Genomic DNA, 57,671 nt, shown 5'->3' with positions numbered 1-57,671 from the left:
TTTGCGCCTTGCCCGACGACGATCTCGATTGCATCGGCGCGGCGCAGATCATCCGGGTTCATGCCATAGCGCGAGGGCAGGTATTGATAGACGAGTTTTTTGGAATGTCCGCGTTCTTCTTGCGTCATGCCGCCGTCGCCGGTGGTTGTGGAGGTGCCTGCGAGCGTGGCGCCGCGCCCCAGTGCTTCCTTGGCGGGGCCGGAGAGCGCGCCGAAGGACATGCCCGCGATGGTCACAGGAATATCCAGCTGGATCGGGTTTTTGGCAAAGCGGGTGCCGAGTGTGACCGAGGTTTCGCATTTCTCGCGGTAGCCTTCGAGCGGATAGCGCGAGATCGAGGCCCCGAGGAACAGCAGGTCGTCGAAATGGGGCACCTTGCGTTTCGCGCCGCCGCCTCGGATGTCATAGATGCCGGTGGCCGCCGCCCGCCGGATTTCGGCGTTGACCGATGGCGTGAAGGTCGCGGATTGGACCGGGACGGTGCGCGGTGCGCCAATTGTGTCGTCTGTCATGGCGCTCTCAATATGCGTTGTCGATGTTGAAGTGATAGAGTTGGCGGGCGGAGCCGTAGCGTTTGAACTCCTCCGGTTTGGCGTCGCAGCCGCCCCGTTCGAGGAGTTCGGTCAGGAGGGTGATATGTTCCGGCCGCATTTCTTTCTCGATGCAATCGGCTCCCAACGATTTGACCGATCCGCGTACGAACAGCCGCGCCTCGTAGAGCGAATCTCCCAGCGCGTCGCCCGCATCGCCGCAGACCACAAGGTTGCCCGATTGCGCCATGAACGCGCTCATGTGCCCGATGTTGCCGTGCACGATGATGTCGATCCCCTTCATCGAGATGCCGCAGCGCGAGGAGGCGTTGCCCTTGATGATCAGCGTTCCGCCATTGCCCGTGGCGCCTGCATATTGCGAGGCGTCGCCTTCGACCACAACTGTCCCGCTCATCATGTTTTCAGCCACACCGGGGCCGGCCGAGCCGTGCACATGCACCGTCGCCTGCTTGTTCATGCCCGCGCAGTAGTAGCCGGTGGAGCCTTTGACGTTGACCTCGATGGGGGCGTCGAGCCCCACGGCAATGGCATGTGCGCCCTTGGGGTTCAGGATATCCCATACGGTCTGGTTTGTGGTGGCGGACTGGGCGTGCAGGGCGCTGTTGAGCGCGCGCAGGCCTTCCGCCTCAAGGTCAAAGCTTTGCATTCAGGCGGCCTTTTTGGTGGTGGGTGCGGCCCCGTGGGACCAGAAATAGACGGTGGCGGGCTCAGGCTCCCATACGCGGGCGTCTTCGATGCCGGGCAGGTTGACCAGCGCGCGGTACTCGGAGCCGAAGGCCACGTATTGATCGGTTTCGGCCATCACGGCGGGCTTGCAGGCGATAGGGTCACGCACGACGCCAAAGCCGTCTTTGGTGCCGACCACAAAGGTAAAGAAGCCATCCAGATCGCGCAGGCTCGATGTCAGCGCCTCGCCCAGTGTCGATCCGGTCTGCATTTTCCACGTGAGGTAGGCGGCCCCGACTTCAGTGTCGTTTTCGGTTTCGATATGCACGCCCAGATGGCGCAGTTTGCGCCGTATCGCGTTGTGGTTCGACAGTGACCCGTTGTGCACAAGGCACTGGTCGGGGCCGGTGTTGAACGGATGCGCGCCCATGGTGGTCACGGCGGATTCGGTGGCCATGCGGGTGTGGCCGATGCCGTGGGTTCCACGCATCCGGCGCAGATCGAAGCGGTCGGCGACCGAGCGGGGCAAGCCGACTTCCTTGTAGATTTCGAGTGTGCTGCCATGGCTCATCACACGGATGTCGGGGGTATGTTCGGCCAGAAAAGCGCGGGCGGCTGTCATCTGGTCGGCGCGAAATTCAAGTACGGCATGGGTGTCCTTGACCGACATTTGCACCTTGCCCTTGATTGCCTTGCGCAACCGCTTGGCGAGTTTGTCAAAGCTGATCTCGGGTGTGTCGGATTGCACGGTCAGCTTCGCCGTGCCTTCATCCGCACCGCCGTATATCGCAATGCCTGCACTGTCCGGTCCGCGATCCGTCATCGTGATCAGCATGTCCGTCAGCATCGTGCCGAAGTCAGGCGCCAGCGTGGCATCCTTGAGAAACAGTCCGACGATTCCGCACATGGCCGATGCCTCTTTGTTAATTGAATGGCGATGTGCACAGCGTAACATCAAAACGTAGCCGTCTCAATGTGTAGGAAACAAATTTTCATTTTAAGAAATTTTTGCGATCAATTTTCGGGCAAGGATGTGGCCCTGTAGACGAGACGGTCAAAATCATAATGTCAAACGGAGGGCTTAGATCGGAAGAGGCACGACCCTGTATCGCCATGATCCCGTTACAGAAGTGCAGGTTGGCAGCTGCACGTACATTCCATGACCGTGAACGCATCTTTGGGTAATGCAATGTGTACGGTCGATGAAAAGGCCCCGGGGGTCCGTCATTGGCCGGAGAGCTGGTACAGGGTCGAAATGCTGCACTGCCTTGTTATCCTGCGGATCCGCGCGTGCAGCCTTGTCTTGAATGAAATCATATTTGGTGCATAATCCCGAAACTGTGCAAAAGTTCAGTTCTTCCAGGAGTGAAGACGGTCATGCCTCAGATTTTACAAATTGCTGCAATTGCCGCAGCCACGCTTGGCACAGGGGCAGCGACGCTGTCGGTGATGAATGAAGATATCCCCGATCTTGCCGTGCCGGAAGGTGATTGGACTGCGACGGGCGCGCTGGACGGGATTGCGTTCCGAATATTTGGTGAGGATCTGTCGAGTGGTGCAAAGCTGGAAGATGAAATTTTTTTCCGGGATGGCACGTTCCAGTCGGTTGATTGCGAAGAATACTGCAACTTCGGTTGGTCGGACTATCAGACCAAGGAAATCGACGGGGTGATTCACTTTACCACCACAACGATCTGCCCCGATGCCCCGCACACCGTTGTCTGGTATGGCACGGTCACAGGTGATGACATTGCAATCGACGTTACCTGGACGACCCGGCGTTGGTACTGGACCAACCAGATCCCGATAAGGGGCGTTGGCACGGCAATTCCGTCAGAAGCGGTATCCGGCTGAGCGACGCGCATGACGTCTGAGGGACTGACGTTGCCCGGGGTGATCGTCAAGATCGGTGTTCTGATTGTGTTTATTGTGCTGGCCACTTGGGGCGCGCATGCGGTTCGCGACGCGCTCGACCTTCAGATCCGGCCCGACAACGAGCAACAGGTCCACAAGGCCATCATGGTCGGTGCAGCGGCTTATATCGTGCTTCTGGCACTTCCATTTGTGCCGGGAGCAGAGATCGGCATTGCGTTACTCGCGGGTTTCGGGGCGGCGATTGCGCCACTGATCTACGTCTGCACGGTTGCCGCCATGATGCTGGCCTTCACGATCGGTCGGTTCCTGCCGATCAGCACGCTGGAGCAGGTCTTGCAGGTCTTGAGGATGCGGCGTGCAGCCGCGTTGGTGGCCCGGGCCGCACCATTGTCGAAAGACGAGCGTGTCGCGATGCTGTTGGAGGGGCAGTCGAAACGTGTTCTTCGCCTTGCTCTGCGCTACCGCTATGTCGCGCTGGCAGTCGCCGTGAACACGCCCGGCAACTCCATCATCGGCGGTGGTGGCGGTATCATGATCGTTGCGGGTCTGAGCGGGATATTCACGCCATTTGCAACCTTTTTGACGGTGGTTCTTGCGGTGTCGCCAGTGCCTTTGGCGGTCATCTTTTTTGGCCTCCAGTTCTGAGGTTTCAACGCTTTGCCTTTTATCCGAGGCGGTATCGCCCGGCTCAAATAAAAGGCAAAGCGTTTTTGTTCTGTGCCGACAAATGTGAGGCCATCCAATGACAAACTTTGGTTGCGTTCAACCAAAACTCGGCACTGCGCGCAGCGCTGTTGTCATTTCGGGTTACGGACTTCGTCATTCATGTGGGGCGGCACAGTGCGGGAGCTACGTCGAAACGGACCGCGCATGAACTGGTATGATCCGACGATTGCGGCATCATACAATAGACTTCAGTGATGCTTCATTTCGTCTGCGGATAGCTGATGATCGACAGGTAGCGGGCGGGCAGGGTGATCAGGTTTTCCGGCCCGTGCGGGGCGTCGGCATCAAAGAACAGCGTGTCGCCGGGCTCCAACCGGAAGGATCTGTCGCCGTACCGGTAATCGACGACCCCTTGCAGCATATAGATCGTCTCGATCCCGCCATGCTGGAAGGTCGGAAAGACGTCAGATTGCGCGGTCAGGGTAATCAGGTATGGCTCTACGATCACGCCGGATGTATTGGCCCCGATATGGCCCAGCAGATTGTATTGGTGGTTGGCGCGGGTGCCTGCGCGTTCGATCTCGACGCCTGCACCGGATTTGGTGTGCACGGCTTCGCGGTTTTCCTCGAAGCGGTGAAAAAAACTGGTGAGCGGCACGGACAGTGCGTTGGCCAGCGTTTGCAAAGTGGTGAGCGAGGGAGAGGTGTTGCCGTTTTCGATCTTTGACAGCATCCCGATGGAAAGCCCGGTGACAGTGGCAAGCTCCGCCACGGTCAGGCCCTGCTGGCGGCGAAACGCGCGGACTTCGCGCCCGATAGCCAGTTCCAGCACTTTCTCGCGCTCGACGTCACCGGGGGCATGTGGGTCTTGGGTAAGTTTGGGGGTCATGATCCGAGGCGATCCCTGTCATTCTGTGAAGGCAACCCGCGCACGGGCCACCCGGTACAGTAGCGCAAAGATTTCCTGATGGTAAACACGGGTCGACCGGGATGAATTTGTGCCTGAGGCGAAATCGCCTGTCGCCCAGTGTCACAGCGCTGAGCGCATCGCGGTTCTTATCGCATGAAACAAGCATTCGGCAGACGACCTTGGCCCGAGGATCCGAAACCCGTTCATCGGTGTGCGTCGAACCACCAGACAGCCGAGGTGATCGATGGTTGTGCGGGTCGCGTCGCCCATTTCCATCATGTGAATATCCAGATTGCACAGCCGCTCCATCACCGCATTGACGCCGGGGCCGATCAGGTCAAGGCACACCCAGGCGTCTGATTGCTCGGTGACCGACGCGCTTGGGCCAAGCCGGGTTTTCACGATATCCGCCAGATCCTCGTGGGTGGCATAAGGTGCGCAGATCATCCACTGGTCGGGGCCGGTCCAGAGGGCATCGAAGCTATCCCCCAAAGCGGCTTTGCCCGGGCCGGGCAGGTCGGTGCCAAGCAGATCTCTCAGCGCCGTGTTGCAGGCGGTTTCCTGTCCAAGTCGCGCGGCAACGGAGGCCAGAGCCACATTCGGCGTCTCGTGCAGGGTGACGGTTCCGATGTCAGCGCGCAGCGGCACACGACCGGCCAGGGCGTTGAAGGGCTGAAGATCATGCACGAAGACGCTCTCCTTCTGGGTCAATGAAATGCGGGGAGGTGATTTCCACCTCGACGCTCAGATCCGTGAGCGGAGAGACAAGCCGCATCTTTTCGCCATGCCGTGTGTTGCCTGCCTTGAGAAAGGCCAGCCCGATCATGGAGCCCAGGGTGGGCGAATGGGCTGCGGACGTGACGTAGCCCTGATCATGGGCCGCATCCACAGGGCCGGTGGCGTTCATCAGGTGGCCGCCCGCAGTGATCTTTTGCGCCGGATCGGTGGGTTTGATCCCCACGGCCCTCAGCCCGTCACTTTCATTCAAGCCGGGGCGTTCCGACAGGGTGCTGCCGATGCTGTCCTTGGCCTTGGAGACCATGCGCTCCATCCCAAGGGTCAGGGCGGTCGTGGTTCCGTTTAACTCGTTACCCGCCGCATGGCCTTTTTCAATACGCATCACGCCCAGGGCTTCGGTGCCGTATGGTGTGACGTCAAATTCCTTGCCGTCGCGCATCAACCGGCGCATCAGTGCGTCGCCATAGCGTGTCGGCACAGCGACCTCGAAGGCCAGTTCGCCCGAGAAGGAAATCCGGAAAAGCCTTGCGCGCAAGCCACCGCAGACCGTGATATTGGCGCAAGCCATAAAGGGAAACGCGTCATTCGAAATGTCGAATTCCGGGTCCACAATTTTTTGCAGCAGCTTGCGGGAGTTCGGCCCTGCGACGGCGTATTGTGCCCAAGCCTCGGTCGTCGAGATCAACTGCACATCCATGTCTGGCACCAGGCATTGGCGCACGAATTCCATATGCTGATAGACCTTTACCGCATTGGCGGTCGTCGTGGTGACCACGAAGTGATCGTCGGCCAACCGGGCGGCGGTGCCGTCATCCATCGCCATCCCGTCTTCGCGCAGCATTAGCCCATAACGGGTCTTGCCCACCGCCAGTTTCGCAAAACCGTTGCAATAGACGAAATTGAGGAAAGTCGCGGCATCGGTGCCCTGTACGTCGATCTTGCCCAAGGTTGTGCAGTCGCACACGCCGACCGACCTGCGGGTGGCCAGGACTTCGCGGTCAACCGATTGGCGCCAGTGGGTTTCGCCCTTGATCGGGAACCATTGGGCGCGCAGCCTGTTGCCGACCTCGACAAAGACCGCGCCGCGTTCCTTGGCCCACTGGTGCGAGGGCGTCAGGCGGGTCGGATGGAACGCCTTGCCGCGCATTCGCCCGGCCAGCACCCCAATCGATGTGGGCGTGTAGGGGGGGCGATACATGGTTGTGCCAACCTCGGGGATCGCCTTGCCCGCCAGTTCGGCCATGATCGCGAGCCCGCCCATGTTCGACGTCTTGCCCTGATCTGTGGCCATGCCGAGGGTGGTGTAGCGCTTGAGGTGTTCGACCGAGCGGAAGCCTTCCTGGTGCGACAGTTTTACGTCCTTGACGGTGACGTCGTTTTGCTGGTCGAGCCACGCTCTGGAACAGCCTTCGACATACCAGAATGGCGTCTGTGTGACGGGCGCGTCTTCGGCCCACGGCAAGGCGGGTTGAGGGTCGGATATTTGCAGCGCGGTTATCGCGGCCTCCTGGCCGGCGGCGAGCGCGCCATGGGTCGAGAAGGCGCCGTTGGCTGCGCCTGCGACGGTCATGCCCACGGGCAGCGTTTCCCCCGGCACAAAAGCCGCGAGAGTATCGTCCCAGACAGGCCGCTCGCGCTGGTGGCAGGTCAGGTGCACATTCGGGTTCCAGCCCCCGGAGACCCCAAGTGCGCCGCATTCGACCACTTGAGTTTCGCCATTGGGCAGACGCACGGTGATGAAGGTGAGACCAAGCCGCCCCTGGGTGTCGATCACCTGCCCGCCGCGGATCACGCGATAATCGTGATTGAAGGCCAGATCGGTCCGGGTATCGATCACGGCGGCGATCGTGACGCCCTTGGCTTGCAAATCGCAGGCGGTGCGGTGCCCGTCATCGGTGCTGGTAAAGATCGCAACACGGCGCGCGGGCGTCGCGGCATAGCGGTTTACGTAGGCGCGCAGCGCCGAGGCCAGCATAATGCCGGGGCGGTCATTGTTGTCAAAGGCGATGGGCCGTTCGGTGGCACCCGCGCAAAGTACGGACTGCTTGGCATAGATGCGCCACAGAATCTGGCGGGGTTTACCGGGAGCGGGCACCGCGAGGTGATCGCTGACCCGCTCGACCGCGCCGAAAATGCCATGATCGAAGGCGCCGATAACCGTCGTGCGGGGCATCAGGCGAACATTGGGCAGGCTTGCCAGTTCGGCGACGGTTGCCTCGGCCCATGCTGCCCCTGTCTCATCGCCGATTTCAAAGGTTTCGGCATTCAATCGCCCGCCCATGCGAAAATCCTCGTCCGCCAGAATGACCCGCTTGCCTGCGCGTCCGGCGGTGAGCGCGGCCATCAGACCCGATGGTCCTGCGCCGATGATCAGCAGCTCGCAGTGCAGGAACCCTTTGTCATAGACGTCCGGGTCGTCTTGCATCGATAGCGATCCGAGCCCTGCGGCCTTGCGAATGAGCGGCTCGTAAAGACGTTCCCAAAAGGCTGCTGGCCACATGAAGGTCTTGTAGTAAAACCCTGCCGTCAGAAAGTCGGACAACCCGTCATTGATCGCCATCATATCAAATGCGAGTCTGGGCCAGCGGTTTTGCGATCTTGCGACAAGCCCGTCATAAAGTTCAGCCGTGGTGGCACGCGTGTTGGGCTCCTGCCTGTCGCCGCTGCGCAATGCGACAATGGCGTTGGGCTCTTCGGATCCTGCGGTCAGTGGGCCGCGCGGGCGGTGATATTTGAAGGACCGGCCCATCAGGCGCACGTTGTTGGCCAGCAGCGCAGAGGCGAGCGTGTCGCCCGGATGGCCGTCATAGCTCTTGCCGTCGAATTGAAACCGCAGGCGGGTCGTGCGGTCAATCTGGCCGCCGGTCAGGCGGTTTTCCTGGGTCATTTCGAGCGCCCTTTCGCGCGGGCCACGTCGCGGGCCAGTTCCACCTTGCTGATCTCGTGGGTGACCGTGTTGCGGGTCACCACCAGCCACGACCGGTCGCCGCCCTCGTGGAACCAAAGCTCGCGATGTGTGCCTGCCGGATTGGCCCTCAGATAAGCATAGTCGTAGAAGTCCTGCGGGGCCGTATCGGATTGCCAATTCGGTCGCTCCATCAGGTTTGCGTCGCCCAGATACACGAATTCGGCGCTGTCGCGGGGGCCAAGCAGCGGGTGGTTGATGATCATCGGATGTCCTCGGACCGGCAGGGCGGTTGGCTGTGGCTTTCCATATGTGTCATGCTCTCAATGCAGGTTGGGCTGCGCACCCACCCCTTTCTCATCGATCATGTGCCCGGTCTTGAACCGGTCGAAGCGGTAGGCTGTAGCTACTGGATGCGGCGTTCCCGTGGCCAGCAGATGGGCAAAGCAATAGCCCGAGGCGGGGGTGGCCTTGAACCCTCCATAGCACCAGCCGCCGTTGAAGAAGAGGCCGGAAATGTCGGTCTGGTCTATGATGGGCGAACCGTCCATCGACATGTCCATGATGCCGCCCCACATCCTGAGCAGCCGGGCGCGCCCGATCATCGGCATGATGGCCATACCGCCTTCGCAGACGTCTTCAACCACGGGAAGGTTGCCGCGCTGGGCGTAGGAATTGTAGCCGTCGATGTCGCCGCCAAAGACCAGCCCGCCCTTGTCGGACTGGCTGACGTAGAAGTGCCCTGCGCCAAAGGTGATCACACCGGGCAGCACCGGTTTCAGTCCTTCGGAAACGAAGGCTTGCAAGACATGTGACTCAATCGGCAAACGCATGTCGGCCATCGCCATGACCTTGCCGGAATTTCCTGCGACCGCGCAGCCGACCTTGCCTGCGCCGATGAAGCCGCGTGTCGTCTCGACCCCGAGGCATTTACCCTTTCGGGTGTGAAAGCCGGTGACTTCGCAGTTCTGGATGATGTCGACGCCGTTGCTGTCAGCGCTGCGCGCAAAGCCCCAGGCGACCGCATCATGGCGCACGGTGCCGCCGCGCCGCTGGGCCAGCCCGCCCTTGATGGGAAAGCGGGCATCGTCGAAATTGAGATAGGGATATTCGGCGCGCACCGCTGCTTCGGACAGCAATTCGGCATCGGCCCCGTTCAGGATCATCGCGTTGCCGCGCCGGACGAAGGCGTCGCGCTGGGCGTCCGAGTGGATCAGGTTGATGATCCCGCGCTGGCTGACCATGGCGTTGTAATTGAGGTCCTGCTCCAGCCCTTCCCATAGCTTCAGGGAAAATTCATAGAACGGTTCATTTCCGTCCAGCAGATAGTTCGAGCGGATGATGGTTGTGTTCCGGCCCACATTGCCGCCGCCGATCCAGCCCTTTTCGATCACCGCAACGTTGCGCCGACCGAAGACCTTGGCGAGGTAGTGGGCGGTGGCCAGCCCGTGCCCGCCACCGCCAATGACGACGATGTCATAATACGGCTTGGGTTCGGGATCGCGCCAGGCGGGCTTCCACCCTTTGTGACCTGTCAGCGCCTCTTTGATAACCTTGAAGCCAGAGTAGTTCATGAATCAGACCTCCGACCTTCTTTTTCCATCAATGCCCGACCGAAGCGATGTTTGATTGCGACGTCAATATCCTCAATGCGTCCGATTATCGCAGAAACCGGCATTTGCTTGCGCTTTGTGGAGAAACGCTTGACCGAACTGTGCAAAGTCCGCAACTTTTGCGGGTAATTTTGATTGTTTATTTCTGTGAGGACCCAATGCGATATTTCATTTTCGGCCTCTTTTCATGCCTGCCCGCATTGGCCCAGGCAAACCCCGCCTGCCTTGCGACCCCCAAGATCGAAGCCGATACCCGTTTGTCGCAAATCTCGGATGTCTGGTTTGGTGACAGTTCGTTCCGCTTTGCGATATTGCTGGCGACCAACATGCGGACCTCGGACCCGCAATTCGAATACATCTCTGGCATTTACAACCTGCCCGAGGGCGGGGCGCTCTGCGTGCCGCAGTTCGATGAGGCCATGCGGTACAAGACCCGGTATGATCGCTATATCACGGCAGTGCAGGACATGGCCGTGGCGCATCCGTTTGAGGTTGTCGACACGCTGGAGAAGCTGCCGACATCGGGAACCTATCAGGTCGCCACGTGGATCCGGAGCAGCGACCTGCCAAAGTATCCAGCCGGGACAGCGGTGCCACTTGAAAAAGATGTCTGGGTGACGGTGTCGCCCAAGCTTCAGGAGTTCTGTACCGGATATGCCCAAACCATCGCGAGCAGCGAAGCTGCGTTGAACCTCCGGATTGAGCAGCGGTTGGGCCTGCCGCCGGGATCCACCAACAGTCATTTCGTGACTTTTGACATTGACGCCGCAACCGCGGGGGCTGCCATCTTCCGGCCGTGCGGAGATTCGGCAACCGATACCACGACCTGCACCGTCGGTGCGCCCAAGGCGTGCGACAGCTATGACGGGACCTGTGAGGCGCATCGCGATTTTTTCTATCAGCAATACTATTCAGCCTTCGGGACTGCGCAGCCGGTGGAATATCCCTGGACGTCGCTTGGATACACGTTTGACTGGGCGCCAGCCCCGATCGATTTTTCGGGAGAGGCTGGTTTCGTGCAGGTGGGCGAAAGCGAGTTCGTGATTCCGGTCGGGACGACTGTCACCGTCGCCTCGGTTACACCCACAGCCCAATATTGCGGCAAATAGTCGTCCGGGTCAGCGTTTGCGTGCTGTCCCAAAACGCCTTTTTTTTAAAGCTGACGGGCAGGCCATGCGGCACCACAGGGCAACGGCAAGCCGTTTCACTTTGGTAGTGCCTAATTTTGCATCGTTTTTGGGCCGTGCCGCGCCTGCATAGCTGCTTTCTGGTCACGGTCGGGATCTGAGTCTATTTTAGCGCTAACAATTTGACGCGGATTTGCATAGGAGAGGGCCGCGCGCACTGTAGACTGGCGCAGATGCGGTGTATATGACGCGGGATCAAACCGACGAGCCGGAAAGAGAGCGACATGCTGGACCAGAACCAAACCCTCCTCACCGCAGACGTTCTGCGTGACGACATCTCGAAACATCTCAAGCTTTCAATTGGCAAGGATCCCGAGCACGCGAGCGTCTATGACTGGCGCATGTCGCTGTCGCTGGCGTTGCGCGATCGGGTGGTCGAGCCGTGGTTCGCCTCGACCCGCAAGACATATGAGGGCAAGCACAAACGGGTCTATTACCTGTCGATGGAATTTCTGATCGGTCGCCTGATCGAGGATGTCACGATCAACCTGGGCGTCGAAGACGTGGCTCGTGCGGCCATGGCGGACCTTGGACAGGACTATGAGACCGTTGTCGCGGATGAACCCGATGCGGCCTTGGGCAATGGTGGTCTGGGCCGTCTGGCGGCCTGTTTCATGGACAGCCTGTCGACTCTCGCGATCCCGGCCTATGGCTACGGCATTCGCTATGAGCACGGGCTTTTCGAGCAGCATTTTCAGGACGGTCAGCAGATTGAGACGGCCGAAGGATGGCTGGCGCAGCGCCATGTTTGGGAATTCGAGCGGCCCGAAGCCTCGTATGAGGTGCACTTTGGCGGCTATGTCAGTGAATCCGATGGCAAGGCGGTCTGGCATCCCGCGGAGACCGTGCTGGCCTCGGCCTATGATACGCCTGTTGTGGGCTGGAAGGGGCAGTGGGCCAATACCTTGCGGCTCTGGGCTGCCAAACCCATCAAGCTCTTTGATCTCGAAAGCTTTAACCGGGGCGATTATGTCGGGGCCAATGCGCCCGAGCGCCTCGCCCGGACCATTTCGCGCGTCCTCTATCCCGATGACACCACCGATGTGGGCAAGGAATTGCGGCTGAAGCAGGAGTATTTCTTTACCTCCGCCTCGATCAAGGACCTGCTGCGCCGGTTCATCGCCGAAGGCTATGACCTGACTGAACTGGACGACCACGTGGCCATTCAGCTCAACGACACGCACCCGGCCATTGCGGGCCCGGAGCTGGTGCGCATTCTGGTGGACGAGCATGGCATTGACATGACCAAAGCCATCCAAATGGCGCGCGCTTGTCTTGGTTATACCAATCACACGCTGCTGCCCGAAGCGCTGGAGCGGTGGCCCGAAGACCTGTTTGCGCGCATTCTGCCGCGGCATCACCGCATCATAGAGATGATTCAGGATTACCACATCGCCGAAACAGGCAGCCATGTGCGGATCATCGATCATGGCAATGTCAACATGGGCGAATTGTCTTTCGTCATGGCCCATAGCGTGAACGGCGTGTCTGCGCTGCATTCCGAACTGGTCAAGCAAACCGTGTTCGCCGACCTGCACCAAGCCTATCCCAAGCGTATTCTGAACCAGACCAACGGCATCACGCCGCGCCGCTGGTTGCATTCGTGTAATCCGGCGCTGCGCAACCTGATCAACGAAACAATCGGCACAGGCTGGGAAAACGATCTTGAAAAACTGAAAGATCTGGAAGCCTATCTGGATGACGCATCCTTCCAGCAGGCCTTTGACGCGGCGAAAGTGACAAACAAGGACCGGATGGCGGCTTGGCTGAAAAAGCGCGACGGCATCACGCTGGATCCGTCGGCCATGTTCGACATTCAGATCAAGCGCATCCACGAATACAAACGCCAACACATGAACATTCTGGAGACCATCGCGCTCTGGAACGAAATCCGTGACAATCCGAACGGCAACTGGACACCGCGCGTCAAGGTCTTTGGCGGCAAAGCTGCCCCCGGCTATGCATTGGCCAAGTCGATCATTCATCTGATCAACGATGTGGCTGCCACGATCAACACTGACCCGGTGACCCGCGATTATTTGCAGGTCGTCTACCCTGAGAACTACAACGTCTCGATGGCCGAAATCCTGATCCCCGCGTCTGACCTGTCGGAACAGATTTCGACGGCCGGCAAGGAAGCATCCGGCACCGGCAACATGAAACTGTCGCTGAACGGCAGCCCGACCATCGGCACACTGGACGGGGCCAATGTTGAAATTCTTGAACATGTCGGCGCGGACAACTTCTTCCTCTTTGGTCTGACCGCGGCAGAGGCGCAGGCAAAGCGGGACGAGCATGGTCATGCCCGTCGCGCCATCGAAGCGAACCCGCGGCTCAGCCGCGTTTTGGGCCAGATTGCCCAAGGCGTGTTTTCAGGCGGGGACCGCTATCGCTATTCGGACATTCTGCACAATTTGTGGGAGCATGACTATTTCCTCGTCAGTTCCGATTTTGACAGCTACTTTGACAAGCAACGTGAAGTAGACGGAGTTTATCAGGACAAGGCGCGGTGGACGCGGATGGCCGCAGCGAACACGGCCCGCATGGGCTGGTTCTCGTCCGATCGGACGATCCGAGGATATGCGGATGACATTTGGCATGCAAAATCCGTTATCTAAGACCGTGAATTGAAGTGAAGGATACAGTGACGTGATCGATCTTGAAGACGCAACGAGGATCGCGGCAGGCACGCATTCTGATCCGTTTTCCATCCTTGGCATGCATCCGGTTGATGCCAAGGTTACCGTGCGGGTGTTTCACCCGGAGGCAGACTCCATCGACGTTCTGGACCGCAAGACAGGTCGCAAGGTTCTGTCGCTGACCGCTTTGCCTGATACGCCTTCGGTCTTTGTCGGCACGGCCGCGCGGCGCAAGAACCCCTTTGCCTATAGGTTGCGGATCACCAAGGGCCCCCATGTCTGGGAGCAGGATGATCCGTATCGCTTTGGCCCGGTCCTTGGCGAACTGGATGAGCATCTGATTGCGGAAGGCGCGCACCTGGACCTCTGGAAAGTGCTCGGCGCGCATGTGATGACCCATGACGCTGTCGAAGGCACGCATTTCGCGGTCTGGGCCCCCAATGCCAGCCGCGTGTCCGTTATCGGCGATTTCAACGCCTGGGACGGGCGGCGCAACCCGATGCGGCAGCGCGGTCAGACCGGTGTATGGGAAATCTTCATGCCGGGCCTTGGTGACGGCGAAGCCTATAAATACGAGTTGCTGGATGGTCAGGGCAATCTGCTGCCGCAAAAGGCCGACCCATTCGGGTTCGGGGCGGAACATCCGCCCAAGACGGCGTCGATCGTGCGCAAGCTTGATGGCCACAAATGGTCCGACAAAAAGTGGATGACAAAGCGCGAAGCGCTGCACCGGATCGATCAGCCGATTTCGGTCTACGAGGTGCATCTGGGGTCGTGGCGGCGTGTGCCCGAAGATGGCAACCGCCCTCTTTCCTATCTTGAACATGCTGAACAGTTGGTGGCCTATGCCAAGGACATGGGGTTCACCCATCTTGAGCTTATGCCCGTTTCGGAGTTTCCCTTTGACGGCTCGTGGGGGTATCAGCCCATCGGCCTTTATGCTCCGACCATCCGCCACGGTACCCTCGAAGAGTTCCGCGCCTTTGTGGAGGCGTGCCATGCGGCCGAGATCGGTCTGATCCTTGACTGGGTGCCGGGGCACTTCCCCGAAGACATTCACGGGTTGGGCCAGTTTGACGGCACACCGCTCTATGAGCACGCGGACCGCAAAGAAGGGTTTCACCCCGACTGGAACACGCTTGTCTACAATTACGGGCGCAGAGAAGTGTCCAACTACCTTGTGGCAAACGCGCTCTATTGGATGCGCGAACATCACATCGACGGGCTGCGCGTGGATGCCGTCGCTTCGATGCTCTACCGCGATTATTCGCGCAAGGAGGGCGAGTGGGTCCCGAACAAGGACGGTGGCCGCGAAAACCTTGAGGCGATTGCGTTTTTGCAACGCACAAACACTGTGGTCTATGGCGATGCGCCCGGCATCATGACGATCGCTGAGGAATCCACGGCCTTTCCCGGCGTCAGCGCGCCGGTGGATCACAGCGGGCTCGGCTTTGGGTTCAAGTGGAACATGGGCTGGATGAACGACACGCTGTCCTATATGTCCGAGGACCCGATCAACCGCAAATACCACCACCACAAGATGACCTTCGGGTTGCATTACGCGTTTTCCGAAAATTTCGTGCTGCCGATCAGCCATGACGAAGTGGTGCACGGCAAAGGGTCGATGATCGACAAGATGCCGGGGCAGGGGGACGACAAATTCGCCAATCTGCGCGCCTATTACGGGTTTATGTGGGGCCATCCGGGCAAGAAGCTGCTTTTCATGGGATGCGAGTTTGCCCAAGGGGTGGAGTGGAACCACGACAGCAGTCTGGACTGGCATTTGCTGGATCATCCGTTGCATCGGGGCATTCAGAATCTTGTGCGCGATTTGAACGGTTTGTTTGCCGCCACGCCCGCACTGCACCAGTTGGATTGCAAGGCCGAAGGGTTCGAATGGGTCGAAGAGGGTGCGGCGGACGAGTCCATCCTGGCATGGGTCCGTCACGGAACAGATGGCACGCCTCCGGTATTGGTTGTGAGTAATTTCACCCCGGTCGAACGCACGGGGCGGCGCATAGGCGTGCCCAAGGCGGGTCGTTGGATCGAAAAGCTGAACACCGATGCAGGCTGCTATGGCGGCGGCGATCGTGGAAATTACGGCTTTGCGGAAAGTGATCAGGTCGCGGCGTCGGGTCGGCCACATTCGGTCTCGTTGACGATTCCGCCGCTTTCGACGCTGTTTTTTGAATTGGAAGAAGGTCACTGACCTGAAGACTTGAACGACGAAGAGGGAGGACAACCAGTGGACAATGAATCACAACGGCTTGCGCAGCAAACTATGGCGTTTGTGCTGGCAGGGGGGCGTGGCAGTCGATTGTACGAACTCACCGACAGGCGGGCAAAACCGGCCATGTATTTCGGTGGCAAGAGCCGGATCATCGACTTTGCCCTGTCAAACGCGGTGAATTCCGGCATTCGGCGCATCGGCGTGGCCACCCAGTACAAGGCACACTCGCTGATCCGTCACTTGCAGCGCGGCTGGAGCTTTTTCCGGGCCGAGCGCAACGAATCCCTCGATATTCTGCCCGCGTCCCAGCAACTCGACAATGAAAACTGGTACAAGGGCACCGCCGACGCGGTCACCCAGAACATCGACATCATTCGTGGCTATGGCCCCAAATACATCATCATTCTGGCGGGCGACCATATCTACAAGCAGGACTATTCGCTGATGGTCAAACAGCACGTCGAAAGCGGCGCGGACGTCACCGTCGGCTGCATCGAAGTGCCCCGCATGGAGGCGCGCGGCTTTGGCGTGATGAAGGTCGACGAGGCCGATCGCATCCTCGATTTCATCGAAAAACCTGCCGACCCGCCGGCCATGCCCGGACATCCCGATCAGGCGCTGGCCAGCATGGGTATTTATGTCTTCGAGACAGAATACCTGTGTGACTTGCTGCTCGCCGATGCCGAAAACCCGAATTCCAAGCATGATTTTGGCGGCGACATCATTCCGGGCATTGTCAAGAACGGCAAAGCCATGGCGCACCCGTTCAGCCGGTCTTGCGTGCGCGGCGGACTTGAGGAAAAACCTTATTGGCGCGATGTAGGGACGGTGGATGCGTTCTGGCAGGCCAATGTGGATCTGACGGATTTCAAGCCCGAACTTGATCTTTACGACACGACCTGGCCCATCTGGACCTATTCGGAACTGACGGCCCCTGCCAAATTCATCCACAACGAGGAAGGACGGCGCGGCCATGCGGTGTCGTCCATGGTGTCGGGCGGCTGTATCATCTCGGGCTCGTCGCTGGATCGGTGTTTCCTGTTCACCGGCGTGCGCACGCACTCCTATTCCCAGCTCGAAGGTGTCGTGGCGATGCCTTATGCCGAGATCAACCGGAAGGCACAGTTGAAAAACGTGGTGATTGATCGCGGCGTTATCATTCCCGAAGGTCTGGTTGTTGGCCAGGATGCGGAGGCCGACGCCAAGCGGTTCCGCCGGACGGACAATGGCATCTGCCTGATCACCCAAAGCATGATCGACAAATTGGAAAGCTGACATGAACGTTCTCTTTGTCGCCTCGGAATGCGCCCCGTTTATCAAGACGGGGGGATTGGCGGATGTGATCGGGGCGGTGCCCAAGGCGCTGGCGGCCCAAGGTGCCAGCGTCAAGGTGCTGATCCCGGCCTATCCCGCCCTGGCATCGCTGGTGGCAACAGGGCAGAGCGTCATGGATTTTGACGACCTCTTTGGCGGTCCGGCACGGATCGTGGCGGTACGGGCCAAGGGCCTCGACCTGCTGCTGCTTGAGGCAGCGCACCTCTTTGATCGGCCGGGCAACATATATCTTGGCCCGAACGCTCTGGACTGGCCCGACAACGATATGCGCTTTGCCGGGTTGTCCTTTGCGGGTGCGCAGATCGCACTGAAGGGGCTGGGCGACTGGCGGCCCGACGTCGTGAATTGCCATGACTGGCAGGCGGGGCTCTTGCCCGTTTACCTGCGCCAGAGCGGGGAACCCGCGCCGCAGGTTGTCATGACGATCCACAACATCGCCTTTCAAGGTCTGTGCGACGCCACCCGATTGACGGCTCTCGGTCTGGACACCGATTTGTTTACGCCCGACGGCATCGAATATTTCGGCAAGATCAGTTTTTTGAAGGCAGGCATTGCCCTGTCGGACAAGATCACGACGGTCAGCCCCACCTATGCAGCAGAATTGCTGACGCCGGAGTTTGGTATGGGGCTGGATGGATTGTTGCGGGCCCGTCAGAGTGACTTGTCCGGTATTTTGAACGGAATCGATCTGGACGTGTGGTCGCCGGAGGCGGATGAGGCCCTTGTCGCGACCTACAGTGCGCGCAGTCTGAAGGGCAAGGCGCGCAACCGGGCCGAGGTTGAAGCCCGCTTTGGGCTGACGCCCGGTGACGGCCCCTTGTTTTGCCTGATCAGTCGGCTGACCGCGCAAAAGGGTCTGGACATGTTGTTGGACTGTTTGCCGCTGATCGTCGAGCAGGGTGCAACACTCGCGGTGCTGGGCACGGGTGAGCCGGATCTGGAGCGTGCCTTTGTGGCCGCGTCGCGCGACTATGCGGGATCGGTTGGCACGATCATTGGCTATGATGAAGAGATGTCGCATCTGATGCAGGGGGGCAGTGACGCCATCCTGATCCCCTCGCGGTTCGAACCTTGCGGGCTGACCCAGCTTTATGGTCTGCGCTATGGCACGTTGCCGGTTGTGGCCCGCACGGGCGGGCTGGCCGATACGGTGATTGACGCCAACGAGGCGGCACTGTTGGCCGAATGTGCCACGGGCGTGCAGTTCGCACCCGTGAATGCAACGATGTTTGGCCATGCGATCGCAAGGACATGTGCACTGTACCGACAACCCAAGGTCTGGGCCGCGATGATGCGCCGGGCGATGCGCCACCCCGTGGGCTGGGACCTGTCTGCGACGGCCTATCTCAACGTTTATCAATCCATTTCAGAGCACTAGGCGAGCGACATGACCCCCCAAAAGGTAACCAGCGGCAGTGCCGCCACCCTTGGTGCGCATCACGACGGCGCAGGCGTCAATTTCGCTGTCTTTTCGGAAAATGCCGACAAGATTGAGCTTTGCCTCTTCTCGCCTGACGGCAAGCGCGAGGTGGCGCGTATTGCGCTGCCCGAACGCAGCGGACCGATCTGGCACGGTTATTTGCCGGGTTTGCCTGTTGGCACGCTTTACGGATACCGGGCGCATGGGCAATACGCGCCGGAGCATGGCCACCGGTTCAACCCGAACAAACTGCTGTTGGATCCCTATGCCCGTGAACTGCACGGCGATTGGGTGACCCATCCAGCGACGCTGGGTTATGATGAAGGCTCCTCTGCGCAGGATCTGTCCTTTGATCCGCGCGATTCAGCCCCCTTTGTCCCGAAATCAGTCGTTTCCGATCCGGCCCTGTTCGAGGGGATGTCGGCGGGCCGTCATAACTGCTCGGACATGGACCTGATTTACGAGGCCCATCCAAAGGGTCTGACCCAAGCCAACCCGGATGTACCCGAGGCGGTGCGCGGCACCTATGAAGGACTGGCCAGTGACGCGATGCTGGCGCATCTGACGTCCATGGGCGTGCAGGCGGTCGAGCTGTTGCCGGTGCACGCCTTTGTGGACGACAAGTTTTTGGTGCAGCGGGGTCTGCGCAACTATTGGGGCTATAACTCCATCGGTTTTTTCGCGCCCGAGCCCCGTTATTTCGGGCCGGATGGCCTGAAGGGTTTTCGTCAGATGGTGGCGCGGTTCCACGCGGCAGGGATCGAAGTGATCCTGGATGTGGTTTACAACCACACGGCCGAAGGCGATCAGCGTGGCCCGACGCTCAGCTTTCGCGGGCTCGACAATGCGTCTTACTACCGCCTGACGGCGGGCCAGCCGCGCTACTATGTGAACGATACAGGCTGCGGGAACACACTGAACGTGTCGCATCCTTATGTATTGCGCATGGTGCTCGACAGTTTGCGGTTTTGGGTCGAATGCATGGGGGTCGACGGGTTCCGCTTTGATCTGGCGACCACACTTGGGCGCGAAGATCATGGGTTTGATCCGCGGGGCGGCTTTTTTGACGCGCTGCGGCAAGATCCCGTGCTGGCAAAAGTCCGTATGATCGCGGAGCCTTGGGATATCGGCCCCGGCGGCTACCGGCTGGGCGCGTTTCCGCACGAATTTTCCGAATGGAACGACAGCTATCGCGATACGGTGCGCCGCTACTGGCGGGGCGATTCGCATAGTGCGCAGGAACTTGCGGCGCGGCTGCTGGGCTCGGCGGATAAATTTGACCAAGGCGGACGGCGCAGCTGGGCATCGGTCAATTTTCTGGCCTCGCATGACGGGTTCACACTCGCCGACACCACGCGCTATGCCAAGCGTCACAACGAGGCCAACACCGAGAACAATCGCGATGGGCATCATTCAAATTTCAGCGACAATGGCGGGGTCGAGGGGGACACGGACGATCCCGAAATTCGCGCCTTGCGGGCGCGGCGCCAGCGCAACATGCTGGCTACGCTGTTCTTGTCACAAGGCACGCCGATGCTTCTGGCGGGCGACGAATTTTCCAACTCGCAGGCGGGCAACAACAACGCCTATTGTCAGGACAATGAGATTGGCTGGCTGAACTGGGACAGTGCGGATACCGATCTGCTGGGCTTTGTGCGCGTGCTGTCCGTGTTCCGGCAGGATCATATCGCGGTGCGGCAAAGCCGGTTTTTGCACGGTGCCGCGCGCAAAGCGGACGGGCATACCGATGTCACATGGACGGATTTCGCCGGAGAGGCGGTCGCCTGGCGTGATCCCGGGCTCGCCAATCTGTGCCTGACGCTGCGGTGCTCGGCAGAAGCGCCTGATTTCGAACCGGATGGGGACGTGGTTTTCATCGCGTTCAATCGTGAAGACGAAGATACGTCTGTTGTCCTGCCGACGCCGCCCGAAGGCCAGACGTGGATGCGTGCCATTGATACGACAAGTCATGTGCAGGAGCCCCGCGCGGAACCCGAATACGAGGCGGTTGCGGTCTGTGCAAACACGGTGGCTGCCTTCGTTCTCATATCCAAGGAGCCCGAGGAATGAGCGTGGATCAGGATCTCAGAGCGCTGGCTGACCTCAATGGCATCCTTCCCAGCTTCTACGATTTGCAGGGTTACCAGCGTCACATGACGCCGGACACGCAAAAGGCTCTTTTGGCGGGCAACGGCATTGACGTATCGAGCGACGCAGCCATCCGTGATGCCCTGGGCGCCTTGCGTCACAGCATTGATGATCGATGGTTTCCCGAAGAGATCATCGTGGAAAGCGGGGTCGAAGCCCCGTTGAATTTCGGCCTTGGGGCCGAATGGCATTTGCGGCTGGACGATACGGACACGATTGCGGCGCAAGGAGAGCGCCGCGATCATATCACGTTGCCGCCGCTGCGCTCCGGCATCTATGAACTCACGGCCGAAGCCTCTGGCCGCGTCGAGGTTGTTACCGTCATCGCGGCGCCGGTACGCCTGCCACTCATCCGGTCCGTGACCGAAACGGATCGGTTATGGGGTTTGAATTTCGCGCTTTATGGTGTGCGGTCTGAACGGAACTCCGGTCTTGGTGATTATGAGGATCTGGCGCAAATGGCGTGCCTCGCGGGGGCGCAAGGGGCGTCCTTTGTCGGCGTCAATCCCATTCACAATATGGGGCACAGCAATACCGCAGCGATCAGTCCGTATTCTCCGTCCCATCGGGGATTTCTGAACACGAGCTATATCGCGCTCGATGCGATACCCGGCCTGAAAGGGTCTTTTGGGGTGGCTGGTCTTGAGCCTGTGAAAGCCGTCGGCACAGTCCAGTACACAGAGCATAAGAAGGCCCACAATGCAGCGCTTGAACGCGCTCACGCGGTCTTTGCGACAGATGCGTCCGAGACGGCGCGGCACGGTTTTGAGGCTTTCCTTTCGGCAAGCGGGCCAGCTCTTGCGGATTTCGCCCGGTTCGAGGCGCTGAGCGAGACACACGGGCCGGATTGGCGCATATGGCCCGCGCAAACAGCAGTAGCGTCCCCGGAACGCATCGCTTTTTATACGTGGTTGCAATGGGTTGCGCAGACGCAGCTTGCATCTGCACAAACCCGGGCATTGGATGCGGGTATGGCGCTGGGGCTCTATCTGGATCTGGCTGTCGGCCCACGTCGGGACGGGGCGGAGGCGCAGTGCGAACATGCGGCCATTGCACAGGGCGTGTCACTGGGTGCGCCGCCCGATCATCTGAGCCCGGGTGGCCAAAACTGGGACCTGGCGGCTTTTGCGCCGCGCAAGCTCAAGGCGCAGCGCTACGCGCCGTTGCGCCGGATTTTGGCCAGCACCATGCAACATGCAGGTATCATCCGCATTGATCATGTCCTCGGATTGAACCGCAGCTTCTGGCTGCCGGATGACGGCAGTCCCGGGGGCTACATCCGGCAATCCTTTGATGCTCTGCTCGCCGTGATCAAGATCGAGGCGGAGCGAAACAACTGCGTCGTCATCGGCGAAGACCTTGGGCTGGTGCCGGACGGATTTCGTGAGACCATGCGCGACAGCGGCTTTTACGGCTATTCCGTGCTGCAATACGAAAAAGACCACAGCGGCACGTTTCCTGCGCCCGAGGATGGCCAATCACAGGTTTTGTCCTGTTTCGCGACCCATGATACACCCACCGTCAAAGGGTTTGAGACCGGGCGTGATATCGATTGGTGGCAAGATCTGGAGTGGGTTGACGGCGACGCTGTCAGTGATTTGCGCACCTCGCGGGCTGAGGATGTGGGAAAACTACAAGACGAAGAGGATTTCGTCGCTGCGATCCACCGCAGATTGGCGCAATCCAATGCCGGATTGGTTGCGGTCCAGCTGGATGATGTGTTGTCCTCTGTCGAGGCGCAAAACCTGCCCGGAACAATTGATGAGCACCCGAATTGGCGCCGTAAATATACGGTGTCCGTCGAAGAATTGAGCGAAGATGGCCGTCTCGCAGGGGTTGCGACCCTGATGAAACAGGCCGGACGGGCCAGCCCCCGGAAAGGACTTTCACATGAAGATTGAGACAATCGCGACCGCCCCGATCGAGGGGCAAATGCCCGGCACGTCCGGATTGCGGAAAAAAACGCGCGTGTTCATGGAGCCGCATTATCTTGAGAATTTCATTCAGGCGACCTTTGATGCGATTGGCGGCGGTGCGGGCAAGACCTTTGTCGTGGGTGGGGATGGCCGGTATTTCAACAAAGCGGCCATTCAGACGATCCTGAAAATGGCCGCAGGCAATGGCGCGTCCCAAGTGATCGTCGGGCAGGACGGTATACTGTCGACGCCTGCCGCGTCGCACCTGATCCGCCTGAACAAGACCGACGGCGGCTTTATCCTGTCCGCCAGCCACAACCCCGGCGGCATCGACGAAGATTTCGGCGTCAAGTTCAATGCGGAAAACGGTGGTCCGGCCCCCGAAGGGCTGACTGCGAAAATGTTCGACGCCACCAAGACAATCGAGCAGTTCAAGACCGTGGACGCGGCAGATGTCGATCTGAGCACCGTAGGTAACGTGCAGATCGGCGATATGCACGTGCGTGTCGTCGATCCGGTGGAAAGCTATCAGGCGCTGATGGAGGCGCTGTTTGATTTTGACGCGATCCGCGGGCTGTTTGCCGGCGGTTTCACGATGCGTTTTGATGCGATGCATGCCGTGACAGGACCCTATGCAACGGCGATCCTGGAAGGGGCCCTTGGTGCTCCGGCCGGTACTGTTGTCAACGGTGTCCCGTTGGAAGATTTCGGCAAGGGACATCCGGACCCCAATCCGATCTGGGCCAAGCCTTTGATGGATCTGATGATGTCGGATGCGGCACCCGACATGGGTGCGGCGTCGGATGGCGACGGAGATCGTAACATGATCGTGGGGCGAGGTGCCTATGTGACGCCTTCCGACAGCCTCGCGGTTCTGGCTGCGAATGCCCATCTTGCCCCGGCCTATCGAGACGGTCTGGCCGGTATTGCCCGGTCGATGCCGACCAGTGCGGCCAGCGACAGGGTGGCGGCCAAACTCGGCATTGGATGCTATGAGACGCCGACAGGCTGGAAGTTCTTCGGCAACCTGTTGGATGCGGGCAAAGTGACGATTTGTGGCGAGGAAAGTGCGGGTACCGGGTCTGACCATGTGCGCGAAAAAGACGGTCTTTGGGCTGTTCTCTTGTGGCTGAACATCCTGGCTGTGCGCAAGCAATCGGTTTCAGATATCGTGCAGGAACACTGGCAGACGTTCGGGCGCGACTACTATTCACGCTATGACTATGAGGCGGTGGCGACCGATCAGGCCAATCAGTTGATGAGCGAATTGCGCGCCAGACTGGACGGATTGGCGGGGCAGGCGTTTGGCGATGTGACCGTCGCGACGGCCGACGAGTTTTCCTATCTGGACCCTGTGGACGGGTCGATCAGCAAAAACCAGGGCGTGCGGATTGCTTTTGCGGGTGGCGGGCGTGCCGTTTTCCGACTGTCGGGGACGGGAACCCAGGGGGCGACACTGCGCCTCTATCTCGAACAGTATTCGGGCGTCGACGGCGCTTTGGATCTGGACACCCAAGCGGCCTTGGCCGACGTGCGAGGCGCAGCGCAGGAGATTTGCAACATGGCGGCGCTGATCGGGCGGACGGAGCCTGATGTGATCACCTGAAACGGGTTGAAGCGACGCATTGGATCACGGCGGTATGTTCATATTTTTAAATAAGAACATGTGCTGAGCCTCACCCGGTTTTTGATGGTCCGCGTTGGGCATCGCATGGAATGTGTTTCGTCTGGAAGGAACAGTGCAGGATAAGTGCACGCGACCAGATTGCGCCCTGTGTTCAAATTTTGTGCAAGCAGGGCAATGCCTGGTCACCAAAGCAGAGCTCTGCGTTTCAGTCCCTTGCAATGGTCGGCCTTTGGGTGCGACTGTCACGCGGAGCGGCGATCGAACGCCGTTCGGACGGCGACCAGTTTTGGAAACTTTCTGCAAACGGCGCACCTGTGACAGAAGTGCCAGACAGACTGCTCACATGACGGCACGGGGGCCGGGACTTCGCTCACAGGGACTGCCTTCGTCAGACGCAAAGGCCGGTGTGACAGCAGATGATCTGTTGACGTTCCCGCATCAGAGCTATCTGAGTAAATGATATTTGGAGCTTTAGAATGCGCCCTCTCTTTTTTCAAACCGTCCTTGTCGTTGCACTGGTTTCGCTCTCCGGGTTCGCGGCGCAGGCACAGGGGCGCGCGGCGGCTGTCGGTGTTCAGGCCGTCGAGCCGAGGCAACTGGCAGAAACCGTGCCCGTCTTTGCCGAGGTGACGACAGCACGCGACGGCGCGGTCGCAAGCCGTGTCGCGGGCAATGTCGACACGGTCCACGTTCTGGCCGGCACACGGGTGGCCGAAGGCGATCCGCTGGTCGAATTGAACCGGGATCTTCTCGAAATACTGGTGGTGCAATCCGAAGCGCAGATGGCGGAGGCGGAAGCGGGCATCGCCACGGCCCGGGTCCGGGTCGATCGTACCCAGCGTGTGTTGGACAGGATCGTCGCCCTGCGCGGGTCCAACGCATATAGTGAGGGCCGCTTTGATGATGCGCAATCCGACGTGCTCGAGGCACAGTCGCAACTGGCCGAGGCCATTGCGCGTGAAAAGAGCAGCGAAGCGCAATTGTCGGAAACGCGCTACCAACTTGACCGTAGCCTGATCACAGCACCGTTTTCCGGTGTCGTGATCGAAGTGAACACGATACCGGGCGCTTTCATTCAGGCCGGTTCACCCGTAGTGCGTTTGCTCGACACGGCTGCGTTCGAGGTCACGGCCGGTGTGCCTGCGCGCTATGTGTCCTTTCTGGAACAGGGCCAGATGATGCAGGCCAGCACGGAAAACGGCGCCGAGTTGACGCTGGAACTGCGTGCCATCCTGCCGCTGGAAGACACGGCGACACGGACGCGTGCCGTGCGTTTTGCGGCCCCCGGCCTTGGGGAATTGACCAATGTGGCAGTGGGCCAATCCCTGACGGTGCTTGTGCCGGTCGGTGAGGCGCGCGAGGTGTTGTCGGTGCCCAAGGACGCCTTGGTACAAGCGCGTGGCGGCTGGACTGTCTTTGTGGCTGCCGAAGACAAGGCGCAGCCGCGCCCGGTGACCCTTGGTGTTGCACTGGGTGACCGATACGAGGTGCTCAGCGGCCTCGAAGCCGGTGAACTGGTCGTCGTGCGTGGCAACGAGCGTTTGCGCCCCGGTCAGGATATCGCGCCAAATCCTGTGGAAACCAACTGATGGATGTCATCCGCTACGCCATTGATCGCCCCGTCGCGGTAGTTGCCGCCGTTCTGATGGCCGTTTTGTTCGGGGTCATTGCCCTGTCGCGCATCCCGATCCAGCTTGCGCCGGATGTGCGCAAACCCATCGTCGTGATCGAAACCAGTTGGCCCGGTGCGGCTCCCTCGGAAGTCGAGCGCGAGATCGTGAACCCGCAGGAAGAAGCGCTGCGGGGCCTCGAAGGGTTGGAAATCATGACGTCCCGGTCCCGCACTGGCGAGGCCGAGGTGACGCTGGAATTCGGCGTTGGAACTAATATGAGCCAATCGCTGTTGTTGGTGTCCAACCGGCTCGACCGCGTCAGCGGGTACCCGGAAGAGGCGAATGAACCCGCGTTGAACACGTCGGGATCGGATGACAGTCCGATCGCCTGGGTGCTGTTGACGGCACAGGCGGGCAATACCCGGGCAATGCCGACCTATGGCGATTTCGTCGAGGATGTCATCAAGGACCGGGTCGAGCGGATCGAAGGTGTCTCGGCGGTGAACGTGTTTGGCGGCGTGACCCGCGAATTGCAGGTGGTCGTCGATCCGCGCCGCCTGTCACGTTACGGTCTGACGGTGCCGGAGGTTGTCCGGATTCTGCGCACGGAAAACATTTCGATCTCGGCGGGTGACGTGGACGAGGGCAAGCGTCGCTATGTGGTGCGGACCGAAGGGAACCTCAATACCGAAGACGCGATCCGCAATGTCGTGCTGCGCTCAGGTGCGGCCAATGGCGCCCTTGGCCGGGTGCGTGTCAGCGATGTGGCGGATGTGGGATTTGCCTATAAGGAACCGACAAGTCGACTGCGATACAAAGGCGAGCCGGGTCTGGCCTTCAACGTCGTGCGCGAGTCCGGGGCCAATGTCATCAACGTGATGGAAGAATTGCGCGGTGTGCTAGCGGAATTGAGTGCAGGCCCGATTGCCGATGCGGGATTGAACCTGCAACAAGTTTACGACGAGACGATTTATATCGACGGCGCGATCAAGCTGGTCACGCAGAATATCTGGATTGGCGGCGTTCTGGCTGCCCTCGTCCTGATGCTGTTCCTGCGGAGCATGCGTGCAACGCTGGTGGTGTCGCTCTCGATCCCGGTGTCGATCGTGGCGACCTTTGTGGTGATGGCAGCGACAGGGCGGACGCTGAATGTGATCTCTCTGGCCGGGATCGCTTTTGCTGTTGGCATGATCGTCGATGCCGCCATCGTCGTTCTGGAGAATATCTTTCGACTGCGCGAGCAGGGCTATAACCGGCGCGAGGCGGCTTATCACGGGGCCAGTCAGGTCTGGGGCGCGATCCTTGTGTCAGCCCTGACCACGGTGCTGGTTTTTGTGCCGATTCTTGTCATGCAACTGGAGGCGGGCCAGTTGTTTCGCGATATCGCGGTGGCGATTTCGGTCTCCGTCCTGTTGTCGCTTGTGGTCGCGGTGACGGTGATCCCTGCATTGGCGAGCCGCATGCTGAAGGGCGGCGATCAGAAGCCGATCCGGATCTGGGGCCTTGATCACCTTGCTGGCGGGTTTCGGGCGCTTGTCATGGCCTATGTGCGCATGACGGTGCGTTTTCGGACGGTGGGCATACTCATGGTTCTGTTGATTGCGGGTGGGGCAGGGATCGCGAGCTATGCTTTCCTGCCGCGGCTGGAATACCTGCCGGAAGGCAACCGCAATCTTGTCTTTGGCCTGATCATCCCGCCGCCCGGCTATAATCTGGACACGACACAAACCATCGCCCAGCGGATCGAAGCGGTGGCAGAGCCCTTGTGGGAGGCTGCCCCTGCACCCGAAACCGAAGACGGTACACCGACCATCGCCAACTTCTTTTTCGTGGCAACGCCGGGCAACTCCTTTGTCGGGGCCGGGGCGGTGGATGGCCGCCGCGCCGCTGAGTTGATCCCTGTGCTGAGCCGCCCGATTTTTGCCGAACCGGGCACGTTTGGATTCATGACGCAGCCGTCCCTGTTCGGGCGTGGCGTCGGAGGTGGCCGTACGATCGAGTTGAACATTTCGGGCCAGGATCTGGACGATATTCTGGCCGTTGCGGGGCGCGCGGCGGGCATCGTGTCCGGTCTTTTGCCGCGCTCCGACGGGCACCAGTTTCGCCCCATTCCGGGTTTGGAGCTTGGCGCGCCCGAGGTCCGTCTGATCCCGGATCGCCTGCGATTGGCGGATGCGGGGCTCGACAGTTCCGGACTGGCGTCGACGGTGGACGCTTTCAATGACGGGCTGCGCATTGCCGAAGTCACAGTGGGCGCCGAACGCGTCGATCTGGTGCTCAAGGGCGATCCATCGGTCAGCGATGCCGTGCGGACACAGGATGTCGGAAATTATCCCGTGGTCACACCGGGGGGGCAGATCGTTCCGGTATCGGCTCTGGCTGATGTTGTGCTGACCGCAGGCCCAACGGAAATCCGGCACCGTGACAGATTGCGCACGGTCACGCTGGAAGTGCGTCCGTCGGATGCGCTGCCACTGGAGGAAGCTGTTTTGCTGCTTGAGCGTGAGGTCGTCGCGGTACTGGAACAACAAGGCATCCCGCAGGATATTCGCCTGAGCGTGTCTGGCACGGCCGACCAGCTCAGCCAGACATGGGCTGCAATCCAGATCAATCTGGCCGTCGCTATCGTGATCGTCTTCCTTGTGATGGCGATCCTGTTCGAGAGCTTTGTTCTGCCGCTCGTGATCCTGATTTCGGTGCCCGTCGCGGCGGCGGGGGGCGTTGGTGGTTTGGCATTGTTGAACACCTTCCAGACGCAACCGTTGGACATGCTGACCTTGCTTGGCTTCGTTATTCTGATCGGGATTGTCGTGAACAATGCGATTCTGATCGTGCACCAGACGCTCTACCATTTGCGGACCGACGGAATGGAGCCGATTGCGGCCATCGAAGAGGCCACGCGTAACCGGATCCGACCCATTTTCATGTCCACGCTGACAAGTGTGATGGGGATGTTGCCGCTGATCGTGTTTCCGGGCGAAGGCTCCGAGCTTTATCGCGGGCTGGGTGCGGTTGTGGTCGGAGGGCTGTCAATGTCAGCGTTCCTGACGCTGCTGACCGTGCCACCCCTGTTGCGGTTGTGCGTGCGCAAGCCAGAGCCACTGGTGTTGTCGCAACAAGTCAGCGAGGCGTAGCGGCCGCCTCAGGCCCCGCTCATCCGTTTGCGGCGCTCCTTGATCTTTTCATTCGAGGCTGCCGTTCCATCGTGGAACGAGCCAAACCACTTGTCCCACGGCAACTCGAGCGAGCCGTAATTGCATTCGAAGTAGCGGTGATGCATCTGGTGGTGGAACGTGCCCAGTTTCAACCGGTTCTGATCCTTGACCAACAGCCCTTCGAACCCGGTATGGGTCGTGGCGGCGGTCAGGGCGTAGTATTGCAGGTGAAACAGGATGTGGACCGGGTGGGCGGCCACGATGAAGTGGATCAGGACCGAGCCGAGAAAGATCAGATGCTCGACCGGATGCATCGACAGGCCCGACCACGGACCGACATTGATGTTGCGGTGGTGCAGCGCATGAACGTGTTTGTAGAAAAACGGAATGTGTAGAAAACGGTGAATCCAGTAGAAGTAAAAGCTCTCCCATACAGGGATCAACAGGAACAGCGCCACGAACCAGACGGGTTGCGCCGCCCATGTGAGCATCGGGGCATAGCCATTCGCCAGCGCCCAGAACATTAAGACCTCGTACCCGGTCCAGATCGTCACTCCGCTGGCCAGCGTCCAGAAAATGTTGTCCCTGATCTGGCCACCCAAAGTGAACTGCCTGCCGTTCTTCATCAGCGGACGCGGGTCGTATTTGAGCTTCTGTCCCTGTTTGGTGAAGGTATAGAAATAGAGATGCAGGCCCCCGGCGACCGCCGACATCAAGACAAGATTGCGCAGAAACATCTCGCCAATCCAGCCAAAGGCGAGGGTTTGTGTTTCCTCCAGCGGCGGTTGGAACCAGTGGAACGAGATCAGCGCGATGCCGACAATGATTAACCGTTCCGTGATGAAGAACCAGGAATGCCAGAGCCACGCGAACATTAACCGCGGCCGCAGCGGCCAGGTAAAGAAGGGCGATACCCGCAGCGGAACGTCTGGCGTGTGGTTCCAGCCTTTCAATGGGGCTTCAGACATGCGGGAATCCTGACGTGGAGTGCGTTCAGATCAGATTGGCAGATGTTCATTCATATGAAAAACAGTATTTACAGATCAACTAAAGCTGTATTTCAGAGGTAAGGATGCATATTTCCCTTAAGGCCATGACGTATTTCACGACCGCCTTGCGGCACGGCAACATCGCGAAAGCGGCGGCAGAGTTGAACATTGCAGCCTCCGCGGTCTCGGCGGCCATTGATCAGGTCGAAAGTGCCTGTGATCTCACGCTTGTCACACGGCACCGCGCGCGCGGGATACAGCCGACAGCGAACGGGCTGGCGATTGCCCGAAAGTGCGCGCGTTTGCTGGAGGACTACCAATCGATCCTGACCGAGGGCGCAGAGCTCAAGCAGTCTCTGAGCGGCACCTTACGGATCGGTTACTATGCGCCGATCGCCCCCGCATTCCTGCCGAAAATCCTCGCCTGCTGCATGCAGGAGGCCGGTGAAGTCACCCTGCATATCGAAGAATGTGACAATGACAGCGCCCAGGAGGGGCTGTTGAATGGCACCTATGACGTGATCCTTTTCGTCAGCGAGGGCGCGCGCCCATCGATTGACTATGACGTTCTGATCTCGGCGCCACCCTATTGTCTGCTGCCCGAGGCGCACCGGCTCGCCACGCAACACACGGTGACGATGGCCGACATTGCGCGGGAACCGCTTGTCGTTTTGAACCGCCCGGTTGCGGCTGCCTACTATCGGGGCCTTTTTGACGCATTGGGCCGGGAGCCTGCGATTGCCGCTTATGCGACCTCGACCGAGATGGTGCGCAGCCTTGTTAGCCTGGGCCATGGATGCGCCATCCTTAATATGCGGCCCTTGACACGCACCACCTACAGTGGCGGAGCAGTGATCGAAGTGCCCATATCCGACGCTTTGCCGCCGCTGACGCTTGCCATTGCCTACGATAAATCCCGCCCCAGAAGGATTGTGCAAACCTTCGTCGATGCCTGCCGGGATCACTTTGAGGCCATCGGGACGGAGCAATGCATTGTCGGATCATGATGCACCCGAAAGGCTGATTTGAATTGCGACGCATAGCAGGCGGCGCTGATAAAATTGATTGTGCCGACCGATACCTGTGCACAGGACAGATCCGGAGTTCAGCGCCGCTTGAAATAGGGGAGATTGTGCAGTTTCTTGGATTGGTCATGGGATGTCTGTCCAAAACATGACTAAGTGGCAAGATGAACAATCCTGCACCGATTCCCCTCGACGAATTGATTGTGTGCACGCATTGCGACGCTGTATTCACCCTGCGGCGGCCAGCAACCGGCGAGCGGGCGACCTGTGCGCGCTGCGGGTCCGTGCTGATCACACCGCGCCGCAAGGCCGGGCTTCAGATCATTGCCGTGTCGCTGGCCATCACGATCCTGATCATCGCCGCGACCGTATTCCCGTTTCTGTCGATTTCGGTCGCGGGGGCCACGAATTCGGTTTCGATCCTGGCCGCCGCGCTGGCCTTCAGCGACGGGCCGCTGATTGCGCTGTCGCTGACGACGGCCGCGCTGATCATTTTCGTGCCGTTGGCGCGGGTGTTGCTCACGATGTATGTTCTGGTGCCGATTGTTCTGGATCATCCGCCGGCACGGGGGGCGACGCACGCCTTTCGCTTCGCGGAAAAGCTCAGGCCCTGGTCCATGGCGGAAATTTTTGCGCTGGGATGCGCCGTCGCCCTGATCAAGATCAGTGATCTGGCAGACGTGAGCTTTGGGCCGGCGTTCTGGATGTTCGCCGTTTTAGTTGTTCTCATCGTTATACAGGACAATGTCCTGTGCAGGTGGTCGGTATGGAAATCTCTGGACAAAACCAAAACTTTATAAGCGCACGCGATCTTGGCGTTGTGGCGTGCACCCGCTGCACGCAGGTCTGGCCTGCCGGGACGCAAATCTGCGACCGCTGTGGCAGTACCATTGTCGCGCGAGACGAGAAAAGCCTGCAGCGCGTTTGGGCGCTGTGGCTGGTGGGGCTGATGTGTTACGTGCCGGCCAATACATACCCGATGCTGCAAACCCGCACATTGCTGAGCGTTCAGGAAGACACCATCGTGGGCGGTGCGGTGGAATTGATCCACCATGGCGCGGTCGGGATCGCGGTGATCATTCTGATCGCCAGTGTCGTCATTCCCCTGGCCAAATTCATGGCCATCGCCTTTCTGGCCATTTCGGTAATGCGGCCTTCGAGTGTATCCAGCCATCATCGACAGCTCTTGTACGAAGTCGTCGAATACATCGGGCGTTGGTCGATGATCGATATCTTTGTGGTTGCGATCATGTCTTCTCTGGTCCAGTTAAACACTCTGGCTGCTGTAAATCCTGGCCGCGCAAGCCTGTTTTTTGCGTTATCTGTAATATTTACTATGCTGTCGGCGCAGGCTTTCGACAGTCGTATGATCTGGGACGCCCAAACCCGGCAGGAAAGAAATCCAAGAGATGAGTGACACGCCACAGCCGGTCAAGATCGAACCTGCGCGCAAATCCGGAATGCGGAGCGCGTCCGTCGTCTGGATCATTCCCATTCTTGCGCTGGTCGCAGCGCTTTTCGTGGCCTGGCAAACCTATGATGACCGGGGGCCGCTGATCGAGATCAAGTTCGACAATGGGGCGGGTATTGCCAGGCGAGAGACCGAGTTGCGGTTCCGCGACGTCGCAGTTGGCGTGGTGGAGGATGTCCGGTTTTCGCCGGGTCTGACCGGCGTCGTGGCCGAGATCCGCCTCGACAAGGCGATCGCACCCTATGTTGATGTGGGCGCGACCTTCTGGATCGTGCGCCCTGAGCTCAGCGCGCGCGGCGTGAGTGGCCTCGATACCGTTCTGACAGGCGTGTACATCGAAGGTGCCTGGGATGGTGACATTGGCCCTGCCGCCAGCAGTTTCACCGGATTGACTGAGGCGCCCCTGTTTCGCCTCGGGCAGGAAGGGTTGCAGATTGCCCTGCGGACCTCGGCGGGCGGTAGCCTGACGGAAAACAGTCCGATCACCTTTCGTGGCATCGAAGTGGGCCGCATCGGCAAGGCGCAGATTTCGCCGGAGGGCAATTTCGCCATCGCCGATGCCATCATCTATGCGCCGCATGATCGGCTGATCTCTCCGTCGACGCGGTTCTGGGACACCTCCGGATTTACCTTTTCGGTCGGGCCAAGCGGGGCCCAGATCGACTTTTCGTCCTTTGCGACTCTGGTCAGTGGTGGGCTGACCTTTGACACCTTCGTGTCCAGTGCCAACCGGGTGACGGATGGGACGATGTTTGAAGTCTTCAGTGACGAGGTGTCTGCACGCAACAGCCTGTTTGCCCGTGATGAAACGGATCCGTTCGAGATGCGCGTCGTCTTCGACGAGAATATCTCGGGCCTCGCCGTCGGCGCGCCGGTCGAGCTGAGCGGGTTGCAGATCGGTCGCGTCCAAAGCGTTTCCGGCGTCATCGACGGGGACAGGTTTGGCGACGAGCGCGTGCGCCTGAATGCACAACTCTCCATTCAACCCTCGCGTCTGGGCTTGCCGGAAGATGTGACGCCCGAAGAAGCGCAGGCCTATCTGACGGAACGGATCGACGATGGTTTGCGGGCCCGTCTGGCATCTGCCAGCCTGCTGGCAGGGGGGCTCAAGATCGAGCTTGTTCAGGTTGAGAATGCCCCGCGGATCGTCATCGAAACCGGGGATGGAAGCATTCCGATCATACCGACGACCGAAAGTGATATTTCGGACGTCACTGCGACGATCGAAAACGTTGTGGGCAGGATTGTCGATCTGCCAATCGAGGATGTGTTGAACAGTACCATTCAATTCCTCGACAGTGCGCGGACGCTTTTGAGCAGTGAAGACGTGCGCGAAACACCGCAAGCAGTGCGCGCCTTGCTCGGCGATGTGCGCAGCATTGTCGCCTCTGACGATGTACAGGGGATCGCGGGCACCTTGAATGCAGCCTTGCTGCGGTTCGAAGGGCTGTTGGCGCAACTCGTGGAGGACCGGTTGGCCGAACGTCTGGTCAACGCGGTGGATGCGGCTGCCGCCGCCGCCGACGGTGTGACGGCATCCGTCGAAGGCGTGCCTGACCTGCTGGCGCAGTTCCAGGCGATTGCGACCAAGGCCGAAACACTGCCCTTGCAGGAATTTACCGAGCAGCTCACAGCGCTTGTTGCCTCGATGGATGACATCGTGGGCACTGATGCCGCGCGCGAATTGCCTGCTGACCTGAGTGCTGCGTTGAACGAGATGAACGCGACCCTGAGGGAACTGCGTGAGGGTGGAGCGGTGGACAACATCAATGCAACGCTCAATTCCGCGCGGCAGGCGGCGGATAATGTCGCTATTTCCGCTCAGGATCTGCCCGCACTGGTGTCGCGGATGGAAGCGGTGCTCAGCCAGGCCAATCAGACGATTGCGGGCTATAACAAGGGCGAGGCGCTCAGCCGAGATGCCCAAGCGGCAATGCGCGACCTATCGGCGGCCGCCGATGCATTCGCGTCACTTGTGCGGATGCTTGAGCGGAACCCAAGCGCACTTATTCGGGGACGATGATCATGAGAATTCTGAAGTTTATTCTAATCGGCGCGACCTTCGCCCTGACCGCCTGTACGACCCCGCCGGAATTGTATCCCGTGACGCCGCCCAAAGCTACCCAGACGCAGAGGATTGCCTTTCAAATGCTCGAAGTGCGCAAGGTCTCCTTGCCCACCTATGCCAGCGCCACAGAAATCTCGTTACAAAATGCCGAAGGCCGGTTGGTCAGCAGTTCGGGGGTTCAATGGGCCGACAGCCCGGAACGGGCGATCGCCCTTGAACTCGCCCTGCATCTTGGCACTTTGTCCGGTGCAAAGGTCGCATCCGAACCCTGGCCGCTCGAGGCCTTTCCGGATGCGCGCCTCGATGTGCGCTTCGAGAGCCTGATTGCGCGGGCCGATGGGCAGTTCCGGACCACGGGGCAGTACTTTGTCAGTGTTGCAGATGGCGGCCGGGAGCGGTCCGGCATGTTTGACCTGTCGGTCCCGTTTGATCCCGAAGCCGGGCCACGGGCGATTGTCGTGGCACGGGGGCAGGTGATTTTGGATCTGGCGCTTTACATTGCGCGCAACGGGTTGCGCTGATCCGGCTTTCAGTGCCGGTTCCTCAGGCGGTCACATCGCTTCGGGCATCTTGCCGCAACTGGGCTGTTCCCAGCCAACTCAGACAGATCATTGCCGCAGCGGTCCCAAGGCAAAGCGCAAGCCCGCCGACCTGATAGGTCAGCCCGGACAGGACCGTGCCGACAAGGCGGCCCGCCGCATTAGACATGTAGTAGAACCCGACATCGAGCGTCACGCGTCTGGCATCCGTAAAGCTGAGGATCAGGAACGAATGCAGCGCAGAGTTCACCGCAAAGATGCCGCCAAAGATCAGAAGACCCAAGACGACGGTCGCAGTCAGCAGCGGCGACGGCCCGGCGCTGATCCAGACCAGAGCGGCCAGTAGGGCGGGCACCGGGATCAACAACGCAACCCACTGTTTGGCAAGGCCCAGCATCTCGATATCGGTGCGCGCGCTTGCCCGCAGGATCCGAGGCGCCCAACCTTGAACCAGGCCATACAGAATCGTCCAGACGGCCATGAACGTGCCGATCATGAAAAACGCGGCGCGATTGCCCTCTGTGCTGCCATCCGACAGCACCGCATAGAAATAGATCGGGATGCCGACCACGAACCAGACGTCGCGCGCGCCGAACAGGAACAGCCGTGCGGCGCTGAGCCAGTTGATATTGCGGTTTTTGGACAGCACTTCGGAGAACTTCGCGTCCTTGCGCCCGACTGGCAGGCCGGAGGGCATGGCGATCACGACTCCAATCAGTATGGCAAGGAGGACCGCTGCCATCGTCAGCACGGAAGGTACAAAGCCAACGACCGCCAGCAGCGCCGCGCCCAGCAGGAACCCGCAGCCTTTGACCGCGTTCTTGGAGCCTGTGAGAATGGCCACCCAGCGGAACAACCCGCCATTTGTCGTGGGTGCGAGGATCTTGACCGCGCTCTTGGAACTCATCTTGGCCAGATCCTTGGCTACGCCGGACAGCCCTTGCACCAGCATCACGAAAATCACCGACGCGGTGATCCCCCAGGACGGATCAAGTTGCGCCAAGGCGACCAACGCGATGACCTGTAGCGACAAGCCTGCATACAGCGTGGAGGTGAGGCCGAAGCGGGCGGCGATCCAGCCTGCGGAGAGATTGGTCACGACGCCCGCGATTTCATACAGAACAAACAGATATGCCAGCTGCACTGGCGAAAAGCCCAGCGTGTGAAAGTGCAGCAGGACCAGCATCCTGAGCGCGCCATCCGTCAGCATGAAGGCCCAGTAGGCCGCCGTGACGGTGTTATAGGCCGCCAGCCCTGCAGGACGTGTCACAGGCTGTCGCCCACCATGAACGCCACATCCACCAAGCGGTGGGCGTAGCCATATTCGTTGTCATACCAGGCATAGACCTTGAGCTGCGTGCCGTTCACGACCATCGTCGACAGCGCGTCCACGATTCCGCTGCGCGGATCGTTGGTGTAATCGGAGGAGACCAGCGGCCGGGTTTCATAGCCAAGAATGCCCTTCAACGGGCCTTCGGCGGCTGCTTTGAAGAGGGCGTTGACTTCGTCGACAGTGGTTTCGCGCGCCATCTCGAACACGCAATCGGTGATGGACGCGTTCAACAGCGGCACCCGCACCGCGTGACCGTTCAATTTGCCGGTCAGTTCCGGGTAGATCAACGTGATGGCGGTGGCAGAGCCGGTTGTGGTCGGGATCAGGTTGGTCAGGGCGGAGCGGGCGCGGCGTAAGTCCTTGGCGGGGCGGTCCACGATGGTTTGCGTGTTGGTCACGTCATGGATCGTCGTGATGGAACCATGCTTGATCCCGATGCCCTCCAGCAGCACCTTGACGACAGGGGCAAGGCAGTTCGTGGTACAGCTGGCCGCCGTGACGATCTGGTGGGAGTTCGCATCATAGATGTCATCGTTCACGCCGTAGACGATATTGGCCGTCGGCCCGTCTTTGACGGGGGCGGAGACGACAACCTTTTTCACGCCAGCCTCAAAGTAGGGGGCAAGCGCTGCTTCGGTCTTGAACGCACCGGTGCAGTCGATCATGACATCGACGCCCTCCAGCGGAAGGTCTTTCAGGTCGCGGGCGTTGGTCACCGGGATGGACGTGCCGTCGATGGTGATCGCTGTGTCATCCGCCGAAAACTCCGCAGGCCAACGCCCGTGAATGGAGTCGAACTCCAGCAAATGCGCATGCATTTCCGGCGTGCCGACCGCATCGTTGAGAAAGGCAATCTGTGCGCCGCGTTCCAAAAGGGGGCGCAAGGCCAGTTTGCCGATCCGGCCAAGGCCGTTGAGCGCGTAAGTTGTCATTGGGTATCAATCCTGCCGAAGTTTTTCTTTGCCGATCTCATCGACATGTTGTTGCAAGGTCGCACGGTCCAACTGCGCAAAGGGCAGGGACGTGAACGCGGTGATCCGGTTGCGCAGTGCGCCATAGGTCTGTTGGAACGCAAGCTGTCTTTGCGCTTCGGTGCCTTGCGCCTTGACCGGGTCCGGCACGCCCCAATGGCCCGAAATCGGTTGACCCGGCCATGTGGGGCATTCTTCGTTCGCGGCGCGATCGCAAACGGTGAACACGAAATCCATTTTCGGTGCGTCCGGCCCCTGAAATTCGGATACGTTTTTCGATCTGAGCGGCGATGTGTCGTGATCCTTGGACAGCAGCGTTTGAACCGCCAGCGGGTTCAGTCCGGACCGGTGCGTTGTCCCTGCCGAGTAGGCGTTGAACTTGTCGGCGGCGAGGTCCCGCAGGATCGTCTCGGCAAAGATCGAGCGCGCGGAATTGCCCGTGCAGACGAACAGAACGTTGTATTTCTTGTCAGACATTGGCGTAAGGCTCCTGAGAAGGTCAGAAATTTCCGGCGGACAGACATCTGCGCGTCCGCGACAGCAATCAAGGAACAGGTCAGCGACGATATCGCGGGCCGCGTCGAGGTTTGCCCGGTACAGGAGGCGCGTGCCGTCCCGGCGTTGCAAGATCAGCTTGGTCTGGGTCAGGGCGGACAGATAGACCGACGCGGTGCTTGACTTGAGGGTGAGGGCGTCGGCGATTTCGCCCGCAGGCACTTCGTCGGGGCAGCGTCGCATCAATAGCCGGAATACGGCCATCCGTTGAGGATGGCTCAGAGTTGACAGTCGATCTGTGAGCAATGATTCCATATTTCATGAATTATGGAATAATGAAACATGGGTCAACTGTTTTTGTAGTGAAACGAAATCAAGTAAGAAGTCATATGCGGCACGGTTGTGAAATGCAGTCTCGGCCGAAAATGGCGGGCGGCCACCTTGCCCGAAACGGCTGGCAAAAAAAGAGTTCGATCGCCGGGAACTCAAGCGATTGCGGTCGGATGCCTGCGTCGAATTCGACAATCTGACCCGACGCTGACAGATCAAGCGCAAGCGCGGGGGCATGGGCCGACCGCAATGCCCGCCGCGATCATCTTGAGGCTGGCTGGAGGCGGTGACAAACGCGGGCAGCCATGCTTGCGCAATCGCCTCCGAGGCACCAGCGCGAAAAAAGCCTTTGGTCTCTGCGGCATCGGCGACGCGCTGTTTGATCTCTTCTTCCACGAATAGCATCTGCTCGGCACAGAAAAGCAGCAGCAATCCATGTTTGGTCAGCACCAGCGGCCCGGAACCCCGTTCAAACAGTGCGACCCGTAATTCGTCTTCGAGGTTCGAATCCGGGTCGAGGCGGCCAGTTATGAGAGGTTCAGTCGCTTGGAGGCCTTGCGGCCCTCCCGTCGGTCGACCCAAAAAAGGTTCGAATTTGATCAAAAGCCGTGGTGATCCAGATTATCGATCGGAGTGTTCAGCCGATGATAATCTGAATGTCAGGCGTTCGAAAGCGCCGACGCAGCACGCAAGGCCCGGTGATATCGAAGCTGGACCTTAGTCGCAGGCCGCATCGACAATGATCTCGACCTTCAGTTCGGGCCTTGCCAGTTTGGCTTCGCCGCAGGCCCGCGCCGGAGCATGGCCTTCCGGAACCCATGCGTTCCAGACCTCGTTAAGTCCCGCAAAATCGTTCATGTCCGCCAGCCAGATCGTGGCGCGCAGCATCTTTTCGCGCGACGACCCGGCCTGGATCAGCAGGGCATCGAGACGTCGCAGACATTCTTCGGTTTGTGCTTGAATGGTCTCGCCTTCGCCGACTTGGCCGGTGATGTAGGCCACGCCGTTATATTTCACGATTTTCGAGGATCGCACCCCGGTTTCGATACGTTCGATCATGCGACGCCCCTTGCGCTGTCATTTCAGATATCCGGGTCTATGCGGTGGATCGGCGAAAACTGCAACCGGCGGGCAGGTCTGCCGGGCGCTAGGTGACCGACTAGACGGCCAGATGGGTTCAGAACAGGGACGATTGTGCTGCCGGTTTCCTGCTGAAGTTCGAGAAAGTCGTGGCTTTATCTGGAAATTGCAGCGGCCATTATTTTCGTTTGCTCACTGTTTGCCGAAATTCTTTGGGTAAGGGGCTGGATTGCTGCAGCCAAAGGGTGTGCCAACTCAAAACGAACGTAAACGAAAATGATACTTGTGGAAAACGAGGGTTTTGCCTATTTCTTATGATCAAAGGGCACAATCCGACCGGGGGAGCATGCATTGGACACGGATCGCAATTCTGAGGTCTACGACATCTTTGTCATTGGTGGCGGTATCAATGGCTGCGGCATTGCGCGCGATGCCGCGGGGCGCGGGTTGACGGTTGCCTTGGCCGAAATGAACGATCTGGCGTCGGCGACATCGTCGGCTTCGACAAAACTCTTTCATGGCGGTCTGAGATATCTCGAGTATTTCGAGATCAATCTCGTGCGCCACGCTTTGGAAGAGCGAGAGACGCTGCTGCGCGCCATGCCGCATATCAGTTGGCCCATGCGCTTCGTGCTGCCCTTCAGCCCGGATATGCGGTTCGAGGGGGAGACGCCTGTTTCGCGTATCCTCAACCGGGTGATGCCGTGGATGAAAGGGCGGCGGCCTGCGTGGATGATCCGCTTTGGCCTGTACCTTTATGACAATTTGGGCGGGCGCAAGATTTTGCCCGGGACCACGACGTTGAAACTGGCCGGAACCGAGGAAGGTGCGCCGCTCGAAGATCGGTTCCAAAAGGCGTTTGAATATTCCGACTGCTGGATCGAAGATTCCAGGCTGGTCGTCCTGAACGCCCGTGACGCCGAAGAGCGCGGTGCGCGGATCATGGTCCGGACCAGGGTCGAAGCCGCCGCTCGGACAGAGGATCACTGGGACATCACCTTGCACCACACCGACAGTGGCGAAACGGAGGTGGTCAAGGCGCGGATGCTGGTGAATGCGGGCGGCCCGTGGGTCGGCGATATCATTCAACAAAAGGTGCATATCAAATCGAACGAAGGCGTCCGCCTTGTGCGCGGCAGTCACATCGTGACCAAGCGTCTTTATGAGCACGATAAATGCTATTTCTTTCAGGGCACCGACGGGCGCATCATTTTTGCCATCCCCTACGAGACTGATTTCACGCTGATCGGCACCACGGATGCTGAGCATCACGACCCCCATGTCCGTCCGGAGTGCACATCCGAGGAACAGCGCTATCTGGTCGATTTCGCCAATGGGTATTTCAAGCAGGACATCAGCATCGACGATATCGTCTGGACGTATTCCGGTGTGCGGCCGCTTTATGACGATGGCGTCAGCAGTGCGACGGCCGCGACCCGCGATTACACGCTCAAGGTGGATACGGGCGAGGGGGCGCCGATCCTCAATATCTTTGGCGGCAAGATCACGACGTATCGCAAGCTGGCCGAAGACGCGATGGACAAGATCATCCCTTTTTTTCCCGGCACATCAGGCCATTGGACGGCGGGTGTTGCCTTGCCCGGCGGTGATTTCGCGGTCGCGGATGTGGACAGGCTGATCGCACGTTTGCGCAGCGAGCATGACTTTCTCAGCCCGTTCTGGGCCCGTCGTCTGATCCGCGCTTATGGGACGGATGCCTGGCATGTTCTGGATGGCGCAACCGACGTGACAGAGCTTGGGGCTGAGTTCGGCGCGACCCTGACCGAACGCGAGGTGATTTGGCTGATGAAAAAGGAATACGCGCGCACGGCCGAAGATGTGGTCTGGCGGCGCAACAAGCTGGGCTTGCGGCTCAGTGCTGAACAGGTGTCGAAACTGGATGACTGGATGGCCGCCAATCCGGTTGTCTGAGGGATGTTCTTGGAACGCGCCTGCGTGTTGATGTATCTGGCGGCGTAAGCGCGTGTCTTGTTCGTCAAAAACCCGGAAGGGGCATCGCAGATCGTTCCACAGGTCCTGCACGCAGAGCGTTCTACGGGGTGGATCAATCCGCGCCGGACGATCTGTACAAGGGCAGAGTGGCCTTGATGAACGCGCCTCCGGCGCTCTCCATGATTTCGAGGGTGCCGCCGTGATTTTCCATGACACGTGCGGCGATAGGCAAACCTAACCCGCTGCCGGGTCCGCCATTGGTTTGGCTGAACCTGCTGATTGCCTGAATGAACTGATCAGGGGGGATGCCCACGCCGTCGTCCTCGACGCAGAGCAGGGCGCTGGTTCGATCCATGGACAGCGTGATCCGGATCTCGGACAGGCCTGCTCCGCCATGCACCAATGCGTTGTTCAACAGGTTGAGGATCGCCTCTTGCAGCATGATCTCATCTCCACGGACCGGCACATCGCGCTGGGGCAGGTCGTAATGCAGGATCACACTGGAATCTGCGTTCTGCAGGGCAAAACGCTCACTGACTTGCTGCACGATGGACTTCAAATTCAATGGCTGGCCGGACTTCAGCACGTCTGTGCCGCTGGCCCGTTCAAAGGACAACAATTGGTTGGTCAACTGGCTTGCCTCGCGTGCGGCGTCCACCAATTCTGCACTGCGCTCCTTGGCCGCGGCGGCATTCGGTGCGGTTTGTACGGCTTCGGCCAAAGCCAGAACGCCGGCCACCGGGTTGCGCAGTTGATGCGCGGCGTTCGAGATGAACTCGTCCTTGGAACTGATTCGCCGTGACACCCGATCCAGCAGCGCGTTCAGGGTCGAGACCAGTCCCCGCGCCTCGACGGGGACGGCGCGGCGTATCGGTTTCAGCTCGGTCGGGGTGCGTTTGGCAATGGCGCTTTCAAGGTCCAAGAGCGGCTTGAGACCCAGCCCGACACCGAACCAGACAACCAATGCAACCGAGATCACCAGAAGGGCGATCACGGCAAAGGAACGCGACACGACCTCACGGATAAACCGGCCGCGCACATCGGCGTTTTGCCAGACCGTGATGTTGTAGACGCCCGAGACCTCGCTCACGGTGGTGACGTCCTGAAATCGGACCACGCGCACGTCGCGCTCCTGATAGCGCGCATCGTAAAACAGCGGCTCCGTCAGGATTTCCGGTGCGGTTCTGGGCAAGACCGGTGGCGTGGAGTAGCCCGTCACAAATACCCCGTCAGGGGCATACACATGGTAGAAAAGCTCTCCTCCTGATGTGTCGTTGACCAACCGTCGGGTGGCCGGGCTGAGGGCGTCACCATCGGATATCGCCACATCGCGTGAAATGGCCAGGGCCGCAGACAACAACCCGCGGTCAAAGATATCTTCGGCCCGGTCGGCGGTGGCTTTGAATTGCCAGGCCCCTGCGAGCAGGGAAATCAAGAGCAACGGCGACAATATGATCAGGATCAGGCGCGTACGCAGCGATTGCGTTTTCATGGGTCATCGGCCAGCAACAGCTGATATCCCAACCCGCGCTGCGACCTGATCTGTACGCCGTGGGGGCCAAGGCGCCGCCGGAGGCGCGAAACGTACACTTCCACAACGGTTTCCTCGACATCCGCACCAACACCGTAAGCGTAATCCAGCATGGTGTTCTTGGAGACGAGCCGACCATCGGCACCAAGCAGGCATTCAAACACCGACATCTCGCGCCGTGGCAGCTCAATCTCGACATCCCCCGCGAACAACTGGCGCCCGGTCGCGTCATAGCTCAGGGCGCCGAAAGATTGCATGCGTTGCTGGGGAACCGCCCGCCTGCGCAGCAGTGCGCGGACGCGGGCCTCCAACTCGGCCATCTCGAACGGCTTGATCAGGTAGTCATCGGCGCCTGCGTCCAGCCCGATCACGCGGTCTTCGGTTTCGGCGCGGGCGGTCAAGAGGATCACGGGCCGCATGTCGTCCCGGTCGCGGATTTCCTTGAGCAAGGTCAGTCCATCAACACCGGGCAGGTTGATATCCAGAATCACCATATCCGCACCATCGCTCATCAAGTAGCTTTGTGCTTCCAGCCCGTCATGCAACAAATCGACGGCATGGCCCGCGTCCTGCAGACGGTAGCAGATGCCCTTGGCAAGGCTGGTGTTGTCTTCGACCAGTGTGATGCGCATGGCATAAATTCGCAGGTGCGCAAGTTTCATGCAAGGTTCAGAACGCATGCCTTGGTCATCAGAAGGGGGCGGACACCCCCAAACGATTCTATTTTGGCCCATCCACCGGTTCGGGCCGCGTTCAAGGGAGGAACATATGTCCACTTTCAAAACCACGCGTCGCGTGGCCACTGGCCTTGTGGCCGCAGCCACCGCAACATTCGCCCTGCAAGTCAATGCAGGCGGCCACGGCATTGATCTGGAAGGTAAAACCGTCGAATGGATCATTCCATTCTCGGAGACCGGCGGTTCGGCCAAATGGGCCAACTTCTATGCCCCGCTGCTGTCCGAAGCGTTGCCCGGTCAGCCCACGGTTGTCGTGAAATTCATGCCCGGTGCCGGTTCGACCAAGGGCGCGAATTTCTTTCAGGACCAAACCTATGACGATGGCACGTTGATCTTCGGGTCTTCGGGTTCCACTCAGTTCCCGTACCTGCTTGGCGATCCGCGGGTTAAGTTCGAATATGCAGACTGGAACGTGGTTCTCGCGTCCGGCACAGGTGGTGTCGCCTATCTGCCGCCGGAGCTTGCAGCCAAGATGGACGGCATGGACGCGACGCCACTGCAAGGCGAAGACTTCATCTATGGCAACCAGGGCGCAACCCGTCTTGATCTGGTGCCGACACTGGCATGGGAAATGCTGGGCCTGAACGTCGAAAGCGTCATGGGCATCAAGGGTCGCGGTGATGGCCGTCTGATGTTCGAGCGCGGAGAAGCGAACATCGACTATCAGACATCGTCCTCCTATCTGTCCGGCGTTGCACCGCTGGTCGAGGCGGGCACTGCCGTGCCGATGATGACGTGGGGCGCGCTGGATGATGATGGCAACATCGTGCGTGATCCGACTTTCCCCGACATCCCGACCTTCAAGGAAGTGTGCGAAGCGACACCCGCTTGTGAAACCTCCGGTGAAAAGTGGGATGCGTGGAAAGCGTTCTTTATCGCGGGATTCCCTGCGCAAAAGATGGTGTTCCTGCCACAGGGTGCCACACCCGATGCGATTGCGACATACACGGCCGCCTTTGAAGCTGTGAAAGCGCGTCCGGATTTCGCCGAAATCTCGGGTGCACGTCTGGGTAAATACCCGCAGATGACCGGTCCCGCGGCTGAAACCGCCAAGGCCAGCGCCACGCAGGTGACGCCCGAGGCCAAGGCGTTCATCGTGAACTGGCTGCAGGACAAGTACGGCGTGTCGCTGAACTAAGCCTTCGCTTTTTGAACGCCCCGTCCGCGAGGTCGGGGCGTTTTCACAAGTGAAGGGGAGGAGCGGCTGATGGAAGTCATCATGGAGGCACTGCCTGCATTGGGCGACGCGTGGTCGCTGATCTTGCAGCCGATTGTTCTGGGTTATCTGGTGTTGGGCGTGGTCATGGGGCTGTGCATCGGCGTCTTTCCCGGTCTGGGCGGGATTGCCGGCCTGTCGCTGCTGTTGCCATTCATGTTCGGAATGGACCCGATTCTGGGTCTTGCCCTGATGGTGGGTATGGTTGCCGTGGTGCCGACCTCTGACACATTTGCGTCGGTCCTTATGGGTATTCCGGGCTCGTCCGCGTCGCAGGCGACGGTGCTGGACGGCTTTCCGATGGCCAAACGGGGGCAGGCGGCGCGGGCCTTGTCCGCAGCCTTTGCCTCGTCGCTTTTCGGTGGGCTGGTCGGGGCGGCATTCCTGACGGTCTTTATCCTGATTGCCCGGCCCGTCGTGCTCGAGTTTCGCACGCCCGAATTGTTGATGATCACCATTTTTGGTCTTTCGATGGTCGGCATCCTTGCCGGCCGCGTCGCGATCAAGGGGATCGTGGCGGCTGGCCTTGGCATGTTGATCGGCACCATAGGCGAGGGCGCGTCGTCGGGCGATTTGCGCATGTCGTCCTATGACTTTCCCTATCTGACCGACGGGCTGAAACTGGTCATCGTCGGCCTTGGCATCTTTGCCATCCCCGAGATCATCTCGCTGCTGCGTCAGGACCGCGCCATTTCCCGCGAGCCACAATTGGGTGGCGGTTGGCTGGACGGCGTCAGGGACTGGTTCGCCAATATCTGGCTCTCGGTGCGCTGCTCGATCATAGGCGTTATCGTGGGCGTCATTCCGGGGCTGGGCGGATCGGTTGTCGACTGGATCGCCTATGGGCATGCGGTGCAGACGACCAAGGACAAATCGAACTTCGGCAAGGGTGAAGTGCGCGGCGTGATTGGGCCGGAAAGCTCGAACAACGCCAAGGAAGGCGGCGGGCTGGTGCCAACCTTGCTCTTTGGCATTCCCGGCTCCGGTTCCATGGCGATCTTTATCGGCGCGATTGCGTTGCTGGGCTCCGGCCAGATCGAAGTTGGCCCGGCCATGCTGCAAAACAACCTCGACATCACGTATTCCATCGTCTGGTTGCTGGCGCTTGCCAACGTCGTCGGCACAGTCATCTGCATCGCGGCCTCGGGCGGTATCGCCAAGCTGACGACCATCCGCTTTGCGCTGCTGGCGCCTTTCCTGTTCATGATCATCAGCTTTGCGGCGTTCCAGTCCGGCCAGAACCTGATGGACCTCGTGGCGCTGTTGGGCATTGGGTTCCTCGGTATCATGATGCGCCGCTTTGACTGGTCGCGGCCTGCCTTCCTGATCGGCTTTGTCCTCGCGACCCCGGCCGAAAACTATGCCAACCAAGCCGTTCAGATCGCCGCATCTCGGTTCCGCAAGAGCTTCGGCGAAGGCATCGACTACATCTTTTCGCCCATCGTCATCATCTTGCTGATCATCACCATCGTTTCGGTTGTGCTGGGCTTGCGTCAGGCCAAGAACATTCTGGCCGAGGGTGATGTGAACTCGGGCTCCAAGCGCGCGCCGCTGGTCTTCCTGTTGCTGGTGACGGGGTATATCGCCTATGCGTTCTATGACGCGGCGTCGATCCCGTCTTACAGCCGCGACCGTGTATTCCCGATGTTTGTGGGGGCGGTGTGTCTGGTGGGCTGTGCGGTGTTGATCATCCGCATGATGCTCAAGCCCGAGACAGATGCAATCTTTGCCGACCGCGAACGCGAGGGTGAAGATGCGGACGCAACGCATGGACTTTGGCCGACGCTGGCTTGGTTCATGGGGCTGCTGGTTCTGACGGCGCTGCTTGGCTTTATCCTTGCGCTTGGGGTGTTCCTGTTTTGCTTCATGAAGTTCCGGGCAGGCGTGTCGAGCAGGTTCGCGGCGATCTACACGGCAGCGGGAATTGCCTTCATGTGCGGTATGGCGTGGCTGTTGAACCGGGATTTCCCGCCGGGCCTTCTTCAGGAGTACACGGACTTGCCGTGGCCCTTCGGGTGATCCAAGCATCTGTACCCGTTCACTATTTGGCCAAGGAAACCTGATGACCCAAACTGCGATCCCCTTCCTGTTCATGCGCGGTGGCACCTCGCGCGGGCCTTACATGAACCGGGCTGACCTGCCCCAAGATCTGGAGACGTTGGCCGAGGTGCTGATCGCAATCGTAGGATCGGGCCAACCTCTGAACATTGACGGCATCGGCGGCGGGGACGCGGTGACGACCAAAGTCGCGATGCTGTCGCCATCGAAAGATGCCGGGTCAGACGTGGATTACTTCTTTGCTCAGGTCAGTGTCGAAGACAGGCTGGTCGATTTCAAACCGACTTGCGGCAACATCCTGACGGGCGTTGGCCCGGCGGCCATCGAGATGGGATTGGTTCCGGCGCAGGACGGAGAAACGCGTGTGAACATCCGGGCCGTCAACACAGGCGCAAAGGTCGCCGCAACCGTACAGACGCCCGGTGGGCAGGTCAGCTATGAAGGCATGGCCCGGATCGACGGCGTGCCGGGTACGTCCGCACCCATCGCCTTGCAGTTCATGGAAACCGTTGGGGGCGTGACCGGAGCATTCTTGCCGACTGGCAACCTGATCGACACGATCGACGATATCGACGTGACGTGCATGGACGTCGCCATGCCCATGGTGATCGCCAGGGCCGAAAGTTTTGGACTGACAGGGTACGAGAGCGCGGCGGAACTGGACGAGAACACGGAGTTTTACGCCCGGATGGAGGCATTGCGCCGCAAGGCGGGTGCATTGATGGGCATGGGAGACGTTGCAAAATCCGTCACGCCCAAGTTCGGGTTGCTGGCGCCGGCCACGCAAGGTGGCACGATTGCCACCCGTTACTTCATGCCGTGGAAATGTCACCCGGCCATGGCCGTCACTGGGGCTCAATGCTTGGCGTCCTGCGTTTTGACACCGGGCAGTATTGCCGAAGGTCTGGCGGCAAAACCAAACGAAACGCCCGCCAACATCACTTTGGAGCATGCCTCCGGTCAGATCGATGTGCTTGTGGATTACGAAAACGCGTCGGCTGGTTTTGCCGTGAACTCTGCCGGATTGGTGCGCACGGCCCGCAAACTGGCGGCGGGGGACGTCTTTGTCCCGCGCACTGTTTGGGCGCGGAATTGACATCTTTCATTTTTGTATACTACGGTATACTGAAAAGGGGAGAGAAACGCACATGCCCGATGAGTTCCAGAGCTGCATTCTGGCCGCCCGATCCGAACTGGCTGTCGCCCGCCAGTTGCTGAACGCCGAGATCACGGATTATCCAACACCGGTCGCCGGTTGCGACGCGCAGTTCAATCACCTGCTGGCAGAGCGGCAACGCGTATTGGCGGCCATCGCGTCGCTTGAGGATGCGGTCTTCGTACCAACACCGCGCAGCCCGACTCCCTTTGCAGGCGCCGAAAGCCGCTGATCACCGGGCGGCGTTAGCTACTTCCTGGTGGTCTGCGCCAGGACCCGCGCGACAAAGCCGTCCTCCATTGCCTCTGAAACAAAGGCATCAAGAGCGACGATCCTGGGATCGCGCCGGTCCGGCAGAACCATCGCCTGCTCGACTTTCGTCAAGACGCCGGGCAGCAGGCGGATGTGAGGGTCATCCGCAAAAAAACTCATCAACGAGGCCCGGACGCCGGCAACCGCATTGCAGCGGCCGTCGCGAAATTCTGCAAAGCTCTCGGACGGCGTGCCGGAGCGTTCGAGGGTCGCGTTTTGCAGGGTCTGTGTCAGATGCATGTCATAGGCCGATCCCAAGGCCGTCAACACACGGACGCCCGGGCTGTCGATGTCACTGATGCTCTGAAACCTCGAGTCCGCCCGCACCGCATATGTCGCCTCGATCGTCACATAGGCGCGTGTATATGCGATCTTTTCTGCGCGCATCGCGTCGATGGCGAGAAATGCAACATCCCACGCGTCTTGATCCGCATCGGCAAAGACCTTGCCCGCGCCGCCATAGACAACCGGTTGCATCCGGGCACCGATCTGGTCGGCCAGTCGCGTCGCCAGCGCCGGGCTTATGCCGGACAGCACGCCATCTTCTTGTTGCACCAACGCCCCGTTGCCCGTGTTGATCGCAACGCGCAAAATGCCATTCTGCGCGAGGCTGGCCATGTCTTTTCGCATTGTCGTTGTCCTCAATCGGTGCGGTGCCGCAGCGGGCCACCCTGTATCATAGCGTTCAATCACAATTTTTCATCCGCCGAAAGCGGCCCCCGTAACGTCGGTTTCGACTTGCAATACTCAACCACGCATTTTAATAAAACGTGAATAATGTATCCAAGCGGATACAATCTGTCGCAAAGGATGTCCCCATGCCAAAATCAATCATCGTTGTTGGAACCGGAAACGCGGCCCTCTGCGCGGCCATTGCGGCGCTTGAAGGTGGGGCGCGGGTCCTGTTGCTGGAAAAAGCGGATGAAGCCTTGGCGGGTGGAAACACCAAATACACGGCGGGGGCGATGCGCTTTGCCTATGATGGCAAGGATGATCTGCTGCCCCTGTTGCGGGATGCGGACGATCCGCGACTGCCGGACACTGACTTTGGCAGCTACACTCAGGAGAAATTCGGCGCGGACTTGCTGGGCTTCAACGACGGCCGTCCACTATCGCCCGAGCAACAGGCGTTGATCAGTACCTCGGGTGAAACGATGCGCTGGCTGGCGTCGCACGATGTCAAGTTCGAACCCATTTACGCCCGCCAAAGCTTTGAAAAAGACGGCAAGCATGTGTTTTGGGGTGGACTGACACTGTCGGCGCAAAATGAAGGAGTTGGCCTCTTTGATATGGAACTGGCCGCTGTCACCCGTCTGGGTGGCACTGTCAGATATGGCAGCGCGGTGACTGACCTGATCGTCGAGGACGGGCGTATCGCGGGGGTATATGTCGGAGATGAGGCCATCCGGGCCGATGCCGTCATCCTCGCCTCTGGCGGATTCGAGGCCAGCGAAGCGCTACGCGTCAAGCATATGGGGCCCGATTGGAAGGCCGCCAAGGTGCGCGGCACACCCCACAACACCGGCGACGGATTGGCGATGGCGGTCAAGGCGGGGGCCGCAGAGCACGGGCTCTATGCCGGGTGCCACGCCACGCCGATGGATCTGCACATGGCTGATTTCGGCGGACTTGATCTGCCGCCGGGCGAGCGCAAGAAATACCGTAAAATTTCGTATTTTCTAGGTGTTATGCTGAACTCTGAAGGTGATAGGTTCGTTGATGAGGGCGCGAATTTCCGCAACTATACCTATGCACAATATGGCGCCGCCATCCTGAAACAGCCCGGTCAATTTGCCTGGCAGGTGTTCGACAGCAAGGTCTTTGACCTGCTTTATGATGAATACCGGTTTCATGATGCGCATTTTGTCGAGGCCGAGACGCTGGAAGACCTGGCGGCGCAGATGGTCGGTGTTGATGCACCCGCCGCGCTTGCCACGTTGGAGGCTTACAACGCCGCCGTAGATGAAACAGTGCCATTTGATCCGACGGCATTGGACGGCAAGTGCACAAGGGGCCTTGCCTTGCCAAAGTCCCACTGGGCGCAGCGTATAGATCATGGGCCGTTCCGCGCCTTTCCCGTCACCGGAGGCATCACATTTACCTATGGCGGTCTCAAAGTGAACGAGAGCGGCAATGTCCTGACAGCCGACGACACCCCGATCGAAGGGCTGTTTGCCTGTGGTGAGCTTGTCGGTGGCGTGTTTTTTGCGGGCTATCCGGGCGGGTCTGGCCTGACCTCTGGCGCTGTATTCGGGCGTCGTGCGGGATCTGGCGCGGCCCGACCCTAGCGGTCTCGGCGGCAGGCGACCGCAACTGAGCATGTCTCATGGTCCCCACGCGCCTCGCGCCCGCCTTTGGGGTCTCGCAAGAGTGCGGGGACAGGCAAAAAAACGCTCGCATCATCGTTCAGGATATTCTTTACTGCCGCCCAAGGGTGTACGTGCCAGCGCGTCCACCACGACCCGCTGCGTCGGGAGAACCAGTTGATCTGGTGCCGAAGGAGAAACCGCCCCGGAAACTCTCAGGCCCAAGGACCGTCGCAGCATATCGACACTCTGGAGAGAGGTGCGCAATGCACCCGCCGAAGGGATAGCGATCTCAGGCGCAAGGACAGAGGGGGCATCACACGAGCGGGCGCAGCCCGTTTGTCACCGTGGTGCCGGACGTGAATGCGACCAGACCGGCGAAAAAAGAGAGAGCTGCTGATGTCTGACCCGTTGCACACTCCGTTATACGACCTGCACCTCGAACTTGGCGCGCGTATGGTGCCCTTTGCGGGCTACGCCTTGCCGGTGCAGTTCCCGATGGGTGTGATGAAGGAACACAGTCACACCCGTGAAAAGGCCGGACTTTTCGACGTCAGCCATATGGGGCAGGTGATCGTGCGTGGCACCGATTACGCCGCCGCCGCAACGGCGCTTGAACGGTTGATCCCGGTCGATGTTCTGGGCCTTGGGCCGGATCGTCAACGCTATGGTTTCTTGACGGATGATGCGGGCGGTGTTCTGGATGATCTGATGCTGAGCAATCGCGGGGACCACGTGTTTGTCGTCGTCAACGGAGCCTGCAAGGCGGCGGATATCGCGCATATGACGGCAGCGATGCCAGATGTGACCGTAACAGAAATAACCGACCGCGCGCTTTTGGCCTTGCAAGGACCAAGGGCCGAGGCGGTGCTCGCGGCGCTGAACCCCGACAGTGCTGCGATGCGCTTCATGGATGTCAGATCTCTGGACCTGGCAGGGGCGGCCTGCTGGGTGTCTCGCTCGGGCTACACCGGGGAAGACGGGTTTGAAATATCGGTGCCTGCGGATCAGGCCGTTGATCTGGCGCGCGCGCTGCTGGCGCATGCGGATGTGGAACCGATCGGGCTGGGCGCGCGGGATTCGCTCCGGCTCGAAGCGGGGCTGTGCCTCTATGGCCATGATATGGACAGGGGAACGACACCGGTCGAAGCGGCGCTGAGCTGGGCGATACAAAAGGTGCGGCGGAGCGGTGGCGCGCGTGCGGGCGGATTTCCGGGCGCCGATACAATCCTGTCCCAAATTCAAACCGGAACCGATCGGGTGCGGGTCGGTTTGCTGCCCACGGGCCGCGCGCCCATGCGCGAAGGCGTCGAGCTCTTTGCGACCGAAGAAGACACCGCGCCAATTGGCACGATCACTTCGGGCGGCTTTGGCCCCACGGTAGGGGCACCTATCGCGATGGGGTATGTAGCAAAGCAATACGCTAACATCGGCACCACAATATACGGCGCACTTCGCGGCAAACGGCTGCCCGTCGAGGTCGCGAAAATACCGTTCACCCCTGCAAAATTCAAACGCTAACAAGGAGACCAAACGATGAAATTCACCGAGGAACATGAGTGGTTGCGCAGCGAAGACGACGTCGTTGTCATCGGCATCACCGAGCACGCGACCACGCAGTTGGGCGATCTGGTCTTTGTCGAGCTGCCCGAGGTCGGCACCACGGTGACCAAGGACGACGAGATCGTTGTGATCGAAAGCGTCAAGGCCGCGTCAGATATTCTCGCGCCCATCGACGGTGAAATCGTCGAGGTAAACGAGGCGCTGACCGACAATCCGGCCATGGTGAACGAAGATCCGCTGGGCGACGGCTGGTTCGTGAAAATTGCCCCCTCTGATCCTACGCAGATCGAGGGATACATGACCGAGGCCGCCTACCAAGCCTTCATCGCCTGACATCGGAGACCCGCAATGACGTTTACCCCCACGGATTACCTGCCCTATGATTTCGCAAACCGTCGGCACATCGGGCCGTCTCCGGTTGAAATGGCCGAGATGCTCAAGGTTGTGGGGGTGCCGGATCTCGATGCGCTGATTGCGGACACGGTGCCCGCCAAAATCCGGCAATCCAAACCGCTCGATTTCGGCAGGCCATTGTCCGAGCGCGCGTTGCTGGCGCATATGAAGGCGACGGCGTCCAAGAACAAGGTTCTGACATCGTTGATCGGGCAGGGCTATCACGGCACGGTCACGCCCCCCGCGATCCAACGCAACATCTTTGAGAACCCTGCCTGGTATACCGCCTATACGCCTTATCAGCCCGAAATTTCGCAGGGACGGCTTGAGGCGCTGCTGAATTTCCAGACCATGGTGTCTGACCTGACCGGGCTTGAGATTGCCAACGCGTCGCTGCTGGACGAGGCTACAGCCTGCGCCGAGGCGATGACCATGGCGCAGCGGGTTTCGAAATCCAAGGCAACGGCGTTTTTCGTCGATGAAAACTGCCACCCGCAAAACATTGCCGTGATGAAAACGCGCGCCGCGCCGTTGGGGATCGAATTGATCGTCGGTGCGCCGGAGGATCTTGATGCCGACGCTGTCTTTGGTGCGATTTTCCAGTATCCCGGAACCTATGGGCACTTGCGAGACTTCAGCGCGGAAATTTCGCGACTGCATGCGGCGAACGCCATCGGGGTGATCGCCGCTGATCCGCTGTCGCTGACCTTGCTCAAAGAGCCGGGCGCGATGGGCGCAGATATCGCGGTGGGCACCACGCAGCGCTTTGGTGTGCCGGTGGGCTATGGCGGGCCGCACGCGGCCTATATGGCGACGAAACAGAATTTTGCCCGGTCCATGCCCGGGCGCATTGTTGGCGTTTCGGTCGACAGTCATGGCAACCGGGCCTATCGGCTGTCGCTGCAAACCCGTGAACAGCATATCCGCCGCGAAAAGGCGACGTCGAATGTCTGTACGGCGCAAGCGCTGCTGGCGGTGATGGCGGGTTTTTATGCGGTGTTTCATGGCCCTGAAGGGCTTCAAGCCATCGCCCAAAGGATCCATCGCAAAACCACGCGGCTGGCCCGTGGGTTGGAAAAGGCCGGGTTCGTGGTCTCCCCGAAGGAATTTTTTGACACCATCACGGTCGAGGTTGGCGCCGCGCAACGGGTCATTCTGAAATCCGCGGTGAACGAGGGAGTGAACCTGCGCTGTGTCGGCAGCACCAAAATCGGGATCGCATTGGACGAACGTACCGATACCGACACGCTTGAAAAAGTCTGGCGCGCCTTTGGGATTTCTGATCGCCATGCGGGGCAAGCTGCCGAATACCGTCTGCCAGACGCATTGCTGCGCAAATCCGAATACCTCACCCATCCGATTTTCCACCTCAACCGGGCCGAGACCGAGATGATGCGCTACATGCGCCGTCTCGCGGATCGTGATCTGGCGCTGGATCGGGCGATGATTCCACTCGGGTCTTGCACGATGAAACTGAATTCAGCCGCCGAAATGATGCCGGTCAGTTGGGATGCGTTCGCGCTGATGCATCCTTATGTGCCACGCGATCAGGCGGCGGGCTACCTTGAGATGATCGAGGACCTGTCGGCCAAGCTGTGTGATGTGACGGGCTATGACGCCATCTCGATGCAGCCCAATTCGGGCGCGCAAGGCGAGTTCGCGGGGTTGCTCAGCATCGCGAGCTATCACCGGGCGCAGGGGCAGGGGCATCGCAACATCTGCCTCATCCCGATGTCGGCCCATGGCACGAACCCGGCCTCGGCCCATATGGTGGGCTGGAAGGTCGTACCGGTGCTGAGCGCCGCTAACGGTGACATCGACGTTGAAGATTTCCGTGCCAAGGCGGCCCAACATGCGGAAAACCTTGCAGGTTGTATGATCACCTATCCCTCGACCCACGGTGTGTTCGAGGAAACCGTGATCGAGATTTGCGAAATTGTGCACGAGTCTGGCGGACAGGTTTATATTGATGGGGCCAACATGAACGCCATGGTGGGCCTGTCGCGTCCCGGTGATTTGGGGGGGGATGTCAGCCACCTCAACCTGCACAAGACGTTTTGCATTCCCCATGGCGGCGGTGGCCCCGGCATGGGCCCCATTGGCGTCAAGGCACATCTGATCCCGCATTTGCCGGGCGATCCGACAAGCGGAGAAGGGGCGGTCTCCTCGGCGGCCTTCGGTTCGCCCTCGCTGCTGCCGATCTCGTGGGCCTATTGCCTGATGATGGGCGGTGAGGGGCTTACCCAAGCCACGCGCGTTGCGATCCTCAACGCGAATTATATCGCGCAGCGGCTCAAAGGCGCGTTCGATGTGCTGTACAAAGGGCCGACCGGGCGCGTTGCCCACGAGTGCATCATCGACACGCGTCCCTTTGAAAAAAGCGCCGGTGTAACGGTGGATGATATTGCCAAACGGCTGATGGATTGCGGGTTTCACGCCCCAACCATGAGCTTTCCGGTGCCGGGAACCTTGATGATCGAGCCGACCGAGTCCGAAACCAAGGCGGAGCTGGATCGCTTTTGCGACGCGATGCTGGCGATCCGTGCCGAGATCGCCGAGATCGAAAATGGCAAAACCGATCGTATGAACAACGCGTTGAAAAACGCGCCACACACGATGGAAGACCTGGTCAAAGACTGGGACCGGCCCTATTCGCGCGAAGCGGGGTGCTTTCCGCCCGGCGCGTTTCGTGTCGACAAATACTGGCCGCCGGTCAACCGCGTCGACAACGTATGGGGCGATCGCAATCTGACCTGCACCTGTCCACCGATGGAGGCTTATGCCGCCGAATAGAAAGCCATGGCGGTGCGCCACATCCCTCTGAGGGGGTGGTGCACGCGATTGGTCGGCCCGATCAAGTCCACCATTACCCGGTTCTGGCCAATAGAATTGTACGAATATGTTGTGAACGACGAAGGGCCGCCCGAGGGCGACCCTATCGTAACCAACCGGGTTTGTTGGTTCCCATTGGAGCGGGCGAGGCGATTCGAACGCCCGACCCTAACCTTGGCAAGGTTATGCTCTACCCCTGAGCTACGCCCGCATCCTTGGGTGAGGCGGAGATACTTATCCCAGCGCCGACCTGCAAGGGGAAAATCCGTGCAGGTCGAAAAAAATCGACTTGCAGGGCGGAATGGCGGATGCCCACCCATGGGGCGGCGGGGCTGATCCGTCGACTCGTGCCGCTATGCGCGCTGGATCAAATCCCATCGATTGCCGAAGGGATCACGGAACACCGCAACCGTACCATAGGGTTCAACGCGCGGGTCTTCCTCGAAAACAATGCCGCGGCGTGTCAGCTTGTCGTGATCGCGGGCGAAATCATCTGTCTCCAGAAACAACCACACACGCCCTGCGCCCTGACGGCCGATCATCGCGCGTTGCTCCGGCCCGTCGGCGCGGGCAATGACGATACTGGTCTGCGCACCGGGCGCGCGCACCTCGACCCAGCGTTTGTGCCCTTGATCAATGTCCTGCACCAGATCAAAGCCGAGCGTATCGCAGAAAAAGGCAATCCCGCTGTCGTAGTCAGGCACGATGAAGGAGACGGAGTTGAGTTGCATGACCTGCTACCGATCCGATGCTGTGGCGGCTTTGACCGCATATGCGAGCACGATGATCAAGGCCGCTAGGATGGCCAGAATGGCAAAACCGATGCGCAAAGATGTGGCATCAGCCACAAAACCGATCAAAGGCGGGCCGAGCAGCAATCCTCCATAGCCAAGGGTCGCGACGCTGGCGATGGCGGTGCCCGGCGGCAAATACGGATCGGCAGCGGCGCGCGAAAAGGCGAGCGGCATGATCACGGCGTACCCGACCCCCATCAGCGCGAACCCTGTGAGGGTCACGGCGTAGCTGCTTGAAACAACGGCACAAACCGTGCCTGTCGTCGCGATGATGCCGGCAAGGCGCGCGGTGGGCGTCGGCCCCAGGATGCGCGTGGCCTGATCCCCGAGCAAACGCACGATCACCATTGCCACGGAAAAGACAGTGTAGCCCAAGGCGGCCTGGGCCGGGGTCACAAGGGCCGTTTCGATCAGCAGCAAGGCGCTCCAGTCTACCATTGCCCCTTCGCCCATGGACGCACAAAAGGCGATCAGGCCAACCGCAACCAAAGGCCCTTTGGGCAGGGGAAAGAGTGGCGTGGCCCCCACATTGACCTGTTTGACGGAGGTCCAGCCGATATTGGCAACCGCCATGGCGATGATCATCACAAACACGCCGACCGCAATGAAGTGCGCAGGGATGCCGATCCCTTGGTGTTCCGCCACAAACCCGCTCGCCGCGCCCAATCCCGCCCCTAGGCTGAACATGGCATGAAAAGACGACATGACCTGGCGTCCGATATAGCGTTCCGCCTCGCCCGCCCACGTGTTCATCGCCACATCCATCGCCCCATGGGCCGCACCAAAGAGAAACAGCGCAACCGCCAGTGTCGCAGTGCCAGGTGCGAGCGCCGTGAGGCACAAGGCAACGGTGTAGGCCACCGCGATTCGCATCGTAACAGGTGCTGCGCCATAGCGATCCGCAAAACGACCTGCGAGCGGAAAGGCGGTGATCGCACCCGCAGCCAGAAGCAGCAAAAGCCAGCCCAGATCGCCTTTGTCCAGACCGTGGCGCTGTGCCATCGCCGGAATGCGCGCCGCCCAAATGCCATAAAGCGCGCCATTGAGGGCGAACATGGCCGTGACGGCCATCCATGCCGCGCGGTTGGAGTGGGATTTCATGGAATGTCTCGTCACAGGGTTGTTCAGGCACGTTTACCCGGCACAGAATGCGATACAAGAGGCAATCGAAGCGCTTTGAGGCGCGACTGACCCGCCCGTCAACTTGATGGGGTGGACGGTTCCACCCACCGGCATCGCAATGTGCCAAAGTGCTGGTGTTTGAACCAGCTCTGAAAGGAACCGCCCAGATGGAAATTACAACGATAGGAATCGACATTGCAAAG

General features: G+C 59.9%; 45 protein-coding genes, 1 tRNA gene and 2 riboswitches (1 of these 48 running past the window's edge). Of the genes, 26 read left to right on the top strand and 20 right to left on the bottom strand.

Annotated elements, in window-relative coordinates; all coding sequences use genetic code 11:
- The 3 genes in view from LC354_RS05880 to LC354_RS05870 are tightly spaced (at most 7 nt apart) and all read right to left on the bottom strand, a layout consistent with a single transcriptional unit that may run on beyond the window.
- Window positions 1-512, bottom strand: partial view of an FMN-binding glutamate synthase family protein gene (locus LC354_RS05880; protein WP_223421974.1) — the start only. The gene continues 832 nt to the left of window position 1, outside the view; the window shows 512 of its 1,344 coding nt (coding positions 1-512); its start codon is at window positions 510-512; the stop codon falls past the left edge of the window.
- A gap of 7 nt (window positions 513-519) precedes the next feature.
- A complete protein-coding gene (locus LC354_RS05875) occupies window positions 520-1,197 on the bottom strand; it encodes a GltB/FmdC/FwdC-like GXGXG domain-containing protein (protein ID WP_223421973.1) in 678 nt (225 codons plus the stop codon).
- The gene (locus LC354_RS05870) at window positions 1,198-2,124 is read right to left on the bottom strand and encodes a class II glutamine amidotransferase (RefSeq protein ID WP_223421971.1); all 927 of its coding nucleotides are present in this window, start codon (window positions 2,122-2,124) and stop codon (window positions 1,198-1,200) included.
- Window positions 2,125-2,594: 470 nt separating this feature from the next.
- Between LC354_RS05870 and LC354_RS05865 the strand changes: the two genes are divergently transcribed.
- Together LC354_RS05865 and LC354_RS05860 are read left to right on the top strand one after the other, a co-directional pair.
- Complete coding sequence (locus LC354_RS05865; RefSeq protein ID WP_223421969.1) at window positions 2,595-3,071, top strand: hypothetical protein; 477 nt, start codon at window positions 2,595-2,597, stop codon at window positions 3,069-3,071.
- Between the two features lie 9 nt (window positions 3,072-3,080).
- Window positions 3,081-3,737, top strand: a complete 657-nt coding sequence (locus tag LC354_RS05860; RefSeq protein WP_223421968.1) for a hypothetical protein — start codon at window positions 3,081-3,083, stop codon at window positions 3,735-3,737.
- A 280-nt stretch (window positions 3,738-4,017) separates the two neighbouring features.
- On the opposite strand, the gene LC354_RS05855 is transcribed toward LC354_RS05860, so the two are convergent.
- The 5 genes from LC354_RS05855 to LC354_RS05835 all read right to left on the bottom strand — a co-directional run bounded on the left by LC354_RS05855 (window position 4,018) and on the right by LC354_RS05835 (window position 9,885).
- Complete coding sequence (locus LC354_RS05855; RefSeq protein WP_223421966.1) at window positions 4,018-4,647, bottom strand: helix-turn-helix domain-containing protein; 630 nt, start codon at window positions 4,645-4,647, stop codon at window positions 4,018-4,020.
- Between the two features lie 141 nt (window positions 4,648-4,788).
- Complete coding sequence (locus tag LC354_RS05850; protein ID WP_223421964.1) at window positions 4,789-5,355, bottom strand: sarcosine oxidase subunit gamma; 567 nt, start codon at window positions 5,353-5,355, stop codon at window positions 4,789-4,791.
- A complete protein-coding gene (locus LC354_RS05845; RefSeq protein WP_223421963.1) occupies window positions 5,348-8,293 on the bottom strand; it encodes a sarcosine oxidase subunit alpha family protein in 2,946 nt (981 codons plus the stop codon). The genes LC354_RS05850 and LC354_RS05845 overlap by 8 nt, the downstream gene beginning before the upstream one ends.
- Window positions 8,290-8,577: a sarcosine oxidase subunit delta gene (locus tag LC354_RS05840; protein WP_223421961.1), complete on the bottom strand. Its 288-nt coding sequence runs from the start codon at window positions 8,575-8,577 to the stop codon at window positions 8,290-8,292. Before LC354_RS05840 ends, LC354_RS05845 begins: the two co-directional genes overlap by 4 nt.
- Window positions 8,578-8,634: 57 nt before the next feature.
- A complete protein-coding gene (locus LC354_RS05835; RefSeq protein ID WP_223421959.1) occupies window positions 8,635-9,885 on the bottom strand; it encodes a sarcosine oxidase subunit beta family protein in 1,251 nt (416 codons plus the stop codon).
- 197 nt (window positions 9,886-10,082) lie between these two features.
- On the opposite strand from LC354_RS05835, the gene LC354_RS05830 reads away from it, so the two are divergent.
- The 10 genes from LC354_RS05830 (at window position 10,083) to LC354_RS05785 (ending at window position 29,173) form a co-directional block, all read left to right on the top strand.
- A complete protein-coding gene (locus tag LC354_RS05830; protein WP_223421958.1) occupies window positions 10,083-11,033 on the top strand; it encodes a hypothetical protein in 951 nt (316 codons plus the stop codon).
- A gap of 302 nt (window positions 11,034-11,335) precedes the next feature.
- Window positions 11,336-13,729 carry a glycogen/starch/alpha-glucan phosphorylase gene (locus tag LC354_RS05825; RefSeq protein ID WP_223421956.1) on the top strand — a complete coding sequence of 798 codons (2,394 nt, stop codon included), beginning with the start codon at window positions 11,336-11,338 and terminating at the stop codon, window positions 13,727-13,729.
- 31 nt (window positions 13,730-13,760) lie between these two features.
- Window positions 13,761-15,959 (top strand): 1,4-alpha-glucan branching protein GlgB, encoded by a 2,199-nt coding sequence (gene glgB, locus LC354_RS05820; protein ID WP_223421954.1) that lies wholly within the window; start codon window positions 13,761-13,763, stop codon window positions 15,957-15,959.
- A 36-nt stretch (window positions 15,960-15,995) separates the two neighbouring features.
- On the top strand, window positions 15,996-17,255 hold the full coding sequence (gene glgC / locus LC354_RS05815; RefSeq protein WP_223421953.1) for a glucose-1-phosphate adenylyltransferase: 1,260 nt from the start codon (window positions 15,996-15,998) through the stop codon (window positions 17,253-17,255).
- Window position 17,256: 1 nt separating this feature from the next.
- Window positions 17,257-18,693 (top strand): glycogen synthase GlgA, encoded by a 1,437-nt coding sequence (glgA, locus tag LC354_RS05810; RefSeq protein ID WP_223421951.1) that lies wholly within the window; start codon window positions 17,257-17,259, stop codon window positions 18,691-18,693.
- A 9-nt stretch (window positions 18,694-18,702) separates the two neighbouring features.
- The gene (glgX, locus tag LC354_RS05805) at window positions 18,703-20,805 is read left to right on the top strand and encodes a glycogen debranching protein GlgX (RefSeq protein ID WP_223421950.1); all 2,103 of its coding nucleotides are present in this window, start codon (window positions 18,703-18,705) and stop codon (window positions 20,803-20,805) included.
- Window positions 20,802-22,784: a 4-alpha-glucanotransferase gene (malQ, locus tag LC354_RS05800; RefSeq protein ID WP_223421948.1), complete on the top strand. Its 1,983-nt coding sequence runs from the start codon at window positions 20,802-20,804 to the stop codon at window positions 22,782-22,784. The genes glgX and malQ overlap by 4 nt, the downstream gene beginning before the upstream one ends.
- Window positions 22,774-24,405 carry an alpha-D-glucose phosphate-specific phosphoglucomutase gene (locus tag LC354_RS05795; RefSeq protein ID WP_223421946.1) on the top strand — a complete coding sequence of 544 codons (1,632 nt, stop codon included), beginning with the start codon at window positions 22,774-22,776 and terminating at the stop codon, window positions 24,403-24,405. The genes malQ and LC354_RS05795 overlap by 11 nt, the downstream gene beginning before the upstream one ends.
- Window positions 24,406-24,902: 497 nt before the next feature.
- Entirely contained in the window at window positions 24,903-26,015 is a 1,113-nt protein-coding gene (locus LC354_RS05790; RefSeq protein ID WP_223421945.1) for an efflux RND transporter periplasmic adaptor subunit, read from the top strand.
- Complete coding sequence (locus LC354_RS05785; RefSeq protein ID WP_223421943.1) at window positions 26,015-29,173, top strand: efflux RND transporter permease subunit; 3,159 nt, start codon at window positions 26,015-26,017, stop codon at window positions 29,171-29,173. The genes LC354_RS05790 and LC354_RS05785 overlap by 1 nt, the downstream gene beginning before the upstream one ends.
- Window positions 29,174-29,181: 8 nt before the next feature.
- Here the strand turns inward: LC354_RS05785 and LC354_RS05780 are convergent, their stop codons facing one another.
- The gene (locus LC354_RS05780) at window positions 29,182-30,162 is read right to left on the bottom strand and encodes a sterol desaturase family protein (RefSeq protein ID WP_223421942.1); all 981 of its coding nucleotides are present in this window, start codon (window positions 30,160-30,162) and stop codon (window positions 29,182-29,184) included.
- Window positions 30,163-30,266: 104 nt separating this feature from the next.
- On the opposite strand from LC354_RS05780, the gene LC354_RS05775 reads away from it, so the two are divergent.
- The 5 genes from LC354_RS05775 (at window position 30,267) to LC354_RS05755 (ending at window position 35,268) form a co-directional block, all read left to right on the top strand.
- Window positions 30,267-31,190 carry a LysR family transcriptional regulator gene (locus LC354_RS05775; RefSeq protein WP_223421940.1) on the top strand — a complete coding sequence of 308 codons (924 nt, stop codon included), beginning with the start codon at window positions 30,267-30,269 and terminating at the stop codon, window positions 31,188-31,190.
- Between the two features lie 182 nt (window positions 31,191-31,372).
- Window positions 31,373-32,008, top strand: coding sequence for a paraquat-inducible protein A (locus tag LC354_RS05770; RefSeq protein ID WP_223421939.1), 636 nt, complete (start codon window positions 31,373-31,375; stop codon window positions 32,006-32,008).
- Window positions 31,975-32,625, top strand: coding sequence for a paraquat-inducible protein A (locus LC354_RS05765; protein ID WP_223421937.1), 651 nt, complete (start codon window positions 31,975-31,977; stop codon window positions 32,623-32,625). The genes LC354_RS05770 and LC354_RS05765 overlap by 34 nt, the downstream gene beginning before the upstream one ends.
- A complete protein-coding gene (locus LC354_RS05760) occupies window positions 32,618-34,702 on the top strand; it encodes a PqiB family protein (protein WP_223421935.1) in 2,085 nt (694 codons plus the stop codon). Before LC354_RS05765 ends, LC354_RS05760 begins: the two co-directional genes overlap by 8 nt.
- Window positions 34,703-34,704: 2 nt before the next feature.
- Complete coding sequence (locus tag LC354_RS05755) at window positions 34,705-35,268, top strand: PqiC family protein (RefSeq protein WP_223421934.1); 564 nt, start codon at window positions 34,705-34,707, stop codon at window positions 35,266-35,268.
- A gap of 22 nt (window positions 35,269-35,290) precedes the next feature.
- Here the strand turns inward: LC354_RS05755 and arsJ are convergent, their stop codons facing one another.
- The 5 genes from arsJ to LC354_RS05730 form a co-directional block, all read right to left on the bottom strand.
- Window positions 35,291-36,556 (bottom strand): organoarsenical effux MFS transporter ArsJ, encoded by a 1,266-nt coding sequence (gene arsJ / locus LC354_RS05750; protein ID WP_223421932.1) that lies wholly within the window; start codon window positions 36,554-36,556, stop codon window positions 35,291-35,293.
- Complete coding sequence (locus LC354_RS05745) at window positions 36,553-37,551, bottom strand: ArsJ-associated glyceraldehyde-3-phosphate dehydrogenase (protein WP_223421930.1); 999 nt, start codon at window positions 37,549-37,551, stop codon at window positions 36,553-36,555. Before LC354_RS05745 ends, arsJ begins: the two co-directional genes overlap by 4 nt.
- A 6-nt stretch (window positions 37,552-37,557) precedes the next feature.
- Complete coding sequence (locus LC354_RS05740) at window positions 37,558-38,400, bottom strand: arsenate reductase/protein-tyrosine-phosphatase family protein (RefSeq protein WP_223421929.1); 843 nt, start codon at window positions 38,398-38,400, stop codon at window positions 37,558-37,560.
- 3 nt (window positions 38,401-38,403) lie between these two features.
- Window positions 38,404-39,018: a hypothetical protein gene (locus LC354_RS05735; RefSeq protein WP_223421927.1), complete on the bottom strand. Its 615-nt coding sequence runs from the start codon at window positions 39,016-39,018 to the stop codon at window positions 38,404-38,406.
- Between the two features lie 114 nt (window positions 39,019-39,132).
- A complete protein-coding gene (locus tag LC354_RS05730; RefSeq protein ID WP_223421926.1) occupies window positions 39,133-39,474 on the bottom strand; it encodes a RidA family protein in 342 nt (113 codons plus the stop codon).
- Window positions 39,475-39,846: 372 nt separating this feature from the next.
- On the opposite strand from LC354_RS05730, the gene glpD reads away from it, so the two are divergent.
- Window positions 39,847-41,427 carry a glycerol-3-phosphate dehydrogenase gene (gene glpD, locus LC354_RS05725; RefSeq protein WP_223421924.1) on the top strand — a complete coding sequence of 527 codons (1,581 nt, stop codon included), beginning with the start codon at window positions 39,847-39,849 and terminating at the stop codon, window positions 41,425-41,427.
- Window positions 41,428-41,560: 133 nt separating this feature from the next.
- Here the strand turns inward: glpD and LC354_RS05720 are convergent, their stop codons facing one another.
- Window positions 41,561-42,940: a sensor histidine kinase gene (locus LC354_RS05720; protein WP_223421922.1), complete on the bottom strand. Its 1,380-nt coding sequence runs from the start codon at window positions 42,938-42,940 to the stop codon at window positions 41,561-41,563.
- A complete protein-coding gene (locus LC354_RS05715; RefSeq protein ID WP_317849272.1) occupies window positions 42,937-43,641 on the bottom strand; it encodes a response regulator transcription factor in 705 nt (234 codons plus the stop codon). Before LC354_RS05715 ends, LC354_RS05720 begins: the two co-directional genes overlap by 4 nt.
- A gap of 106 nt (window positions 43,642-43,747) precedes the next feature.
- Between LC354_RS05715 and LC354_RS05710 the strand changes: the two genes are divergently transcribed.
- The 4 genes from LC354_RS05710 (at window position 43,748) to LC354_RS05695 (ending at window position 48,378) form a co-directional block, all read left to right on the top strand.
- On the top strand, window positions 43,748-44,854 hold the full coding sequence (locus LC354_RS05710; protein ID WP_223421920.1) for a type 2 periplasmic-binding domain-containing protein: 1,107 nt from the start codon (window positions 43,748-43,750) through the stop codon (window positions 44,852-44,854).
- 69 nt (window positions 44,855-44,923) lie between these two features.
- A complete protein-coding gene (locus LC354_RS05705) occupies window positions 44,924-46,951 on the top strand; it encodes a tripartite tricarboxylate transporter permease (protein WP_223421919.1) in 2,028 nt (675 codons plus the stop codon).
- A gap of 43 nt (window positions 46,952-46,994) precedes the next feature.
- A complete protein-coding gene (locus tag LC354_RS05700) occupies window positions 46,995-48,086 on the top strand; it encodes a 4-oxalomesaconate tautomerase (RefSeq protein ID WP_223421917.1) in 1,092 nt (363 codons plus the stop codon).
- 52 nt (window positions 48,087-48,138) lie between these two features.
- On the top strand, window positions 48,139-48,378 hold the full coding sequence (locus LC354_RS05695; RefSeq protein WP_223421915.1) for a hypothetical protein: 240 nt from the start codon (window positions 48,139-48,141) through the stop codon (window positions 48,376-48,378).
- A 17-nt stretch (window positions 48,379-48,395) separates the two neighbouring features.
- Here LC354_RS05695 and LC354_RS05690 read toward each other — a convergent pair whose 3' ends face one another.
- Window positions 48,396-49,088, bottom strand: coding sequence for a transporter substrate-binding domain-containing protein (locus LC354_RS05690; protein WP_223421913.1), 693 nt, complete (start codon window positions 49,086-49,088; stop codon window positions 48,396-48,398).
- 188 nt (window positions 49,089-49,276) lie between these two features.
- Here LC354_RS05690 and tcuA point away from each other — a divergent pair, with 188 nt between their 5' ends.
- From tcuA to gcvP, 4 genes are all read left to right on the top strand, one after another.
- Window positions 49,277-50,746, top strand: a complete 1,470-nt coding sequence (tcuA, locus tag LC354_RS05685; protein WP_223421911.1) for an FAD-dependent tricarballylate dehydrogenase TcuA — start codon at window positions 49,277-49,279, stop codon at window positions 50,744-50,746.
- A gap of 173 nt (window positions 50,747-50,919) precedes the next feature.
- Window positions 50,920-51,005: riboswitch (glycine riboswitch) on the top strand.
- A riboswitch (glycine riboswitch) is annotated at window positions 51,006-51,082 on the top strand.
- Between the two features lie 81 nt (window positions 51,083-51,163).
- The gene (gene gcvT / locus LC354_RS05680; RefSeq protein ID WP_223421910.1) at window positions 51,164-52,285 is read left to right on the top strand and encodes a glycine cleavage system aminomethyltransferase GcvT; all 1,122 of its coding nucleotides are present in this window, start codon (window positions 51,164-51,166) and stop codon (window positions 52,283-52,285) included.
- Between the two features lie 15 nt (window positions 52,286-52,300).
- Complete coding sequence (gcvH, locus tag LC354_RS05675; protein ID WP_223421908.1) at window positions 52,301-52,660, top strand: glycine cleavage system protein GcvH; 360 nt, start codon at window positions 52,301-52,303, stop codon at window positions 52,658-52,660.
- 15 nt (window positions 52,661-52,675) lie between these two features.
- Window positions 52,676-55,513 carry an aminomethyl-transferring glycine dehydrogenase gene (gcvP, locus tag LC354_RS05670; RefSeq protein WP_223421906.1) on the top strand — a complete coding sequence of 946 codons (2,838 nt, stop codon included), beginning with the start codon at window positions 52,676-52,678 and terminating at the stop codon, window positions 55,511-55,513.
- A 175-nt stretch (window positions 55,514-55,688) separates the two neighbouring features.
- Here the strand turns inward: gcvP and LC354_RS05665 are convergent.
- The 3 genes from LC354_RS05665 to LC354_RS05655 form a co-directional block, all read right to left on the bottom strand.
- A tRNA-Gly gene (locus LC354_RS05665) sits at window positions 55,689-55,763 on the bottom strand.
- 142 nt (window positions 55,764-55,905) lie between these two features.
- A complete protein-coding gene (locus tag LC354_RS05660; protein WP_223421904.1) occupies window positions 55,906-56,283 on the bottom strand; it encodes a VOC family protein in 378 nt (125 codons plus the stop codon).
- Window positions 56,284-56,289: 6 nt separating this feature from the next.
- The gene (locus LC354_RS05655; protein ID WP_223421902.1) at window positions 56,290-57,447 is read right to left on the bottom strand and encodes an MFS transporter; all 1,158 of its coding nucleotides are present in this window, start codon (window positions 57,445-57,447) and stop codon (window positions 56,290-56,292) included.
- Window positions 57,448-57,671: the final 224 nt, after the last annotated feature.

It is taken from the genome of Tateyamaria pelophila (assembly GCF_019966495.1).
Classification (GTDB): Bacteria; Pseudomonadota; Alphaproteobacteria; order Rhodobacterales; family Rhodobacteraceae; genus Tateyamaria; species Tateyamaria pelophila.
Note: the sequence above shows the minus strand (reverse complement) of the source record. Positions and strands in the feature narration are given on the sequence as shown.

What these genes read in the sequence shown, in the direction of transcription:
- LC354_RS05875 (WP_223421973.1), bottom strand. Translation starts at nt 1,197, where the DNA reads ATGCAAAGCTTTGACCTTGAGGCGGAAGGCCTGCGCGCGCTCAACAGC.
- LC354_RS05870 (WP_223421971.1), bottom strand. Translation starts at nt 2,124, where the DNA reads ATGTGCGGAATCGTCGGACTGTTTCTCAAGGATGCCACGCTGGCGCCT.
- LC354_RS05865 (WP_223421969.1), top strand. Translation starts at nt 2,595, where the DNA reads ATGCCTCAGATTTTACAAATTGCTGCAATTGCCGCAGCCACGCTTGGC.
- LC354_RS05860 (WP_223421968.1), top strand. Translation starts at nt 3,081, where the DNA reads ATGACGTCTGAGGGACTGACGTTGCCCGGGGTGATCGTCAAGATCGGT.
- LC354_RS05855 (WP_223421966.1), bottom strand. Translation starts at nt 4,647, where the DNA reads ATGACCCCCAAACTTACCCAAGACCCACATGCCCCCGGTGACGTCGAG.
- LC354_RS05845 (WP_223421963.1), bottom strand. Translation starts at nt 8,293, where the DNA reads ATGACCCAGGAAAACCGCCTGACCGGCGGCCAGATTGACCGCACGACC.
- LC354_RS05840 (WP_223421961.1), bottom strand. Translation starts at nt 8,577, where the DNA reads ATGATCATCAACCACCCGCTGCTTGGCCCCCGCGACAGCGCCGAATTC.
- LC354_RS05835 (WP_223421959.1), bottom strand. Translation starts at nt 9,885, where the DNA reads ATGAACTACTCTGGCTTCAAGGTTATCAAAGAGGCGCTGACAGGTCAC.
- LC354_RS05830 (WP_223421958.1), top strand. Translation starts at nt 10,083, where the DNA reads ATGCGATATTTCATTTTCGGCCTCTTTTCATGCCTGCCCGCATTGGCC.
- LC354_RS05825 (WP_223421956.1), top strand. Translation starts at nt 11,336, where the DNA reads ATGCTGGACCAGAACCAAACCCTCCTCACCGCAGACGTTCTGCGTGAC.
- glgA (WP_223421951.1), top strand. Translation starts at nt 17,257, where the DNA reads ATGAACGTTCTCTTTGTCGCCTCGGAATGCGCCCCGTTTATCAAGACG.
- glgX (WP_223421950.1), top strand. Translation starts at nt 18,703, where the DNA reads ATGACCCCCCAAAAGGTAACCAGCGGCAGTGCCGCCACCCTTGGTGCG.
- malQ (WP_223421948.1), top strand. Translation starts at nt 20,802, where the DNA reads ATGAGCGTGGATCAGGATCTCAGAGCGCTGGCTGACCTCAATGGCATC.
- LC354_RS05795 (WP_223421946.1), top strand. Translation starts at nt 22,774, where the DNA reads ATGAAGATTGAGACAATCGCGACCGCCCCGATCGAGGGGCAAATGCCC.
- LC354_RS05790 (WP_223421945.1), top strand. Translation starts at nt 24,903, where the DNA reads ATGCGCCCTCTCTTTTTTCAAACCGTCCTTGTCGTTGCACTGGTTTCG.
- LC354_RS05785 (WP_223421943.1), top strand. Translation starts at nt 26,015, where the DNA reads ATGGATGTCATCCGCTACGCCATTGATCGCCCCGTCGCGGTAGTTGCC.
- LC354_RS05780 (WP_223421942.1), bottom strand. Translation starts at nt 30,162, where the DNA reads ATGTCTGAAGCCCCATTGAAAGGCTGGAACCACACGCCAGACGTTCCG.
- LC354_RS05775 (WP_223421940.1), top strand. Translation starts at nt 30,267, where the DNA reads ATGCATATTTCCCTTAAGGCCATGACGTATTTCACGACCGCCTTGCGG.
- LC354_RS05770 (WP_223421939.1), top strand. Translation starts at nt 31,373, where the DNA reads ATGAACAATCCTGCACCGATTCCCCTCGACGAATTGATTGTGTGCACG.
- LC354_RS05765 (WP_223421937.1), top strand. Translation starts at nt 31,975, where the DNA reads ATGGAAATCTCTGGACAAAACCAAAACTTTATAAGCGCACGCGATCTT.
- LC354_RS05760 (WP_223421935.1), top strand. Translation starts at nt 32,618, where the DNA reads ATGAGTGACACGCCACAGCCGGTCAAGATCGAACCTGCGCGCAAATCC.
- LC354_RS05755 (WP_223421934.1), top strand. Translation starts at nt 34,705, where the DNA reads ATGAGAATTCTGAAGTTTATTCTAATCGGCGCGACCTTCGCCCTGACC.
- LC354_RS05745 (WP_223421930.1), bottom strand. Translation starts at nt 37,551, where the DNA reads ATGACAACTTACGCGCTCAACGGCCTTGGCCGGATCGGCAAACTGGCC.
- LC354_RS05740 (WP_223421929.1), bottom strand. Translation starts at nt 38,400, where the DNA reads ATGGAATCATTGCTCACAGATCGACTGTCAACTCTGAGCCATCCTCAA.
- LC354_RS05730 (WP_223421926.1), bottom strand. Translation starts at nt 39,474, where the DNA reads ATGATCGAACGTATCGAAACCGGGGTGCGATCCTCGAAAATCGTGAAA.
- LC354_RS05720 (WP_223421922.1), bottom strand. Translation starts at nt 42,940, where the DNA reads ATGAAAACGCAATCGCTGCGTACGCGCCTGATCCTGATCATATTGTCG.
- LC354_RS05715 (WP_317849272.1), bottom strand. Translation starts at nt 43,641, where the DNA reads ATGAAACTTGCGCACCTGCGAATTTATGCCATGCGCATCACACTGGTC.
- LC354_RS05710 (WP_223421920.1), top strand. Translation starts at nt 43,748, where the DNA reads ATGTCCACTTTCAAAACCACGCGTCGCGTGGCCACTGGCCTTGTGGCC.
- LC354_RS05705 (WP_223421919.1), top strand. Translation starts at nt 44,924, where the DNA reads ATGGAAGTCATCATGGAGGCACTGCCTGCATTGGGCGACGCGTGGTCG.
- LC354_RS05700 (WP_223421917.1), top strand. Translation starts at nt 46,995, where the DNA reads ATGACCCAAACTGCGATCCCCTTCCTGTTCATGCGCGGTGGCACCTCG.
- LC354_RS05695 (WP_223421915.1), top strand. Translation starts at nt 48,139, where the DNA reads ATGCCCGATGAGTTCCAGAGCTGCATTCTGGCCGCCCGATCCGAACTG.
- LC354_RS05690 (WP_223421913.1), bottom strand. Translation starts at nt 49,088, where the DNA reads ATGCGAAAAGACATGGCCAGCCTCGCGCAGAATGGCATTTTGCGCGTT.
- tcuA (WP_223421911.1), top strand. Translation starts at nt 49,277, where the DNA reads ATGCCAAAATCAATCATCGTTGTTGGAACCGGAAACGCGGCCCTCTGC.
- gcvT (WP_223421910.1), top strand. Translation starts at nt 51,164, where the DNA reads ATGTCTGACCCGTTGCACACTCCGTTATACGACCTGCACCTCGAACTT.
- gcvH (WP_223421908.1), top strand. Translation starts at nt 52,301, where the DNA reads ATGAAATTCACCGAGGAACATGAGTGGTTGCGCAGCGAAGACGACGTC.
- gcvP (WP_223421906.1), top strand. Translation starts at nt 52,676, where the DNA reads ATGACGTTTACCCCCACGGATTACCTGCCCTATGATTTCGCAAACCGT.
- LC354_RS05660 (WP_223421904.1), bottom strand. Translation starts at nt 56,283, where the DNA reads ATGCAACTCAACTCCGTCTCCTTCATCGTGCCTGACTACGACAGCGGG.
- LC354_RS05655 (WP_223421902.1), bottom strand. Translation starts at nt 57,447, where the DNA reads ATGAAATCCCACTCCAACCGCGCGGCATGGATGGCCGTCACGGCCATG.